Here is a 56,794-nt window from a genome sequence, read left to right as displayed (position 1 = left end):
GCTGGCCCGCACGCGCAGCCCGGAGCCGCGCTGCATGCCCCAGCGCATGACGGCGTGAGCGGCCTGCTCGAAACGCTGCCGCCCCGTGCCGATTTGGCGCTCGGCATGTTGATGGTCGTACCCCGCGGGCAGCTCGCCGGACGCCGTCGCCCCCACTTCCCGATAGGTCAGGGGAAGTTCCTCGAGCGCTGCTAGGTCCATGGGCTCAGCTTGCCACGCCACGATGCGCGGCGGCGTTCGGCGAGTACGGTCGGAGAAGTGACCACACAAGACTCGAAAACCGTTGCCGGGGCGTCGGGAACGTTCACCCTCGGTGGAGATCTGACCGTCAACCGCCTCGGCTTCGGAGCGATGCGCCTGACCGCGAAGGGCGTGTGGGGCCCGCCCGACGACCGCGACGAATGCGTGCGGGTGCTGCGACGCGCCGTCGAACTCGGGGTGAACTTCATCGACACCGCGGACTCCTACGGCCCGTACTTCTCCGAGGAGATCATTCACCAGGCGCTGCATCCCTATGACGGCCTGGTGATCGCGACCAAAGCGGGGCTGCTGCGCACCGGGCCGGACATCTGGATTCCATTGGGCAATCCCAGTTATCTGCGCCAGGAATGCGAGCTGAGCCTGCGCCGGCTGGGGGTGGACACCATCGACCTGTTCCAGCTGCACCGCATCGACCACCACTTCCCGCTGCAGGATCAGGTCGGCGAGCTGGTCGCCCTGAAAAACGAAGGCAAGATCCGCCACATCGGCCTGTCCGAGATCAACGTCGACCAGCTGGCCGAGGCTCAAAAGATCACCGAGATCGTGTCGGTGCAGAACATGTACAACCTGTCGGCCCGCGACGCCGAGCCGCTGCTGGACGCGGTAACCGAACAGGGCATCGGCTTCATCCCGTGGTTCCCGCTGGCCGCCGGACCGCTGGCCGCCCCCGACGGCCCGCTGGCGCGCATCGCCGCCGAGCACGACGCGACGCCGTCGCAGCTGGCGCTGGCCTGGTTGCTGAAGCGTTCACCGGTGATGCTGCCGATTCCGGGGACGTCGAAGGTGGCCCACCTGGAGGAGAACGTCGCCGCCGCCGAGATCACCCTGTCCGACGACGAGTTCGAAACCTTGTCCGCCGCGGGGGCTCAGCAGACCGGCTAGCCACCACGCGAAAGCGCGCGCCCGCCGGGCAATACGGTGTGGTGGTGGCCGAACATCAGCGACACCCCGGCGGGGGATTCAACCCGCCCGAACCCACCGTCAAGGGTGGGCCCGACTACGGCAGGTTCATCGACGCCGTGCGCACGTTGCAGGATCACGCCCGCGCCGTCGACGCCCCCGACGAGGTGATCACCGAGGCCGCCGACCTGCTGGAGAAGGTGTCGGGTTTGCTGACACCGTTCGACGCCGACGAATGGGCGTCCCCGTCGGGGCGCCGGATGGACCTGCCGATGCGCGGCAACATCCTGACGATCCCGATGTCGGCCCACAAAGGCGACGACGGCCGCATCCACGGCGAGGCCCGCTTCGCCCGGTTCCATCTCGGCCGCAACGGCGCCGTGCACGGCGGTGCCCTGGGGATGCTGTTCGACTCCGTGCTCGGGTTGTCGGCCGCGGTGCTCACCGGTAGCCCGCGCCAGCGCACCGCCTACCTCAAGATCGACTACCGCAACATCGTCCCGGTGGAAAAGGAACTGCGGTTCGACGCGGGCGTCGACCGGGTGGACGGGCGCAAGATCTTCGTGTCGGGCCGGTTGACCGACGGCGAGCGCTTGCTGACCGAAGCCGACGCGCTGTTCGTACGGCTCAAACCCGGCCAGCCTTAAGGCGCGCGGCCCCGAATGGGTACCCGGTCGGTGTGGTGATCGCCGAACTGACGATGACGGACTTGTTCCGTGCGGTGGACCTGACCGGTGTGTTCGGCAACGCGCTGCTGGGCGGTGTGGTCGCGCGCAAAGACAAATTGGATCCCGTCGGCTTCGCCGCGCTCGCGGTGCTGTCGGGGCTGGGCGGCGGCATCATCCGCGACACCCTGCTGCAGCGCGGTACGCCCGTCGCCCTCACCGACTACGCCTACCTGCTGACCGCGCTGGCCGGAGCGGGGATCGCGTTCGTGTTCCGCGTCGAGGGCCGGGTGTGGAATTGGCTGTGGCCGGTCGTCGATGCGCTCGCGCTGGGATGCTGGGCCGCGACCGGTGCGCACAAGACGCTGGCCGTGGGGCTCGGCTGGTTGGCGGCGCTGCTGCTGGGCACGATCTCGGCGGTGGGCGGCGGCGCGACGCGCGACATCGTGATGCGGCGGGTGCCGGGCATTTTCGGCGGCAACACCTTGTACGCCACGTGCGCACTGGTCGCCAGCGGCGTGCTGGTGCTCTTCAACTACCACAACCATCCGACGCCGGGGCTATTGGTGGGAGCGCTGACCGGGACGGTGTTGTGCTGGCTCTCGCAGCGGCGCGGTTGGATGTTGCCCGCCGCCGACACCTGTTCTCCCACAAGACTTTTCACTAAGCGTCACCGCAACAGGGAGGACTGAAACGATGAACAGTGACTCGACTGTGCTCGCGGGCCTGGCCGACGCCCGCGGCTGGCAGGAGGACTTTTACCGCAACCTGCATCAGCATCCGGAACTGTCGCACCAAGAACACAACACCGCGGCTGCGGTGGCCCACCGGCTGCGCGGCTCCGGCTACGACGTACACGAGGGCATCGGCGGCACCGGCGTCGTCGGGATCCTGCGCAACGGCGACGGTCCAGCGGTACTGATGCGCGCCGACATGGACGCGCTGCCGGTGGCCGAAGACACCGGCCTCTCGTACGCCAGCTCCGTCACCGCCACCGATGCGGACGGCAACGAACGGCCGGTGATGCACGCCTGCGGGCACGACGTTCATGTGACCTGTCTGCTCGGCGCCGCCTCGCTGCTCGCCGGGGCGCGTGCGCGTTGGCACGGCACCGTGATCGCGCTGTTCCAGCCCGCCGAGGAAGTCGGAGACGGCGCGAGACGCATGGTCGACGACGGCCTGGCGAAGATCGTCGGCCACGTCGACGTCGCCCTGGCCCAGCATGTCCTTCCGTTCCCGGCGGGTCGGGTGGCCACCCGACCAGGACCCGTCCTGACGACCGCCGACAGCATGCGGATCACCGTGCATGGCCGCGGTGGACACGGTTCGATGCCGCAGGCGACCGTCGATCCCGTGGTGCTGGCCGCCATGATCGTCATCCGGTTACAGACCGTCGTCTCGCGCGAGGTCGCACCCACCGATGCCGCGGTGCTGACGATCGGCAGGATCGAGGCGGGCAGCAAGAGCAATGTGATCGGCGACCGCGCGGTGCTGGAACTGAACCTGCGCACCTACAACGACCAGACCCGCAACAGAATGCTCGACGCGATCCGGCGCATCGTCACCGCCGAATGCCAGGCATCCGGATCCCCGAAGGAACCCGAATTCGAGCTGGTGGACCACTTTCCGCCGACCGACAACGATCCCACGGTCACCGCGCGGGTGCGGGCCGCGTTCGCCGACTATTTCGGCGACCGGGCATGCGACCTTCCCCCGCAGACCGCGAGTGAGGACTTCAGCGACATCCCCGACGCGCTCAACGCCCCCTACAGCTATTGGGGCATAGGCGGAATCGACCCCGATACCTATCGGAAGGCCGACTCGGCGGGCCGGACCAGCGAGGACATTCCCGTCAACCATTCCCCGCGGTTCGCCCCCGTCATCCAGCCCACCCTCGACACCGGCACCCAGGCGCTGACGGTCGCCGCGCTGGCCTGGCTGGCGCCGTAACCGAATGCCTGCTGTCGCTGCGGGTATGCCGGCCACCGATACCCGGCGCGAACCGCGGCGTGCACGTGGCTCACCACTTACCCCGTTTCGATCCGGTTTCAGCGGCCACGCCGGGGCCGCTGCGTGCGCCTGGGCAGCGTTCCCTCCTCATGGTCGAGTTCGCGTTCGAGCACGCGAAGGCTCTGGTCGGGCAGCATGCCGGCATCACGCCAGCGGACAAGTTCGTCGCGTTGCGCATCGATCGTCGCTCGCCGTATTCCGACGGCGGACTCGTACTCAGGGGAGCTGGGCAGCTCATCGGACTCCGATAGGAGATCGAGTCGACGTTGATATCGCTCGAGCCGGGCGGTCAACTGCTTTCGTACTCCATCGATTGTCCGATGATCAACGTCATCACGACCCTGTTGATCCAACTCGTCGAGTCGGTCGAGTGCAGCTTGAACGGCGGCCGTGCGAGCCCGATTACGTAGTCGTACTTCGTCCACGGCGTTGGCGTGGACGCCCAGAGCGCGCACCATCGGACCGAAGGTACTTCCCTGCCCGATCAGCGTCACCAGCACGACCACAAGGGTGCAGAACAGCAACAGATCCCGGAAGGGAAAAGGTGTGCCGTTGTCGGCCGTAAATGGCACGGTGAAAATTGCGGCGAGGCTCACCACGCCGCGAGTGCCTGCCCAGCTCAGCACGAAAACCTCACGGCCACTGAGTCGCTCCGAATTGCGGTCCCGCCGGCGACGGTCGACCGCCGTATCGGTGTCACCGCCGGACGCGGCGCCGGAGACATTCCCGAGTCGGCTGTGCAATGGCCGGGGGAGAGACTGGGTGAGCATCAACCACACGGGTCGCACCAGCAGCACCACCGCCGTGGTAACGGTGACCGCCACGACGATCGTCGAAAGCCGGTAGCCGCCAAGGCCGTCGAGGATGGCCGGCAACTGCTGACCGATCAGAAGGAACACGAGACCTTCGAGTAGGAAGTTGACCAGTTGCCAGACGGCTCGGGTCTGTAACCGGCTCGCGCCGGATTCCGACCGTGGCGAGTCGTGCCCAACGATCAGGCCACACACCACGACCGCCAATACCCCGGAGGCGGAGAGCTTCTCGGCCGCCAGATAGGTCAAGAACGGCGTGGCGAGGGAGATCGCATTGCTCGTCAGCACGTCGTGTGTCCAGCGTCGCAGTGCACGTCGGCACATCGCGAACGCCAGCCCCACGACCAGACCACCCACGGCCGCTACGACGAACGCGCGGATCGCCGACGGCACCGAGAATGCGGCGCCCCTCGCCACCGTGATGGCCACCGATAGCGTGGTGAGCGCGGTTGCGTCGTTCAGCAGTCCTTCACCCTCGATCAGCGTGACGATGTTGAGCGGTAGACCGACTTTGCGTGCGACGGCGAGCGCGGCCACCGGGTCCGTGGGCGCTACCGCCGCGCCGAGCACTGTGCCTACCGCGAGCGTCGCACCGCCGACGAGCAGTGCGAAGGCGATGCCGACCGACGCCGCGGTCACCAGAACGAGAACCACCGACAGGCTGATGACCGTGCGCAGATTGCGGCGTATGCCGACCAGCGACGATTCGAGTGCCGCGGCGTAGAGCAGCGGCGGCAATATGCAGGCCATCACCACATCGGGGCGAAGGCCGACGTTCGGCCCCGGTAGTAGCGCATAACCGATGCCGACGAGAGTGAGCAGCGCCGCGCTGGGCAGTCCCACGCGCTCGCTGATCCAATTCACCACCACGATCACGCCGACGGCGGCGAGCAGCAAGGCCAAAGCCGTCTGCGCCCCCATCGGCCCCATTCTGCCCGACACGGAACCGCGGCCGACGTTTCGAAGAGTAGTAAAGAGGAATGCCAGGGGATTCGGAGTCGACCGCCGTCGGGCAAGTTCAGCCGATGCCGGCGGCGTTCATCGGACACGGCAGCCCGATGAACGCGATCGAAGTCAACCGATACACATCGGCTTGGAAAGCCTTCGGGAAAGCCGTAAAACGCCCTCGCGCCATTGTGGTGATAAGCGCGCATTGGTACATCAATGCGACGGCTGTCACCGCGATGCCGCGGCCCCGCACGATCCACGACTTTTACGGGTTCCCGCAGAAGTTGTTCGAGGTGCGGTACCCGGCACCGGGTTTGCCCGACCTCGCCGAGGAAATCCGGGAGCTGGTGCAGCCGACCTGGGTGGGTGCGGATCTGGACAGCTGGGGCATCGATCACGGCGCGTGGTCGGTGCTGATGCACGCATTTCCGGACGCGTCTGTTCCGGTTGTCCAGCTGTCGATCAACGCCGACAAGCCGCTCGGCTACCACCTCGACTTGGGCACCAAGCTGGCCCCCTTGCGCGAGCGCGGCGTGCTCGTCATCGCCAGCGGCAACGTCGTGCACAATCTGCGCGCGATGGACTGGGACCTCCGTGACTACGGTTATGACTGGGCCAAACGGTTCGACGAGGACGCCAAGGCGCTGATGTTGTCCAATCCCGCCGATGCCGCGCGGCTTGAGGGGCACAGCTTTTATGGGGTCGCCGTCCCGACACCGGACCATTTCATACCGTTGCTGTACTTCGCTGGACTGGCCGGAGTCGGCTCAGACCAGCCCGACATCCTGGTTGACGGCTACACGTACGGATCGATGTCGATGACCGCCTACGCCCTGGGATTGGCTGGCGCCGGCGCGGCCTCTGTCCGGTCCGGGGCGCCGGAGCCCGCGCCGGACTTTCCCGCCGACGCCTCCAACATTTGAATAGTCATGGTGATCGACGAATATCGCCGCGAGGGCGATTGGCGCCGACGAGCTGTCAACGGCTGACCGGCCCCCTTCGCCTCCGGCGACTGGTTCGACGGCACCACCGAGGACTACGTGAAGGAGGCGACGTCCTACATCGCCTATTCGGGGCCCCTCCACGTCGATGAGGACAAACGAACCCGCACCCACTCGAGGTTCGTATCGCTGTTTCCCAACTGGACCGGTCAAACACAACCGCGGGCCGCCCTCGCCTCGGATGCCGCGAAATCCATTTCGGGACAAACGATTCCCATCGACGGGGACTCCAAGGCCGCGGAGTAGCCCGTGTTCGGGGTCACCTGCACGCAGGGTTAGCCGCCGTCGGGATGGTCAGGAAAGTGATGGTGGCGGGGGTCAGGGTCAACTCGCCGGCCCGGGTTGGCGCGCCGGCCAGCGTCGGCAATGCGTTGTCGGGACCGAGGGCAAGCGGTTGGCCATTGAGACGTACAGATTTGTTGTCCAACGGCGCGGCGTCGAGGGTGTAGCGCTCTGCGGCGGTGGGCAGTGTCAGGGTGCGGGCAGCGCTGCGATCGTTGTTGATGGCGAGCAGCGATACGCCACCGCGTGATCCGGGTAGGCAGTGCGCATAGAGGTGCAATCCCGCTTGGATCGGCACGCCGGTGTCCAGCACGGTCGGACCCATCAACCGGTGCCACAGCAGCGCCGCCCAATAGTTCGGCTTGGGGGTGAAGTCGTTCTCGTCGAGCAGCCCGTAGTCGCTGGCCGCGAGGGTGTTGTGGGTCACCACCCGCACACCTTCTTTGGCCAATCTGCCGAGTTGATCCAGATAGCGGAAGCTATCCAAAAATGTTGCTGCCCAATGGTTTCCGCCACAGGCGGCGTCGGCGACTTCGGTTACCCACAGCGGCTTGCCGGGTTGGTAGGTGTCGCGCAGGCCGCCGTAGAAAGCCCGGGTCTGGCTGGTGCGTCCCAGCCAGTCCTCGGACAGGGCGTCTTGGGCCGTGGTCTGCGGCATGCCCAGCCCGGCGCAGCGTTGGGACGCCGCGCCGTAGTGATGGTAGGAGAAGGCGCCGGTACCTGGCCCGGCCGCGGCGAGCATGTCCGAGGTCGCGATGGTGCCCGCGGTTCCATAGGTCATGCTCCAGGGTCCAGGCGTCTCACCGACCGACCCGGGGCCCAGGATCGTCATGTGCGGCGCGGCCTGATCGGCGAATGCCTTGAACGCCTTGAAGTCGCGGCCGTAGGCAGCGGCGTCATAACCTTGGGGCGCGCCGCCCATCGCAGCCATCGTCGGCTCGTTCATGAATTCGGCTGCCGAGATGTTCCCACCGATCGAGCGCGTGTAGTCCAACCAGCGGCGCGCCACCTCAGGGGTCCATACCCCATTCGGGTCCCGCGTGCCCGGGCTGATGGCGAACGTGGACACGATGTTCGCGTCCACGGCTTTCGAGAAATCAACCACGCCCTGCCATGCGCCGCGGCTCAGCACACCGTTGAAGCCCGCAGGCGGTGTCACGGGCGGCGGGTCGGTGTCGGCGAAGTAGGTGGTATTGGCCCAAGTGCCGCTGACGCGGACATAGGCCGGCCCGAGCGCGGCGGCCAGCGCCCGCAGCCGGGGATTGGTCAACTCAAGCGGCGGCCGGTACCGATAGATGTTCGGATCCATCCCCGCCGGAACCGAATTCGAGGGCGGCGGGGACACCGGCGCGGTGGCAGCGCCGTAAGGCTTCCAGAAGTAGCCGCCTGTCACCTCGAGCATTTCCACGTTGTAGGACTGGTAACGCTCATCAACGGTGCCGGAACGGGCCAGAGTTGCGGGGTCCACGGACGCGCTCCCTTTGTCGCGCACCGCCGGGCCGCACGCCGCACCACCAAGAGCGATCACCGCAGCAGCGACGCGGATCACGCGGCACGTCATCGAAACCCCCAATTGCAGAACAACTCGCGACAATCCGTGGCGCGGCCAACCCGCTCAGCGTGGTTGGGGAAACTTGACTTCCAGCAGCTGGACCTGTTCTCGCCCCCTGGGCGTCGAATAGCTCACCGTGTCACCGGGCTGGTGGCCCGCCAGGGCCACGCCCAACGGGCTGTCCGCGGTCAGGCTGGCATCTTCGTCGCCGGACGGAGTCTCCTCGACGATGCCGACCACCCGCATGTGAACAACTCCGGCCGTGGGGAACCGTAGGGTCAATTCGGTACCGTCGGGCAGCCTCCCGGATGGCACGGCTACCGGTACTCCGCCCCGTAACACCCAGTTGAGCTGGCTGATGCGATCGTCGATGGCGGCCACTTCGTCGGCGCGCTGGATGGCGTCGGCCGCGTCCCCGTGATCGCCGACCGTATCCTGGTCGCCTTCGAACTCGGCCGCCAGGCGATCGCGACGCTGCCTGAGCTGGGTCAGCTCGTCGGCGATCCGATCACGCTCCTCGTCCGAAAACTCGGCCGATGTTTGTTCCCCGCTCATGCTCATCAACTTCTCTCGGTTTGCGGATGCAGGATCGTTCGACGCGTGAGCGACGAACGTCGTCGTCAGGAACCGTCTACCCGGATGCGGCCCTCGCGACTCAACTCCTCCAATCGTTGTCAGATTCGTCCACCGTGGCCATGGTCCGTGCTCGGCAACGGGTGTTAAGTGGGTCTATGACCTCAAATAGAGCGTGGATCGGCTGGGCCGCATTAGCCGTCGGCGTCTGCGCCGTCGTGGCGGCGTTCGCGGCCAGCTCGACGCGGGTCGGGGAAGGTTTCGCCTTCGGCTTCGGCGCCTTCATCGTCTTCTTCGGGGTGTTGTCCGTCCTCGCCCGCAACCGCAGTCCCGATCACTGGGGCCTGGTCGTCGTGGGCCTGACCATGTTCATCGTCCCGTTCCTCGGCAACGGCTACAACGCCGATCTCGGGGCCTCCTGGACGTGCTGGGTGGCCGGCGGCCTCGCCATGATCCTCGGCGGCATCGGCTGGGTGGGCGGCAAGACGCCAACCGAGTACGGCGTCAACGAGATCGGCAGCGGCCAAGTGCAGCGAAGCGCACTGAGCTTCTGGATCGGGCGCGCGGCGCTCGCCGTCGGCCTCGCCAGCGTGCTCCTGGGCATCGCGGCGCACACGACCGCAGCGGGGGTCGCCGTCATGATCGGCCTGGGAGGGCTGACGGCGGTGTTCGCCGTTTGGTCGCTGCTCGCCGTCGACCCCACACACGACTTTCTGACGCTGGCCTGCACGGGATTCGCGCTGTTCCTCGCGCCGTGGGTCGCCGGATTCAACGGGGACACCGCCGCGTGGACGGCGTGGGTGTCGGGTGCCCTCATCGCGGCCCTTGGGGTGGCCGGTTACCTGCGGGGTGAGCGCCGGGGCTTCGCGACGACCGTGCGCGACGATGCCGTTGAGCGGTACCGCGAACGATACCGCTGACGCCGCGCAGGCTTGGGCGCAAGGCGAACAGGTGGACTGGAGGGCTGATCGGATGAGCGATGAAACCGCGTACTACCGCGCTGATGTGTCAGGCCTTAAACGCGGAGACCCCGCCACCCGCACGTTTGATCCGCTCGATGACAAGGAATACACGTACGCGACAACCCGTCTCGACGTGGCGCGGGCGATCGCCGCAAGGCATACCGATTACTTGGTGTACCGCGTTCTGCTCAACGAGCCGATCGAAGCGGACCCCGGCGCTGCCCGTGATGGTGTCGGGGAATGGTTCGTCAGGTCTCCGTCGGGCGCGGTGGTGGGTGTCGTCGATGAGAAGGCAACCTGACGGCCTGAGCCAACCGCTTACTCGTCAACTCGAACGATCACCGCGTAATTCGGCGCCATCGCGCGGTGCAGCCACGACCTGTGGGGAGCGGCCCCAACGAATGCAACCGCGGCGCCGCTGCCGCCAAAATCGGGAATTCACAGATTAGACAACGAAATTGGTTAACGAATACGCCGAACACCTCGCGGAAGTCGTGCCACCCGGTCACCAAGGATCGGCATGGCGGTATCGGGCCGCTCGCCCGCGCTGTCTCCCCGAGCGTTGGGGCAAGATGGCATCAGTCCGGTGAGCGATGGGTCGGTGCTTTCCCGTCGGGTGGCCAACTTTCGGCGCCCTCGTCGAGAGGCACTTGCAGGCTGTGCAGAATGGTGGCGATCATCCGCCATGTGCCGATGGCGCTGACCAATTCGATCAGGACAGCAGGGTCAGGCCCGAGTTCGCGTTCGCAGGCGGCCCAGATCGCGGCACTGATTGCGCCGTCGCGCACAACGTCGTCGGCGGCGGCAAGCGCGACGCGGGTCATCGGAAGCTGCCCGCAACAGGGTCGCGTTGTTCTAGATCCACGCGTCAAACCGAAAGTGATGGCCACACCGGCGAACTCGGGGCCCACCGCACTAGCCATCGGTATCAACACGGACAGCACATTGACCACCGCCACATCCTGACCGGGCTGATCCGTAGCGTGCGTTCAAGCTCCCCGGGATCGGCCATTCAACTTCCATCGACAAGCCAGCGTGCTGGACTGGCCCGAGCCCAGCGGTCACGTCACAAAGTATCCCTGGATCTGCTGGATTGCCATGGCTCCTTCTCCGACAGCCGAGGCAACCCGCTTGACTGAGCCGCTGCGTACGTCTCCGGCGGCGAACACGCCGGGCAGACTTGTCTCGAGCGGCATGGGCAGTCGTCGAGACGTTGGCAGCGGACGGCCGGTATCTGAATGGAGCGCGGCGGGACCGGTCGGGATGAAGCCGTGGTCATCGAGGGCGATCGTGCCTTGCAGCCACGAGGTTTTGGGATCGGCTCCGATGAAGATGAACAAGGCGCTGGTGGTGATATGGCGCTGCGCGCCGGTGCGGTTGTCTTGGATCACAACGGTTTTGAGGGCACTATTTCCGTGCACCTGATGGACTTCTGTGTTCAGATGGATTGAAATCCGGGGGGTCTGTTCGACTTGGTCGACCAGGTACCTGGACATGCTCTTGGTCAGGTCGTCACCTCGGATCAGCAGGTGTACCCCGGATACCCGAGAGGCCAGGAAGACGGCCGCTTGGCCCGCGGAGTTTCCGCCCCCGACAACGACCACCGGCCCGCCGCCGCACATCAGCGCCTCTTGATAGGTGGCGGCATAGTAGACGCCATTGCCTTCGTACGCGTCGAGTCCAGGAATGGTGAGCTTGCGATATCGGGCTCCGGTAGCCAGCACCACCGCACGGCTGAGCAATATCGCGTCATCGGCTAGGCGGATCTGGTATGCACCGTCGGCCCGGTCGAGCCGAACGGCCTGCGCGGATACCGCAATCCGCGCGCCGAACTTCTGAGCTTGCACGATCGCCCGTTCGGCCAGTTCGGCTCCGGAAATGCCGGCAGGGAATCCGAGGTAGTTTTCGATGCGCGACGAGGTTCCGGCCTGTCCACCGGCAGCGACCGACTCGGCGGCTGCTGTCCGTAGGCCGTCAGAGGCTCCGTAGACCGCCGCGCTCAGGCCGGCGGGTCCGGTGCCGATGATGACCAGATCGAATTCCTCGCGAGCTGTGTCGGGTACCGGCAACCCCACGAGACGAGCCAGGTCGGCGTCGGTGGGATTGCGCAGCACCTTGTCGGCCCAGATCACGATAGGCGTGTCCTTGGGTCCTATCCGGAAGCGTCGGAGCAACCGCTCGGCGTTCGGATCGCGTTCCACGTCCAGCCACCTGTACGGCAGCCGGTGGCGGGCGGCAAATCGCCGCAGCCGCAACGTATCCGGGGAGTAGCAGGAGCCAATGATACGGAGTCCGGACCCCTGTTCGACGAGCAGGCCGCGCCGCACCAGGTAGGCGCGCAGAATCAGGTCGCTGAGCTCAGGGTCGTTGGTGACGACCCGCCAGACCTCTTGCGTCGGTATGACGAGGGCCTCACCGGGTTCGATCACGGTGGCGGTGTAGAACGCGGGTTGGCCCTCCAGGTCGGCCAACTCGCCGAGGAACCGCCGCGCGCCGTGTACCCGGATGACGTAGCGGCCGCCGAGTTCGTCGGTGGCGGTGATCGAGACCTTGCCGGAGAGGATGACGAAGAAGTCGCGAGAGTGCTTTCCTTCGGAGACCAGCGTCTCACCAACGCTCAAGGGCCGTCTGGGGCCGTTCGCTTTCAGGGCCGTGATTTGATGGTCGGAGAGCCGGGGGTATGCGCCGTAGAGGTCGGGCGTCTCGGCCGGCGATTCGCCGTCGCCGGGTTCATCGCCGACAGCGCTAGACGTAGTTCTCGTGGACATAGCACCACCGCCAGTCTTCGCCCGGCTCCATCGATTCCACGATCGGGTGGCCGGGGGTGTGGGCGTGCTCCCGGGCGTGCCGCATGGGCGAGGAGTCGCAGCAGCCGACATGACCGCATGTCAGGCATAGCCGCAAATGCACCCACCGCGTCCCGAGTCGCAGACATTCCTCGCAGCCGTTTGGTGTTCGTGGGCTCACCGGTCGGATCGCGGCCACATCGGGGTCCATGCCTAACGAGGTCATGTTTGTCTCCTAGGTGGTTTTGGCCGGCAGTGCTTGGTCAAGCCAAGTTCTCAATGCCGCAATCGGGGCTGCCCCGGACTGCCGCGCCAGTACCCGGCCGTTCTCGGTGACCAGTAGCGTCGGAATACTTTGCACCCCAAAGCGTTGCGCGATCACCGGCGCGGCGTCCACGTTGATCTTGACCAGTTTCAATTGACCGGCGCGTTCGCTGGCCAGCTGTTCCAGCGCGGGGCTGACCATCCGGCACGGTCCGCACCAGGGCGCCCACAGGTCGACAAGCACTGGCAGCGAGGACTTCTCGACAACATCAGCGTAATCGGTGTCGCCGGCTTCGGTGATCCAGGGCAACCAGTGCTGACATTGGGCGCAGCGCGGCCTGCCCGACGCCGTTGCCGCTACTCGGTTGCGCCGCCCGCAGTTGGGACATTGCACGATATCGGTTTGCATGCCGGTACGCTCCTCACGCGGCCTGCGCCGCTTCCGAATAGCCCACCGCCAGTTCGCCGTTGTCCACACTGACTTCGATCTTTCCCCCGGCGGTGATCTCACCGCTCCGCAGCGCGCGCCCGACTCGGATCTCTACTTCAAGGGCGATGTGGCGGCGCAGCGGGCGGGCACCGTAGACCGGGTCGTAGCCGGGCTCGGCGATCAATCGTTCAGCCTCGGTGGTGATCTCGAGTTGGATTTGCCGTTCCGCCAACCGGTTTCGCAGTCCTTGCAGCTGGAGATCGACGATGCGCTCGATCTGCGGCAGAACCAGCGGCGTGAACAGCACAATGTCGCCGACGCGGTTGAGGAATTCGGGCCGGAAGTGGCCGCGCAACTCGGCCATCACCTTCCCGCGCGCATCCGGCGTGATTTCGCCGTCGGCGGTCACCCCGTCGAGCAGGTAGTGCGATCCGATGTTGGAGGTCATGATGACCACCGTGTTGCGACAGTCGACCTGGCGTTCCTGCGCATCGGTGAGCCGTCCGTCGTCGAGCACCTGCAACAGCAGGTTTGAGCATGTTGCTGGCATCTAGGGCGCCTTCGACCGCACCCGCGCCCGACTGCTGTTGCCATCACTGAATCCTTCCGCTTCTGTTGTCAGCATGCCGACCCAGCACGAGAGCGTCGCGCATATCCGCGGATGCCCGGCACGATCGCCGGTAAACCCAGCACGGGCATTGCGTCGGGAAGTGGGCCACATACGCAAGACGCGGGTTAGTTCGGCGGATTTGCCTTCTTGATAGCGATCCGCGCGGCCGATACGGATGGCGGGCATTCAGGCCCGTCAGCGGGAGCGGTTCAGCTGTCATGAGATCCCCCATCAGTTTGAGGCCGATATGAATCTCGCATGCAATGCTAGTGGCCGGCCACGAATGCCGTGAACGATCCCGTCAAGGCACAAATCCGGGAGCCGGCCATGCCGGCCCGTCCGGTCGACATCTATCGGGTGGCCGCCAGCCTGGAGATACCGGCCGCTGCGTATACCTCGTCTTCGTCCAGCGTTTCTTGTTCGAGTAGTTCTGCGACGATGCTGTCGAGTCGATGCCCGTTCTCGCGCAGCAGTTTTCGCGCCTCGGCGTAGCAGGAATCGATCAGGCGGCGGACTTCTTCGTCTACGGTACTCAGCATCGCGTCGGAGATTCCCGCCATGCGCGGGTCGCCCTCTTTCGGCAGCACCGACACCGGGCCCACGAGCTCGGACATGCCCCACCGGCCGACCATGCCCCGCGCGATGGTGGTGCAGGTCTCCAGGTCGCTCTCCGAGCCGGTGGTGATCACACCGAAGACCTCTTCCTCCGCGGCCATCCCGCCGAGTGCCCCGGTGATGCGTCCGCGCAGGTATTCGGCCGAATAGCCGTAGCGGTCTTCCTCCGGAGTCGACAGCGTGACACCGAGTGCGCGACCGCGCGGGATGATGGAGACCTTCCGCACCGGGTCGGCGCCGGGTTGCAGCATGCCGATCAGGGCGTGGCCGGCTTCGTGATAGGCGGTCCGGCGGCGGTCCTCGGCGGGCAGCACCACGGTGCGCGCGGTGCCCAACTGGATCTTCTCCAGGGCCTCACTCAGGTTCCGGGCGGTCACCTCGGATTGGCCTGCCCCCGCGGCGGCCAACGCGGCCTCGTTGACGAGGTTCGCTAAGTCGGCACCCGTCATGCCCGGCGTGGCGGCGGAGACGCGGTCGAGATCCACGTCGTTGGCCAACGGCACCTTGCGGGTATGCACCCGCAGGATGTCGGTACGCCCCTTGCGGTCGGGCGGATTGACAACGATGGTCCGATCGAACCGTCCGGGCCGCAGCAGTGCCGGATCGAGGATGTCGGGGCGGTTGGTCGCGGCGAGCACCACCACACCTTCGGATCCGGTGAAACCGTCCATCTCGGCGAGAACCTGGTTCAGGGTTTGTTCGCGCTCGTCGTGGCCGCCAATGCCGACGACGTTGCTACGGGACCGCCCGATGGTGTCGATCTCGTCGATGAAGATGATCGCCGGCGCGACCTTACGGGCCTCTTCGAACAGTTCGCGGACACGGTAGGCACCCACGCCGACGATCATCTCGATGAACTCCGAGCCGCTGGCGGAGAAGAATGGCACGTCCGCCTCTCCGGCGGTGGCCCGGGCCAGCAGTGTCTTACCAGTTCCCGGTGGTCCGGTCAGCAGCACACCTTTGGGCGCGCGGGCACCGAGCTTGCGGTACTTGTCCGGGTCGCGCAGGAAGTCCACCACTTCACTGATCTCGACTTTGACCTCGTCGATGCCCGCGACGTCGGCGAAGGTGGTGCGAACCGATTCCGGGTCCACTGGCTTGCGCTTCTCACGACCGCCGAGGCCGCCGAGCATCCCTCCCATTCCGCCCATGGCCTTCTGGCTGCGTCTGAACATCCAGAACCAGAAGCCGAACAGCAGCAGCATGGGTGCAAACGAGATCAGCAAATTCAGCAGAACACCCCGCTCCTCGGTCAATGGTTTCGCGGAAACCGTTGCGCCGCTGGCTTCCAGCGCCGCGAGCAGATCGTCGTGGGCGAAAGTGGGCCGATGGGTGCTGAACCGCTCATAGGTGCGGGTTTTCTTCGACGTGGAGTCCTGGCCGGGAACCGGCTTGGGTTCGCGCAGGGTGCCCTCGATGGTGTCGCCGCGCGAGGACACCTCGGCTACGTTGTGTTGCTCGACCTGCACGGTGAAATCGGTGTAGGGGATCTGCGTCGGTCCGCCGCGACTGTCTTGAAACGACAGCAGACCGAACACCAGCAGGTAACCCAGTCCGAGGTAGATCAACACTCGCCACCATCTCGGGCGCTTGGGCCGGTCATCCGTCTCGCTATCCGGGGATGGCAGGCCCTCGGTGCGCCAGGGCTTCGGCCTACGCTCCTGCGACGGCGTCGGGGATTCGCCGTTGCCGGCCGACGGTGAGACACCCTTGCGATTGCCCATACGGCATGATCGTCCCCGCGCGAGCGATGTGGCAAACCATACTCCCGCGGTCCGGCTGAACCCCTTTCGCACAACCGGCGTGCGACGAACGCTCATGGCGGCTGTATTCGGTCGACCCGCCGGCCCGACGGTCGAGGGAGATCGAAGAAAAATCTTGCGAGCCACGACGTGGCGGAGGACGGTTGAATCTGCGTCGATCCGCGGGAGCTAAACCGATGCAGGAAGTGGGTAATGCAGTGAGCAGCTATACCGTTGGCTACATCGTCGGTAGCTTGTCGGCCGAGTCCATCAACCGCACCCTGGCCAAGGCGTTGATCCGCTTGGCTCCCGAGAACCTGAACTTTGTTGAGATCCCGATAAAGGATCTACCGGTGTACAACCGCGACCTCGACACCGATTACCCCCCGGCCGGGCGCGCCCTCAAGGAGGCGATCACCGCCGTGGACGCGGTGCTGTTCGTGACGCCGGAGTACAACCGCAGCATCCCGGGCAGCTTGAAGAACGCCATCGACTGGGCCAGTCGCCCCTGGGGGACGAACTCGTTTTCCCGTAAACCGTCGGCAGTGATCGGCACCTCGCCCGGCAAAATCGGCACCGCGGTGGGCCAGCAACATCTGCGCAGTGTGCTCGGCTATTGCGATTCACCTCAGATGACTGCCCCGGAAGCCTATATCGAGTTCACCACCAACCTGATCACCGATAACGGTGAGGTCACCGATGCGAGCACTGAGCAGTTCCTGAGCAAATTCATGTATGCGTTCGCGGACTTCATCAACCACGTCCTCTCGGTGCCGTCGGGCAGCGGCTGACGATATTGGGCGTCCAATCGATCACACGCTTCGCCCACCCGGACGGCGTTGTCGCCGAGGAAGTCTCGTTCGGCTTGGTCGGACAGTCAGGACAGGCCCGATTCGATCCAGATCGTCGTTGGGTTCGGGAATCCGCGTTTGCCGTAGGCGATTCACGCCAACCCGGCGGTGAACGGCCGTCAGAACCCGTCAGGAGATAGCAATGACTTACCCGTCCGGTCCGTCCGGTCCCAGCCAGCAGCGGCCTCCCGCCGAACCACCCATCCGGCGGGAGGTCGTCGCCATCGTGGGCGACGGCGTACGCACGGTCGAACACGTCACCGGCCGCCTGACCAACGGCAGGGCAGCCCTGGCGGGCGCCGGCGCCGGTGCCTGGTGGGGTCTGCTCATCGGCTTGCTTTTCGCGATCTTCACCGTCGGGCCGTACTGGATATGGGCGCTGCTCATCGCGACGGCGATCGGCGCGTTCCGGGGTGCGGTGTTCGGGTTCGTCGCGCACGCGTCGACGCGCGGCCGCCGTGACTTCTCCAGCGTGCAGACGCTGGAAGCCCAGCGCTACGACATCTGCGTCACCGCCGACTACGCGGCCGAAGCGGCCCGCTACGTCCACCCTGTGTGAGCCGCGGTGCTTCGATGCGGTGCCGAGCACCCGTGACCTGGCGCGGCCGCATGGCCGGGGGGTCCGGATGAGGGCGGTTACCTCCTAACAGGAGCGCGCCCGGCTTGCGCTGCTCGATGGCCCTGCTCGGCTTCGGACCGCCCCGATAGCATGGTCGTCGACCCCTCGAGCCTTGGAGACCGCCACAATGACCGTCCCCGCACACCCCGACTCGGGAGCCGATGGCGGCGACCCGCAGCGCCCGGCTGCGCCGGGCTTGCGATCGCCGCAAGCCCCGATCCGGGTGCCTGCCGGGACCACCGCGTCCGCCGCGGTGCGGGATGCGGGGCTCCCGGGCCGCGGGGCGCCCGACGCCGTCGTGGTGGTGCGCGACGCCGACGGGAAGCTGCGCGACCTGAGTTGGGCGCCCGACACCGACGCCGAGGTCGTCGCGGTGGCGGCCGACACCGACGAGGGCCGCAGCGTGATCCGGCATTCGGCGGCCCACGTGTTGGCCCAGGCCGTCCAGGAGCTGTTCCCGCAAGCCAAGCTGGGCATCGGGCCGCCCATCACCGACGGCTTCTACTACGACTTTGACGTGCCGGAGCCGTTCACCCCCGAGGACCTGGCGGCGCTGGAGAAGCGGATGCGTCAGATCGTCAAAGAGGGCCAGCTGTTCGAGCGTCGCGTCTACGAGTCCAAGGATCAGGCGCGCGCCGAGCTGGCCCGCGAGCCCTACAAGCTCGAACTCGTCGACGACAAGTCCGGTGATCCGGCGGTAATGGAAGTCGGCGGCGACGAGCTCACGGCCTACGATAACCTCAATCCGCGTACGCGGGAACGGGTTTGGGGTGACCTGTGCCGGGGCCCGCACATCCCGACCACCAAGCACATCCCCGCGTTCAAGCTCACCCGCAGCTCGGCCGCCTACTGGCGCGGCGACCAGAACAACGCCAGCCTGCAACGGATCTACGGCACGGCCTGGGAGTCGCAGGAAGCCTTGGAGCGTCACCTGACGCTGATCGAGGAGGCCCAGCGCCGCGATCACCGCAAGCTGGGCACCGAGCTGGACCTGTTCAGCTTCCCCGACGAAATCGGTTCCGGCTTGGCGGTTTTCCACCCCAAGGGCGGCGTTGTGCGTCGGGAACTGGAGGAGTACTCCCGGCGCAAGCACATCGCGGCCGGCTACGAGTTCGTCAATACCCCGCACATCACCAAGGCGGACCTGTTCCACACGTCCGGCCATCTGGATTGGTACGCCGAAGGCATGTACCCGCCGATGCACCTCGACGCCGAATACGACGAGGACGGGACCGTGCGCAAGCCGGGTCAGGACTATTACCTGAAGCCGATGAACTGCCCGATGCACACCCTGATCTTCCGATCGCGCGGGCGGTCCTATCGCGAACTTCCGTTGCGGCTCTTCGAATTCGGTACCGTCTACCGGTACGAGAAGTCCGGTGTGGTGCACGGGTTGACCCGGGCGCGTGGTTTCACCATGGACGATGCGCACATCTTCTGCACCCGCGAGCAGCTGCACGCCGAGCTGGCGTCGCTGCTGCGGTTCGTCCTCGAGCTGCTCGGCGACTACGGGCTGGAGGACTTTTATCTGGAGCTGTCCACCAAGGACCCGGACAAGTTCGTCGGCTCCGATGCCATGTGGGAAGAATCGACCGCTGCCCTGGCCGAGGTGGCGGCCGAATCCGGCCTGCAGTTGGTGCCCGACCCGGGCGGCGCGGCGTTCTACGGCCCCAAGATCTCCGTGCAGGCCCGCGACGCCCTGGGGCGCAGTTGGCAGATGTCGACCATCCAGGTGGATTTCAACTTCCCGGAGCGGTTCGGGCTGGAGTACACCGCCGCCGACGGAAGCCGGCAGCGGCCGGTGATGATCCATCGCGCGCTGTTCGGGTCGATCGAGCGGTTCTTCGGTATCCTCACCGAGCACTACGCCGGCGCGTTCCCGGCGTGGCTGGCGCCGGTGCAGGTGGTCGGTATCCCGGTTGCCGACGACCACGTCGACTACCTGAACGATGTTGCGGCGCAACTGCGCTCGCACGGGGTGCGGGTCGAGGTCGACGGCAGCGACGACCGGATGGCCAAGAAGATCGTCAACCACACCAACCTGCGGGTGCCATTCATGTTGCTCGCCGGCGACCGTGACGTTGCGGCGGGCGCGGTGAGCTTCCGCTTCGGCGACCGCACGCAGATCAACGGTGTGCCCCGTGACGGCGCGGTCGATGCCATCGTGAAGTGGATCGCTGATCGCGAGAACGACGCTCCCACAGCCGGACTCGTGAAAGTGGTGTCCGGTGAGTGATCGCGAACGGGCCGAGTCGCGCACCGACGACACCATCCTGGACAGGGGCGCCGGCGAGGAAGACCATCTGCAGCGGTTGTGGACGCCTTACCGGATGACCTACCTGGCCGAAGCGCCGATGAAGCGCGACAACGGCAAAACCGAGCAGCCCTTCACCGACATCCCACACCTGGCCGATGAAGACGGGCTGGTGGTCGCGCGCGGCGAACTCGTCTACGCCGTGCTCAACCTCTACCCGTACAACCCGGGGCACTTGATGGTGGTGCCCTACCGTCGGGTCTCCGAGCTGGAGGATCTGACGGCTCCGGAGAGCGCGGAGCTGATGTCCTTCATCCAGAAGGCAATTCGCGTCATCAAGAACGTGTCACGGCCGCACGGCTTCAACGTCGGCCTCAACTTGGGGACCTCGGCCGGCGGGTCGCTGGCCGAACACCTGCACGTGCACGTCGTGCCGCGCTGGGGTGGTGACGCCAACTTCATCACCATCATCGGCGGATCCAAGGTGATCCCGCAGTTGCTGCGTGAAACCCGCCAGCTGCTGGCGACGGAGTGGGCGAGACAAGAATGAGCAAAATGCCGTTCCTGTCGCGGGCGGCGTTCGCGCGGCTGACCACTCCGACGGCGAAAGCGTGCCTGCGGTTGGGTTTGACCCCCGACGTCGTCACGATCCTGGGCACCATCGTCGCCGTGGCGGGGGCGCTGACATTCTTCCCGATGGGCAAGCTGTTCATCGGCACGCTGGTGGTCTGGTTCTTCGTCCTCTTCGACATGCTCGACGGGGCGATGGCGCGGGAACGCGGCGGCGGCACCCGGTTCGGCGCGGTGCTGGACGCGACCTGTGACCGCGTCAGCGACGGCGCTGTGTTCTGTGGCCTGCTGTGGTGGATCGCCTTCGGCCTGCACGACAAGCTGCTGGCGGTGGCCACGCTGATCTGCCTGGTCACCTCGCAGGTGATCTCCTACATCAAGGCCCGGGCCGAAGCCAGCGGGTTGCGCGGCGACGGCGGCATCATCGAACGGCCCGAGCGGCTGATCATCGTGCTGGTCGGCGCCGGCATATCGGACTTTCCGTTCGTCGCCTGGCCGCCGGCGCTGCCCGTGGCGATGTGGCTGTTGGCGGCGGCCAGCCTCATCACCTGCGCGCAGCGGTTGCACACGGTGCGCACCTCGCCGGGTGCGACCGACCGTGGATCGGCCGCGCCGTGATTCCCACTCCGCCGGGCATGAGCGCGATCACGGCACCGAGCCGGCTCGCGAGGCGCTTGATGGGCGGCATCGGGGCCGATTGGGCGTACGCGACCGGCTGGATGGCCGTGCGGGCGATGCCGGAGTTCGCCGCGCGCAACGCATTTGGCGCCGCGGCGCGCTACGCGGCCCGCGGCGGCGGCCCGGATCAGCTGCGCAAGAACCTGGCCCGAGTCTTGCGCGTGCCGCCCGAGGACGTTCCGGACTCCCTGATGCGGGCCTCGCTGGCCTCCTATGCCCGCTATTGGCGCGAGGCGTTCCGCCTGCCGAGCATGGACCTGCCCGAGCTGGGCCGCGAACTGCAGAGCTCGATCCTGGGGAAAGACCATCTCGCTGCGGCATTGTCCGGCGGCCGCGGCGCGGTGATCGCGTTGCCGCACAGCGGCAACTGGGACATGGCCGGGGTGTGGCTGGCGCAGACACATGGCACCTTCACCACGGTCGCCGAGCGACTCAAACCCGAGTCGCTCTATCACCGGTTCATCGCCTACCGCGAACGCCTCGGCTTCGAGGTGTTGCCCCTGTCCGGGGGAGAGCGGCCGCCCTTCGACATGTTGTGCGACCGGCTGCGGGACAACCGGGTGGTGTGCCTGATGGCTGAGCGCGACCTGACGCGCACCGGTGTCCAGGTCGACTTCTTCGGCGAACCGACCCGGATGCCCGCCGGACCGGCGAAACTCGCGACGGCGACGGGGGCGGCCCTGCTGCCGGCCCACTGCTGGTTCGAGGGCCAGGGCTGGGGCGTTGATATCTCCCCGCCCCTGGATTGCACTGGTGGTGACGTCGCGGCGATCACCCAACTGCTGGCCGATCACTTCGAGAAGAACATCGCCGCCCACCCCGAGGATTGGCACATGATGCAGCCGCAGTGGCTGGCCGACCTCCCCGCTGAAAGGCGGGTCAAGCTGGCCCCGCTCGAGGACACCTGATGCGTATCGGGATGATCTGTCCCTACTCGTTCGACGTTCCGGGCGGGGTGCAGTCGCACGTCCTGCAGCTGGCCGAGGTGATGCGGGCCCTCGGGCATGAGGTCAGCGTGCTCGCGCCGGCCTCGCCGCATGCCGCGCTGCCCGACTACGTCGTCTCGGCCGGCAAGGCCGTCCCGATTCCCTACAACGGGTCGGTGGCCCGGCTGCGGTTCGGCCCGGCCACCCACCGCAAGGTGAAAAAGTGGCTCGCCAAAGGCGATTTCGACGTGCTGCACCTGCACGAGCCCAACGCGCCGAGCCTGTCCATGCTGGCCCTCAACATCGCCGAGGGGCCGATCGTGGCGACATTTCACACGTCGACCACCAAATCGCTGACACTCACGGTCTTCCAGGGCATCCTGCGCCCGATGCACGAAAAGATCGTCGGCCGGATCGCGGTCTCCGACCTGGCCCGGCGCTGGCAGATGGAGGCGCTGGGAACCGACGCGGTGGAGATCCCCAACGGCGTTGACGTCGCCTCGTTCGCCTCCGCGCCGCTCCTGGACGGTTACCCGCGGACCGGCAAGACGGTCCTGTTCCTAGGGCGCTACGACGAGCCGCGCAAGGGCATGTCGGTGCTGCTCGAGGCGCTACCGCGGCTGATCGAGCGGTTCGCCGACGTGCAGCTGCTCGTTGTCGGACGCGGTAACGAGGACGAATTACGCACCCGAGCAGGCGAATTCGTGAAGCACGTTCGTTTCCTCGGCCAGATCGACGACCCCGGGAAGGCGTCGGCCATGCGCAGCGCCGACGTCTACTGCGCACCCAACCTCGGCGGGGAGAGCTTCGGCATCGTCTTGGTCGAGGCGATGGCCGCCGGCACCGCGGTGGTGGCCAGCGATCTGGACGCCTTCCGGCGTGTGCTGCGCGACGGGGACGTGGGCCGTCTGGTGCCCGTCGGGGACGGCGCCGCGCTCGCCGATGCGCTGATCACGGTGCTGGAGGATGATGTGCTGCGGGAACGCTATGTGGCGGCCGGTTCGGCCGCCGTCCAACGCTACGACTGGTCGGTGGTGGCCAGCCAGATCCTGCGGGTTTACGAGACGGTCGCCGCGTCGGGCGCCAAGGTTGAGGTGGCCAGTTGATGACATGGCTGATTGTCGCCATCGCGGTGTTGGTCGCGGTGCTGGCGAACTTCGGCGCCTGGGCTTACCGGACGGCCAACCGGCTCGACCGGCTGCACGTGCGCTACGACCTGTCCTGGCAGTCGCTCGACGGCGCGCTGGCACGGCGCGCGGTGGTGGCGCGCGCCGTGGCCATCGACGCCTATGGCGGTGCATCCGAGGGGCGGCGGCTGGCGGCGCTGGCCGACACCGCGGAGGCGGCGGCCCGGCCCGCGCGGGAGATGTGCGAAAACGAGCTGTCCGCCGCGCTGGCGGTCGTCGACCCGGCGTCCTTGCCGGCCGGGCTGATCGCCGAGCTGGCCGACGCCGAAGCCCGGGTGGTGTTGGCCCGCCGCTTCCACAACGATGCGGTTCGCGACACCCTGGCGCTGGCCGAGCGGCCTTTGGTGCGGCTGTTTCACCTGGGCGGGACCGCCGCGCTGCCCAGCTATTTCGAGATCGTCGAGCGGCCGCACGCGCTGGCGCACGGCGATCACGGCGTGCTCAACCATCGCACCTCGGCCCGCGTCGTGCTGCTCGACGAAAGCGGCGCGGTGCTGCTGCTGCGCGGGTCGGACCCCGCGCTCGCGGGACAGCGCGCACCCAGGTGGTGGTTCACGGTGGGCGGTGAAGTGCAGCAGGGGGAGCGGCTGGCCGAGGCCGCCGCGCGGGAGCTCGCCGAAGAAACCGGTCTGCGGGTCGCGCCGGCCGACATGGTCGGCCCCGTATGGCGGCGCGACCAGGTCTTCGAGTTCAACGGCTCGTTGATCGACAGCGAGGAGTTCTACTTCGTCTACCGCACCCGCCGGTTCGAACCGTCGCGGACGGGCCGTACCGAACTGGAACGCAGCTACATCCACGGCCACCGCTGGTGTGACGCTGCCGACATCGCCCGACTCGTCGCCGCGGGGGAGACGGTGTACCCCATGCAACTATCCGGACTGCTCACCGACGCGGCCGCGCTCGCCGGCGGCCGCACCCCCGGCCCGCTGCTGTCGATCCGCTGACTCCATCGGTCAACGCGGGTCAAAGCGCCTCATTAGACTGGATCGACAACGGTTGAAGGAGATCAAGCAGTGAATACCGCCCACCCACCCCACGGCAGCGGGCGAACCGGAACCGCGCGCGTCAAGCGCGGCATGGCCGAGATGCTCAAGGGCGGCGTCATCATGGACGTCGTCACCCCCGAGCAGGCCAAAATCGCCGAGGGTGCCGGCGCCGTCGCCGTGATGGCGCTGGAGCGGGTTCCCGCCGATATCCGCGCCCAGGGCGGCGTGTCGCGGATGAGTGACCCGGACATGATCGAGGGGATCGTCGCGGCGGTGACGATCCCGGTGATGGCCAAGGTCCGCATCGGGCACTTCGTCGAGGCGCAGATCTTGCAGAGTCTCGGCGTGGACTACGTCGACGAGTCCGAGGTGCTCACACCCGCCGACTACACCCACCACATCGACAAGTGGAAGTTCACCGTGCCGTTCGTGTGCGGGGCGACCAACCTCGGTGAGGCGCTGCGCCGCATCAGCGAGGGCGCCGCCATGATCCGCTCCAAGGGTGAAGCCGGCACCGGAGACGTCTCCAACGCGACCACGCACATGCGGGCGATCGGCGGCGAGATCCGCCGCCTGACGTCGCTGTCCGAAGACGAGTTGTATGTTGCGGCAAAGGAATTGCAGGCGCCGTACGAACTCGTCGTCGAGGTGGCCCGGGCGGGCAAGCTGCCGGTCACGTTGTTCACCGCGGGCGGCATCGCGACGCCCGCCGACGCGGCGATGATGATGCAGCTCGGCGCGGAGGGTGTATTCGTGGGCTCGGGCATCTTCAAGTCCGGCGACCCCGCCCAGCGCGCCGCCGCGATCGTCAAGGCCACCACCTTCTACGACGATCCCGACGTGCTGGCCAAGGTCTCGCGCGGGCTGGGTCAGGCGATGGTCGGCATCAACGTCGAGCAGATCGCGCAGCCCCATCGACTGGCCGAACGCGGCTGGTGACAACGGCGATGAGCGCTTGCGCGAACAGCAGACAGTTATAGCGTGGCGATCGTAGAGATCCTCGATCTCGAGCAACTCGAGGTCAACATCTACCGCGGCAGCATCTTCAGCCCTGAATCGGGATTCCTGCAGCGCACCTTCGGGGGCCATGTGGCCGGCCAGTCGCTGGTGTCCGCGGTGCGCACCGTCGACCCCCGTTACCAGGTGCACTCGCTGCACGGATACTTCCTGCGGCCCGGGGACGCCAAGGCGCGCACGGTTTTCCTCGTGGAGCGCACCCGCGACGGCGGCTCGTTTGCCACCAGGCGGGTCAACGCCATCCAGCACGGCGAAATCATCTTCAACATGTCGGCGTCCTTCCAGCTCGATCAGGAAGGCGTCCACCACCAGGACCCCATGCCGGCCGCGCCGCCGCCGGACGGTCTGCCCGGGCTGGACTCGATGAAGGTCTTCGACGAGGCCGGGTTCAAGCAGTTCGCGGAGTGGGACGTCTGCATCGTGCCGCGCGAGCGCCTGCAGCTCACGCCGGGCAAGGCCGCACAGCAGCAGGTGTGGTTCCGTCACCGTGACCCGCTGCCCGACGACCAGGTGCTGCACATCTGCGCGCTGGCCTACATGAGCGACCTGACGCTGCTGGGATCGGCACAGGTCACCCACCTCGACGTGCGGGAGCACCTGCAGGTGGCGTCGCTGGACCACGCGATGTGGTTCATGCGGGCGTTCCGGGCCGACGAGTGGCTGTTGTACGACCAGTCCTCGCCGTCGGCCAACGGCGGTCGCGCGCTGTGTCAGGGCAAGATCTTCACCCAATCCGGTGAGATGGTCGCCGCGGTCATGCAGGAGGGGCTGACCCGCTTCAGGCGCGGCTACCAGCCGCCCCACCAGTGAGCGCCCCCCGGATCGGGGTTCTCGCGCTGCAGGGTGATACCCGCGAGCACCTGGCGGCCCTGCGCGAAGCCGGGGCCGAGTCGATGCCGGTGCGCCGGCGCGGTGAGCTCGAGGCGGTCGACGGGCTGGTCATCCCCGGTGGGGAATCGACGACCATGAGCCACCTGCTGGCGGACCTCGGCCTGCTGGAACCGTTACGGGGCCTGCTGGCCGACGGGCTGCCCGCCTACGGCGCGTGCGCCGGCATGATCCTGCTGGCCAGTGAGATTCTCGATGCCGGAGCGGGCGGGCGCGCGGCGCTGCCCCTGCGTGCTATCGATATGACGGTGCGGCGCAATGCTTTTGGACGCCAGGTTGATTCGTTCGAAGGTGACATCCCGTTCGCGGGGCTGGCGGACCCGGTGCGCGCGGTGTTCATCCGCGCGCCCTGGGTCGAGCGTGCCGGTGCGGGCGTGGAGGTGCTGGCCAGCGCCGCCGGGCACGTCGTCGCGGTGCGGCAGGGCCGCAAGCTGGCGACGGCGTTTCACCCCGAGGTGACCGGCGACCGGCGCATTCATCAGCTGTTCGTCGACCTCGTCACCGGCTGACGATCGCCGCGAAACGGCGACTGGCGACAGATTTCACGAGTGGAGCCGTCCGCAGTCGCAGTCTCGCGGGGCACGTAGACTCATCTGGCGAACTTTCCAGACATAGAAGAGGTAAGAGACACCGATGAGCGGCCATTCCAAGTGGGCCACCACCAAGCACCAGAAGGCCGTCAAAGACGCTCGCCGCGGCAAGGAATTTGCCCGGCTGATCAAGAACATCGAAGTCGCCGCCCGCACCGGCGGTGGTGACCCGACGGGCAATCCGACGCTCTACGACGCGATCCAGAAGGCGAAGAAGACCTCGGTGCCCAACGACAACATCGAGCGTGCCCGAAAGCGGGGGGCCGGTGAGGAAGCCGGCGGCGCCGACTACCAGACCATCATGTACGAGGGCTACGGGCCCAACGGCGTCGCTGTCCTGATCGAATGTCTGACCGACAACCGCAACCGGGCGGCCGGCGAGGTCCGGGTGGCGGTGACCCGCAACGGCGGCAACATGGCCGACCCCGGCTCGGTGTCCTACCTGTTCACCCGCAAGGGCGTCGTCACGCTGGAGAAGAACGGCCTGACCGAGGACGACGTGCTGACGGCGGTGCTCGACGCCGGCGCCGAGGACGTCACCGACCTCGGTGAGAGTTTTGAGGTCATCTCCGAGCCGACCGATCTGGTCGCGGTGCGCACCGCGCTGCAGGATGCCGGCATCGACTACGAATCCGCCGAGGCGAGCTTTCAGCCCTCGGTCAGCGTGCCGGTCGACATCGACGGCGCCCGCAAGGTGTTCAAGTTGGTCGACGCGCTGGAGGACAGCGACGACGTGCAGAACGTGTGGACCAACGTCGACCTGTCCGACGAGGTGCTGGCAGCGCTCGACGACGAGGACTAGTTCGCTTTCGCCCAGCGTGCACTCAGGGCGAGATTTCGGCCGATTTTTCGCCATCAGTGCACGCTCGGCGCAAGCAACGAGGGTCAGGAACTAGTCGTAGCCGTGCCGCATGTCCTCGACGATGCGCGGATTGTCCAGTGTCGACGGCTGCACCCGCCGCGGCGCGATGTCGCCGGAGAACACGCCGGCGGCCTCGAGCACCTGCTGGTTGAGAAAACGTAGCGGGGGCGCGTCGGGCGGCACCATCGGTATGGGCGCGGTCTCGGCGCGCTGCGCCAGCGCGAATCCCCAGTCGCCGAACGTCGGCACGTGCACGTGATACGGCGTGACCGCGTAGCCGGCCGCCCGGATCGTCGATACCGTGCGCCAGTACGCCGTCGAGGTGGAAAAGGGGCTGCCCGCCTGCACCGCCATCAGCCCACCGGGGGCCAGCGCGCGGGCGACCAGCGCGTAGAACTCGGTCGAATACAGCCGGCCCAGCGCGGGTGTGTCGGGGTCGGGAAGGTCGACGATGATCGAGTCGAAGCGGTCGATGTTGGGGCCGCGCAACCAGTTCATCGCGTCTTCGGTCACCACGGTCACCCGTGGGTTGTCCAACGAACCGCCGTTGGCGCCCCGCAGCGTGGTGCGCGCGATGTCGATCACCGCGGGGTCGAGCTCGACCTGCACGATCTTGGAAATGCCCGGCTGGCGCAGCAATTCGCGAGCCACTAGGCCGTCGCCGCCGCCGAGTACCAGCACCGCGTGCGCGCCGTTCCCGAGCGCGGGGTAGACGAGGCTTTCGGTGTAGCGGTATTCGTCCCGGGTGGAGAACTGCAGCCCCCCGTCGAGGTACAGACGGGTGTCGTTGCCGCGGCGGGTCACCACGATCTCCTGGTAGGGCGTGTGCCGGTAGGCGATAATCGGATCGGCGTAAAGCCTTTGCCTGCTTGTGGTTTCGATGTCCCCCGAACGCAGTAGCAGCGTGGCGAGCAGCCCCAGCGCGGCGGCCAGCGCGCACAGTGCCAGTAGCAGTTGCCGCGTCGAAACCACCTGGCGCAGCAGGAAAATCGCGACGACGGCCGCCGCCGCCAGGTTGATCATGCCGGTGGCCGCCGCACCGCGGATCATCCCCAGCTGCGGCAGCAGCAGGAACGGCCAGACCAGCCCGCCCAAAAGCGCGCCCAGGTAATCGGCGGCGTTGAGGTTGGCCAGCGTGCGCCCGGCGTCGGCGGCCGGGTTTTCGGCGGCCACCCGCCCGCTCTGCAGCAGCGTCATCAACAGCGGCACCTCGGCGCCGACCAGGGCTCCGATCAGGGCGGTGCTCACCGCCAGCACCCACGTCGAGCCGACCGAGCCATCCAGGAACGCGAACACCACGTACAGCGCCGCCGCGGACAGGCCGCCGATGACGCCGAGGGCCGCCTCGACGGCGATGAACGTGATCGCCGCGTGCGCCAGCAGCGGCTTGACCAGCAGGGCGCCCACGCCCAGCGCGGCGATGTAGCCCGCGACGATCAGCGAGGTGGCGACGATGCCGCCGCCATCGAGGCTGGCCGACAGCGTCAGCAGCGCGAGTTCATAGATGATGCCGCAGGCCGCGCACGCGGCCACGGCGGCCAACAGCAGCGCCCGCCACCGCCCCGACGCCGCGGGCGGCGCCGCCGGGGGCGTGGCCACATCGACGGAGCTCATGACACCGCCGCGGCGGTCACCCCTCCCACGGCGAGCAGTATCAAAGCCACCGCGAACGATCCCGGATGCAGCACCTGCTCGTCGATGTGCTCGTGGAAACTCCCCGGTATCAACAAATGCATGGCGAGCAGCGCTATCCCGAGCAGGATCACGCCCATCAACCCGTACACCGCCACGCCGACGAGTCCCTGGCCCAGCTGGCTGTAGCTGTTGGCGATGGCGGTGATGATGACGACGGTCAGCGCGATGTACATCGCGCCCGCGACGACGACGGCGTTGGGGCGGCGGTCGATGAACACCAGTTGACGCAGCTTTCCTGGGGTCAGCACGTCGACCACGTAGAACCCGACCAGCAGGACGGCCATGCCGACCACGAAGTACAGGATCGTCGCGACCGCGCCCTTCAGGACGGGATTGAGATCGACGGTTCCGATCTCGACGGCGAGGTACATGGTTCGCTCCTTTGCGGTGGTGCCATCACTTGGTTCCGCCGGGGCCGCCGGGGCTGCCTCCGGCGCCGCCCGACGGGGAGCCGGGGGTGAATCCGGGGCCGAGGAAGATGAACGCGCCGTGGCTGTATCCGGCGCTCAGCGGCTCGACGCGGATGCTGCACGGGTAGCCCCCGTCTGGACCGACGATCACGATGTCGTTGCTGTAACGCAGGTACTCGCTGTTGCCGTTGTCGGCGCGTGCCGCGGGTTCCGCATAGTCGGCGAGGGTGTCGGCAACGTGCTCGGGCGCCCCGGTGCACTGGTAGCGGGTGCCGTTCACGTCGTGGGCGTACTCGCGATAGTGGCCGGCGACATACGACGCGATGTTCTTCTGCAGCAAGATGATTCCGATCATCAGGCACACCACGGCGCCGGCCGCCAGCAGCCCGGCGATCACGAACAGGCGGTTTCGGCTCATGGCTGCCACCGGCTCGCCGTGTGCACCACCATCCCGCCGGAGCCGGCGGGATGCCCCGGATACAGATGCCATGTCTGCCAGCGCCATCCGGCGCCGTCGGGTTCGGCGGCCAGCACGGTCAGTGCGGCGTCATCGCCGGGGAACGTGCCACCGAGCCAGCCCGCCTGTCGGGCGCAACGGCCGCGCAGGTCGTGCGCGAGGCGGCGGAAGGCCGCCTCGTCGCGGGTGTCGGTGCGCGACTGCAGGCGGTAGCCGGGCGCGTCGGTGCGCTCGGGCAGGTCGGCCCCCAGGCTGCGGGCGGTGCAGGAGACCTGCTCGGAGAACCGGCCCGCGGCGTGCTCGACCGCGACGACGTGCGATGCGCCGAGCACCCCGAGCAGCAGCGCACCCGCGCCCTCGGGGTGGTCCAGGCGGTGGGTGGCCAGCGGCGGGGGGACGGGCGCGTTGAGCGCGAGTCCCAGCCTCTCCCCGGATATGTCCGCCGGGGTCACCGCGAGTTGATGAAGGGGCACCGGCCTGGCCTCGTGCGCGCTAGGACGGGCTGGGCGGGGGTGCGGCGTACACGGTCAGTTCGCCGGGCGACACAGGCTTGCCCGTCGACACCTCCCAGGGCATGTCCGCGGCCCAGCGTTCGAAGGAGAGCAGGACCGTCTCGTCGTCGTTGGTGCAGTCGACGAATTCCATCTCGCCACCGGCGGGCAGGCCGGTGGCGCCCTCGGTCGTGTAGGACGCGCGGCCCCGTTCGGATTCGTGAAACATCGCGCCGTCGACGACGTACGGGTCGCCGGGCCGCAGCGGCAGGTCCTTGCGGGTGACCCACATCGCCAGCTCGAGGCGTCCGTCGTCTTCCTCGACGCTGAACCAGATCGGCTGGTCGCCGCCTTCGAGCAGGTGTTCCCACCAGACGAACGGCCCCTCGCGGAAGGTGACCGACCCGCGCACGATGTAGTCGGTGCCGCCGTGGCTGACGATGGCGCCGGGGCCGAGTTGGCGCGGCCCGAACTGCGGCATCGCGTCGGACGCGAGCGGATCGGGGCGCCCGCCGTGCTGGGCCGGCTGCTTGGGCCGCCGCAAAGCGATGACGAGTACCACGATGGACGCGATGAACAGCACTATGGCGAGCATGACCAGCAGCGATCCCACGCGAACCCTCCCGTTGCCACATTGCTTGAGCGAACGTGGGCTAAAGCTAACAGCTTTTTCGCGGGTTCGGCGCGGTAACTTCGCGAGCCGGAATCGGCCCGGAATCGCGATAGCCGCCGCGTGTCGCACCCGGGGCACGTCAGTGCCGGCCGCTAGGGTATCGAACAGCTGTTCTACTAGGTGGGAGCGGGTAATGCGGGTGATGGGCGTCGACCCCGGTCTGACCCGATGCGGGTTGTCGGTCGTCGAAGGCGGGCGCGGGCGCACTGTCGTCGCGTTGGACGTCGACGTGGTGCGCACCCCGTCGGACGCGCCGCTCGCCGGGAGGCTGCTGAAGATCAGCGACGCCGTCGAGCATTGGCTGGCCACCCACCAGCCGGACGTCGTGGCCATCGAGCGGGTGTTCTCGCAGCTGAATGTGACGACGGTGATGGGCACCGCCCAGGCCGGTGGCGTGGTCGCGCTGGCGGCGGCCAAACGCGGCATCGACGTGCACTTCCACACCCCCAGCGAGGTCAAGGCCGCGGTCACCGGCAACGGCGCGGCCAACAAGGCGCAGGTTACCGCGATGGTCACCAAAATCCTTGCGCTGCAAGCCAAACCGACGCCGGCCGACGCCGCCGACGCGCTCGCGTTGGCGATTTGCCACTGCTGGCGGGCGCCGATGATCGCCCGCATGGCGGCGGCCGAAGCGCTCGCGGCCGAGCAGCGGCAGAAGTACAAGGCCAAGCTCAAGGCCGCCCGATGATCGCCGCGGTGCGCGGGGAGGTGCTCGAGGTGGCGCTCGATCATGTGGTGATCGAGGCCGCCGGCGTCGGCTACCGGGTGAACGCGACGCCGTCGACGCTGTCCACGCTGCGGACCGGGACCGAGGCGCGGCTGATCACCGCGATGATCGTCCGCGAGGATTCGATGACGTTGTACGGCTTCACCGACACCGAAACCCGCGACCTGTTCCTGACCCTGCTGTCGGTGTCGGGGGTCGGGCCCCGGCTGGCGATGGCGACGCTGGCCGTGCACGACGCCGGCGCGCTACGGCAGGCGCTGCATGACAGTGACGTCGCCGCGCTGACCCGGGTGCCCGGGATCGGCAAGCGCAGCGCCGAACGAATGGTCTTGGAACTGCGCGACAAGGTGGGCACAGCCGGTGCCGGCGTGGGCGCGGCTACCGCCCGCAACGGCCACGCGATCCACGGGCCGGTGGTGGAGGCCCTGGTCGGCCTCGGTTTCGCCGCCAAGCAGGCCGAAGAGGCCACCGACAAGGTGCTGGCCGCCGATCAGGACGCGACCACCTCCGGCGCGCTGCGCGCGGCCCTGTCGTTACTGGGTAAGTCCCGATGACCCGCGCCGGCGACGATGCAGAGCGGAGCGATGAGGTGGGGGCACCACCCGCTTGCGGGGGAGAGCGGCGCACATGACCGACGACTGGTCCGAGCGCGAAGTCTCCGGCGCCCTCGCGCCCGGGGAAGGCGACGTCGACGTCAGCCTGAGGCCGCGCTCGCTGCGGGAGTTCATCGGCCAGCCGCGGGTGCGCGAACAGCTGCAGCTCGTCATCGAGGGCGCCAAAAACCGCGGTGGCACACCGGATCACATTCTGCTGTCGGGCCCGCCGGGGCTGGGCAAGACGTCGCTGGCCATGATCATCGCGGCCGAGCTCGGATCCGCGTTGCGGCTGACGTCCGGGCCCGCGCTGGAACGCGCCGGGGATCTGGCGGCGATGCTGTCCAATCTGGTCGAGCACGATGTGTTGTTCATCGACGAGATCCACCGCATCGCGCGGCCCGCCGAGGAAATGCTCTACCTGGCGATGGAGGACTTCCGGGTCGACGTGGTCGTCGGCAAGGGCCCCGGGGCGACGTCGATTCCCCTGGAGGTGGCGCCGTTCACCCTGGTCGGCGCGACCACCCGCTCGGGCGCGCTGACCGGCCCGCTGCGGGACCGATTCGGCTTCACCGCACACATGGACTTCTACGAACCCCCCGAGCTGGAGCGCGTGCTGGCCCGCTCCGCCGGGATTCTGGGAATCGAACTCGGCGCCGATGCGGCCGAGGAGATCGCCCGGCGCTCGCGCGGCACGCCGCGGATCGCCAACCGGCTGTTGCGCCGGGTTCGGGACTTCGCCGAGGTGCGCGCCGACGGCGTGATCACCCGCGACGTCGCCAAATCCGCGCTGGCGGTCTATGACGTCGACGAACTGGGTCTGGACCGGCTGGACCGGGCGGTGCTCTCCGCGCTGACCCGGAGCTTCGGCGGCGGCCCGGTCGGGGTGTCGACGCTGGCGGTGGCGGTGGGAGAGGAGGCCACCACCGTCGAGGAAGTGTGCGAACCGTTCCTCGTCCGCGCCGGCATGGTGGCGCGGACGCCGCGAGGCCGGGTGGCCACGGCCCAGGCGTGGACGCACCTCGGCATGGTGCCGCCGGCCGGGGCCACCGGGCTCGGGCAGCCCGGTCTGTTCGAGTAGCCGGTCACGACCGCCGGCCCGGCGGCCACAGCAAACACTTGCGCGGCCCGTCCCCGGTTACATGGCCGCGCGGTGGGTAACCAGGCTTACAGCAGTAATACCTGGTGAAGGAGATTCTGATGAGGAACAGGCGGCACGACTATGAACGCCCTCGCGCGCTGTACATGCCACGTACCCGCGGCGCGCTGACCGGGCTACTCCTGATTCTTTTGGGTGCTTGGGGTGCATTGGTTCCGTTCTTCGGGCCCAACATCGATTGGGCCTACCTGGCGGACCCGGCATGGACGTGGACTGCGGCCAAAGGCTGGCTGGAGGTGCTTCCCGGGGCCGCGGCAGCGGTGGGCGGCCTGCTGGTGCTCCTCTCCGGTAATCGCGCCACCGCCGTATTCGGAGGCTGGCTGGCGGTCCTCGGCGGCGCCTGGTTCGTGGTCGGCCGCGCGTTCGCTCCGACCCTGGGCATCGGAGACATCGGTCAACCGGTGGCGACCTCGGCCTCAACGGACCTCAAACGGGCCCTGCTCGAGATCACCTACTTCAGCGGTCTGGGTGCGCTGATCGTGTTCCTGGGTGGGGCGGCCGTGGCGCGCCTGGCGGTTCGGCATGCGCGCGACGTCGTGATGACAGAACCGGCGCCTGTGGCAGGGGACGCCGTGCCGGCGGGTGGACCGGGCATGTATGACGAGACAAGCGGCCTGGCGCGGGCACGGACGGACGAGGTGGCGGCCGGGCCGGAGCCCAGGGGGCGCAGCGGACGTGGCCTATTCCATCGGCGCCCCGGCGGCGGCCCATTCCGCCGGCATCACCACGCCGGCGTCTAGGACGGCAACCGGCAACGCGAAACGGCACCGGCAGCCTCGGCCGCCGGTGCCGTTTCCCGCCCGCCTCGACTGGCGAGGAGGACGCGATGATCACGACCGCTCTGGTGTTCGCCGCGCTGGCGGCGTTACTGCATGTCTGCATCTTCGTGATGGAATCGTTGACCTGGACCTCGCCGCGCACCCGCGCCACGTTCGCAACCACCGCCGAGGAAGCCGAGACCACCAAGCTGCTGGCCTTCAACCAAGGCTTTTACAATTTGTTCCTCGCCGTGGTCACCGGCATCGGCATTACCGCGATTTCTTTGGGGCACAGGGGCGTTGGCGCGGCACTCGTTTTCGCCGGCATCGGATCGATGGCCGCCGCGGCGGTGGTGTTGCTGGTGTCTGCACCCGATAAGGCGCGGGCCGCGCTGACGCAGGGCACCTTGCCGGCGATGGCGATTGTGTTGCTGGTGCTCGGCCTTCAGCAGTAACACCAGCCTCACCAGACCCAATGGCCACGACTAGCGGTGGCTTTGAGCTGCCGCATGGGTTACTAGTTGAAGCTGCCGGGTACCCATCTCGAGCCGGAAACAGGCCCGGTATTCAACGAGGGGATGTCATGAAATACGCAGAAGACGGCCAAACCCGCGGGCTGAGCATGCCGCGGTCGCGAGGCGCGGTCAGCGGATTGCTCCTGGTCATTCTGGGAGCTTGGGGGGCGTTAATACCGTTTGTCGGTCCACACTTCAACTTCGCCTACACACCGGACCGGAACTGGGCATGGAGCTCGGCCCGGGGCTGGCTGGAAGTCGCGCCGGGAGCGGCCGCCGCGATAGGCGGCTTACTGCTGATCGTTGCGGGCAACCGTGTCGCCGCGATGCTGGGCGGCTGGCTGGCCGTGCTGGCCGGCGCCTGGTTCGTCGTGGGCGGTCAGATCGCCCCGCTACTGGGAATCGGCTCCGCCGGCGACCCGATCGCCGCAACCGACCGCAAGCGCGCGGTGCTCGAGGTCACCTATTTCTCGGGCCTGGGCGCGCTGATCATCTTCGTGGGTGGCGTCGTGTTAGCACGTACCGCCGTGCGCCTGGCACGCGACGTGCACCCGTCGGAGCTGGCGGCCGCAGGTGCATCGACCGCTGAGCCGTATCGGGATTCGGTCTACGAGCAGCCGGCCGAGGTCTCCTCGGGTGCGCTGACCAAGCCGCGCACGTCGTCCGACCCCGAACCAAAGCGGGGATGGCGCCGCCAGCGCGCCGGCGCGGGGGCAGGGGGCAACGCCGCGTACCTGCGTTGGCCGCACCCGCAGCAGTAGTCAGCCCACCGAAACCAAGTCGCCCAGCCCCAAAAGGGCTGGGCGACTTGCTGTTTAGCTAACTTCAGAGCAGTCCGAGCGATTCCAGGTCGGTGATGTACTTGACGATGACCGGCGCCGACACATGCGGGATGTCTTTGTCGGGACCGATTTTCGCTTCCTGCACCGCCGCACGGAACACGTCGGTGGGTGCCATCGACCCGTTGATCGGCTTCTCCGGCGTCTGGTAGTTGTGCAGCAGGGGCAGCAGCGAGTACTGACGCTGCCGATCCGGCAGGGCCCGCAGCGACGTCTCGAACCGCTGCAGCCACTCGGAGTAATCGGCGATGCGCTCGATCGAATACCCGGCCTCGACCAGCCAATCGATGTACTCGTCCAGGCCGATGCCGTCGTCGTACGGGTTCATCACGTGGTACGTCTGAAAGCCGGTGTCGCTGTCCAGGATCTCCGTCCCCAGCGTCGAGATCGCCGCTGCGATGAACTCGACCGGCAGGCCGTCATAGTGCGACCGCTGCCGGTTGCCGTCGGTGTCCAGCTCGTAGAACGAACCGGGCGCGATGCCGGTGGCGACCAGGCTCAGCATCAACCGGGTGAACATGTCCGGCAGGTTGAGCTGTCCCGCATAGCTGGTGTCGGCCAGGATCATGTCGCAGCGGAACACCGTGACGGGCAGCCCGCACAGGTCGTGCGCCTCGCGCAGCAACACCTCGCCGGCCCACTTGCTGTTGCCGTAGCCGTTGGCGTAGTTGTCGTTGACCTCGCGGGTGGCGCTGATCGTCCGGATGTCGGCGTCCTCGACGAACTCGCCCGGCTGGATCTGGTCACCGACGCCGATCGTCGACACGTACGTGTACGGCTTCTGCTTCGACGTCAGCGCGATCCGGATCAGCTCCGCGGTGCCCAGGGCGTTGGGCCCGAACAGCTCGCTGTACGGCAGCACGTGGTTGACCAGTGCGGCGGGGTCGACGATGACGTCGACCGTGTCGGCCAGCCGCTGCCAGGTCTGCTGGTCCAGGCCGAGGCCGGCCTCACCCTTGTCGCCCGCGATGACCTCCAGGTGGTCGGCGGCCAGCCGCTGGTAGTGGGCGAGCAGTTTGGGGTCGCCGCTGTCGAAGGTCTTGTCGAGCCGGGTGCGCGCCTCTTCATCCGTGCGGGCCCGCACCAGCGCGATGACCTTGCCGTCCACCATGTCCATCCGCTCGAGCCAATCCAGCGCCAGGTAGCGGCCCAAAAATCCGGTCGCGCCGGTCAACAGCACCGTGCGCACCTCGGTGGCCGGCTTGGGCAGGCTCGGCGCGGCGGCCAGGGTCGCCTCGTCGAGGAACTTGTCCAGCGTGAGGTCACCGGCCCGCACCGTGACGGCATCCCGGCCGTGCACCGACGCGAAACTGGGCCGCTTGCTGCCCTGCCGCTCCGCCTCGATGTAGCTGGCGATGGCCGCCAGGTCGTTGGCCGGGCTGACGATGACGCCGACCGGCACGTCGATGTCGAAGATCTCGCGCAACAGGCTGCCGAATGTCAACGCCGACAACGAATCTCCACCCAGGTCGGTGAAGTGGGCATCGGGGGACAGGTCGGCGGTCGCGGTGCCCAGCGTGGCGGCCGCGGCCCGGCCCACGGTCTGCAGCACCGGCGCTTCGGCGCCGCTGCGGCGCAGTTCGGCCAGCTCGTTGGCCTGTCCGGCGGCCAGGTCGGTGTAGATCTGCTCGAGCCGTTCTCCATAGTGCTGCTTCAGCTTCGGCCACGCCAGCTTGCGAATCCCGGTCAGCAGACCGTTTTCCAGAGTGAACGGGGTGGTCTCGATGATGAAGTCACGCGGCACCTCGTAGGACTGCAGTCCGGTCTCCTTCGCGACCTTCTGCAAGGAGTCGGCGATCCCGGGCTTGAGCGAATCAATGTCATTGGCCGCCAAGGCTTCTTCGGTCGGCACCACGACCGCCAGCAGGTAGGGCTGCGAGCTGTTGCCGTAGACGTAGATCTGGCGTATCAGCGGGCTGTTGTCGAACACCGCCTCCAGCTTCGCCAGGGTGACGAACTCGCCCTGCGCGAGCTTGAGCACGTTGTTGCGGCGGTCGACGTACACCAGCCGCTCCGCGGCGATCTCGGCGAACACGTCGCCGGTCCGGTAGTAGCCGTCGTCGTCGAAGACGTTCGCGGTGGTCTCGGCACGCTTGTAGTAGCCGGGGAACATGTTCTCGGTCCGCAGCAGAAGTTCGCCGCGCGGATGCGGCCGGTCGGTGCTGAAGTAGCCCAGGTCCGGAACGTCGACCAGTTTGTAATCGATGACCGGCGGACGCTGAATTTCCCCGTCGAACAACACCATTCCGGCCTCGGTGGAGCCGTAGCCGTCCATCAAGTGCATCTCGAGCAGCGACTCGGCCCAGGCCTTCAATTCCGGTGAGGTGGGCGCCGAGCCCGTCATGGCGAAGATGAACCGACCGCCCAGCAGGTACTGGCGCTGTTCGGCCAGCACGTCCTCCTCGATGGCCGCGCGGCCTGCGTGGTCAACACCCTCGGACAGCCGATGCGCGACCTGGCGCTGGAATTCGCCGTACAGCGTCTCCCAGATACGCGGGACGAAGTTCAGCTCGGTGGGACGCACCAACTCGAGGTCCTCGAGCAGGGTCGACAGGTCGCTGCGCGCCGCGAAGTAGGCGGTGCCGCCGTTGCCCAGCGTGCCGTAGAGGATCCCGCGTCCCATGACGTGGCTCATCGGCATGAAGTTGAGGGTGATCGACGCGGCGCTTTCCCCGAACCAGTTCTTGCTGCCGCGGCGCCACATCTTGCCGACGTTGCTCTGCGGGTACATCGCACCCTTGGGTGCGCCGGTGCTGCCGGACGTGTAGATCAGCAGGGCCAGCGAGTCCTCGTCGCTTTCCTGCTCCGCGACGGCCGGCAGGCCCTTGCCGCGCTGCAGCACGTCGGCCAGTGTTTCGACCACGACGCCGAGGTCGGCCAGCCGCGCGACGGCGCTTTGTACGGCCTCGCGCTGGTCGTCGACTTGGGGGTGGTAGTCGAACACGACGAGCTTGGCGGGCACGTGGTCGCCGCTGCGGATCAGCTCCACGGCGTCGGGCAACTGGTGCACGCTGGACGCGACCAGGCTGGGCTCGGTTTCGGTCACGATCGGCTGCAGCGATGCGATCGCGGCGCTGGTCTGCAGCGGTACCGAGACCGCGCCGATCGTGCCCAGCGCCACGTCGATGGTGGCGTAGTCGACGCTGTTGAAGCCCAGGACGCAGACCCGGCCGCCGCGGCTCACCGAGTCGCTGGCCCAGGCACGGCCGAGGGCCGAAACCCGTTCGCCGAGTTCACCGTAGGTGATGGTCTCGAAGCGGGGGAGCAGCTCGGCCGAGGTGCGCCCGGTCTTTGCGTCCGTGACGAACTCCACCACGCGCTGGGCCAATGCGGGTCGGCCCGCGTAGCCGTCGAGCACGGTCCGGACGATCTGCGGCAGTCGCAGCCCGGGCTGTTCGAGGGCGGCGGTGATCGCCGGGTCCGGTTGGGCGGCGGCGAACTGGGGGTCGCCGGCGACGAGTTCCTCGACGCGACGGTCGAGGCGTTCGTCATGAATGGCAGTCGACATAAACAGATCCCTTGCGAATGAAAGTTAGCGAGTCACTATGCGCTGTCCGCGCTGACAGATAGAACGTTAGCTAAAGTAACGGTATTCCACCACGATACCGCATTTGGCGTGCGTGTGAGATTGCCCACGGGGCCCTGGTTTTACAGGTCGCGCAACAGCCCGCTCACGATGTCGAGGCCTTCGGTCAACAGCTCGTCGCTGATGGTCAGCGGCGGCAGCAACCGGACGATGTTGCCGAACATGCCGCAGGTCAAGACGATGACGCCGGCCGCCTGGGCCGCGACGGACAGCTTCTGGGTCAGTTCTTTATCCGGCTCGGCGGTCCCCGACTTCACCAACTCGATGGCGATCATGGCGCCCCGGCCGCGCACGTCGCCGATCCGGTCGTCGCCGGCCTGCAGCCGCAGCAGCGGTTCGGTGATCAGACGTTCCAGCTGCCGGGCGCGTTCGACCAGCCCGTCGCTCTCGATTGTCTCGATGGTGGCCAACGCCGCCGCGCACGCCAGTGGGTTTCCGCCGAAGGTGCCGCCCAGACCGCCGACCTGCGGTGCATCCATGATTTGGGCCCGGCCGGTGACCGCCGACAGGGGCAGCCCGTCGGCGATGGCCTTGGCGGTGCAGATGAGGTCGGGTTCGATGCCCTCGTGTTCACAGGCGAACATGGCGCCCGAACGCGCGAAACCGGTTTGCACCTCGTCGGCGATGAACACCACGTCGTTGTTGCGGCACCAGTCCAGCAGGGCGGGCAGGAACCCCTCGGCCGGGACGATGAATCCGCCTTCGCCCTGGATCGGCTCGATGACGAGCGCGGCCAGGTTGTCGGCGCCGACCTGGCTGTCGATGACCTTGATGGCCCGGGCGGCGGCCTTTTCCCCGTCGGTGGCCAGTTCCTTGTCGATCAGTCCGTCCCGATAGGGATAGGACAGCGGCGCCCGGTAGACCTCCGGCGCGAACGGGCCGAAGCCGGCCTTGTAGGGCATGGACTTCGCGGTCAGCGCCATCGTCAGGTTGGTGCGGCCGTGGTAGGCGTGGTTGAACGCCACCACGGCGGGCTTGCGCGTGTATGAGCGCGCGACCTTGACCGCGTTCTCGACGGCCTCGGCGCCGGAATTGAACAGCACCGAGCGTTTCTCACCGGAACCCGGGGTGATCCGGTTGAGCGTTTCGGCGACGGCGACATACGACTCATACGGCGTCACCATGAAGCAGGTGTGGGTGAACGCGGCTACCTGCGCGCGCACCGCGTCGACCACCCGGGGCGCGGAGTTGCCGATGGTCGTCACCGCGATGCCGGAACCGAGGTCGATGAGCCGGTTGCCGTCGACGTCCTCGATGATGCCGCCGCCGGCGCGGGCCACGAAGACCGGGACCGAGACGTTCACCGCGTGCGACACCGCCGCCGCCCGGCGTTTGCTCAGTTCCAGCGACGCCGGACCGGGGATCTCGGTGACCAGTTGGCGAGTCTGCTTGAGGCTGGCCACCACTTGCTCCTCCCCGCGGCGCGTGCGTCGCGTCGCCTTGAAAGCCTATCGAGCTTGCCGCCGGCGGGCACCGGTTGCACCGCGGCCGTCGGTGACGGGCCGCGGCCTGCGAGACTGAACGGGCACACTGGACCATGACGAGGTGCGCGACGCTTGAGTCGGACCGGCACCCACCCCCCGAAAATCACGAAGAAAGACAGCGCGCCCATGGAGAGTTTGATCCTGTTCCTGCCGTTCCTGCTCATCATGGGCGGGTTCATGTATTTCGCATCGCGGCGCCAGCGGCGCGCGATGCAGGCCACCATCGACCTGCACGAGTCGTTGAGTCCGGGCGACCGGGTGAACACCACGTCGGGCCTGCAGGCCACCATCGTCGAGATCACCGACGACACCGTCGACCTGGAGATCGCGCCCGGCGTGGTGACCACCTGGATGAAGTTGGCAATCCGGGACCGGATCCTGCCCGACGACGACGAAGACCTGGTCGACGGGAACGACTCCGCCGACGAGGGCTCGGTCACCAAGGATTCCTGACCCGAAATACTCCGGGGAGGGCCGCTTGCGTGATGGGCTCCTCAGGGCCACGTAGGCTTTTCTAGGCTCTGTCCGGGGTAAGTAACCGATTCTCGAGGAGATAGAAGGAACGTGGCATCGTCTTCGGCGCCGGTGCACCCTGCCCGCTACCTGTCGGTCTTCTTGTTATTGCTCGTCGGCGTCTACCTGCTGGTGTTTCTCACCGGGGACAAGAAGGCCGAACCCAAGCTGGGGATCGATCTTCAGGGCGGCACCCGCGTCACGTTGACCGCGCGCACCCCGGACGGTTCGCGTCCCAGTCGTGAGGCGTTGGCGCAGGCGCAGCAGATCATCGGCGCCCGGGTCAACGGACTTGGCGTCTCCGGGTCGGAGGTCGTGGTCGACGGCGACAACCTGATCATCACCGTCCCGGGAACCGACGGTAACGAGGCCCGCAACCTGGGCCAGACCGCCCGGCTCTACATCCGTCCGGTGCTCAACTCGATGCCGGCGCAAAGCGCCGAGCCCAAGGCCGCGCCGCGCCAGCCCGCCCCCGGCCAACCGGCACCCGCGCCCGGCCAACCGGCACCCGCGCAACCCGCGCCGGGTCAACCGGCACCCGCGCAACCCGCGCCGGGTCAACCGGCACCGCCACCGGCCGGCCAGCCCGCGCCGGGCGCCAAGCCCGGCGCCCAGCCGCGGCCCTACCCGCAGGACCCGCCACCGGCGCCCAGTCCCGCGCCGCCCGCCCCCGCGCCGGCCCCCGCGCCCGGCGCTCCGGCCGGGGAGGCGCCGCCCGCCGAGCAGCCCGCCTCGCCGGACCCGCGCAAGGACCTCGCCGAGCGCATCGCCGATGAGAAGAAGTGGCGGCAAAGCGCCCGGCAGGGCATTCAATTCCTCGCGTTGCAGTTCCAGGCGACGCGCTGCGACAAAGAAGACATCCTGGCCGGCAACGACGACCCCACCCAGCCGTTGATCACCTGCTCGACCGACCACAAGGTGGCCTATCTGCTGGGGCCGTCGATCATCAGCGGTGACCAGATCGAGAACGCCACCTCGAGCATGAACCAGCGTGGCATCGGCTACGTCGTCGACCTTCAGTTCAAGCAGGCGGCGGCGAACACGTGGGCGGATTTCACGGCCGCCCACATCGGCACCCAGACCGCCTTCGCGCTGGACTCGCAGGTCGTCAGCGCCCCGATGATCCAAGAAGCCATCCCCGGCGGCCGCACCCAGATCAGCGGCGGCGACCCGCCGTTCACCGCTTCCAGCGCGCGTCAACTGGCCAACGTCCTCAAATACGGGTCGTTGCCGCTGTCCTTCCAATCGTCGGAAGCCCAAACCGTCTCGGCCACACTGGGATTGACCTCGTTGCGCGCCGGGCTGATCGCCGGTGCGATCGGCCTGATCCTGGTGCTGGTGTATTCCTTGCTGTACTACCGCGTGCTGGGGTTGCTCACCGCACTGTCGTTAGCGGCTTCCGGCGTGGTGGTTTTCGCGCTCCTGGTGCTTCTGGGCAGGTATATCAACTACACCCTCGACCTGGCCGGCATCGCGGGTCTGATCATCGGTATCGGCACCACCGCCGACTCGTTCGTGGTCTTCTTCGAGCGCATTAAAGACGAGATCCGGGAAGGGCGTTCGTTCCGGTCGGCGGTGCCGCGAGGCTGGGTGCGGGCGCGTAAGACGATCGTCTCGGGTAACGCGGTCACCTTCCTGGCCGCCGCGGTGCTGTACTTCCTGGCCATCGGCCAGGTGAAGGGCTTCGCATTCACGTTGGGCCTCACCACGATCCTTGACCTGGTGGTGGTGTTCCTGGTGACGTGGCCGCTGGTCTATCTGGCCTCCAAGTCACTGACGCTGGCGAAACCCGCGTACAACGGCCTGGGCGCGATACAGCAGGTCGCCCGCGAACGCCGGGCTTCGTCGCAGGTTAGAACGGGACGGGGATAGCGTGATGGCCTCCAAAGACGCGACCGAAATCACCGAAACATCCAAGGGCACAACAGAATTAACTGACGGCGCCGGTGCAACCGGGGCGCCGCACCATAGCTTCCTGTCGCGCCTCTACACCGGCACCGGCGCGTTCGAGGTGGTCGGACGGCGCCGATTGTGGTTCGGCATCAGCGGCGCGATCGTCGCGGTCGTGATGCTGTCCATCGTGCTGCGCGGCTTCAGCTTCGGCATCGACTTCAACGGGGGCACCACGCTGTCGATGCCTGCCACCGGGGCGAACGGCACGGTGCACACCTCCGAAGTCCAAGACGTGTTCCGCAAGACCATCGGCAACGATCCGGAATCGGTGGTCGTCGTCGGCAGTGGCGCCGCGGCGACCGTGCAGATTCGCTCCGAGACGCTGTCCAACGACCAGACGGACAAGCTGCGCAACGCGTTGTTCGACGCGTTCGGACCCCAAGGCCCCGACGGCAAACCCAACAAGCAGGCCATCAGCGATTCGGCGGTCTCCGAGACGTGGGGTGACCAGATCACCACGAAGGCGCTGATCGCCCTGGTGGTGTTCCTGGTGCTGGTCGGCGTGTACATCACGGTCCGCTACGAGCGGTACATGACGCTGGCCGCGATCGCGGCGATGTTCTTCGACCTGGCGGTCACGGCCGGCGTGTATTCGCTGGTGGGTTTCGAGGTCACCCCGGCCACCGTCATCGGCTTGCTGACGATCCTCGGCTTCTCCCTCTACGACACCGTCATCGTGTTCGACAAGGTCGAGGAGAACACCCACGGCTTCCAGCACACCACCCGGCGCACCTTCGCCGAACAGGCCAATCTGGCGGTCAACCAGACGTTCATGCGGTCCATCAACACCAGCCTGATCGGTGTGCTGCCGGTGCTGGCCCTGATGGTGGTGGCGGTGTGGCTGCTGGGTGTCGGCACCCTGAAGGACCTTGCGTTGGTGCAGCTGATCGGCATCATCGTCGGCACCTACTCCTCGATCTTCTTCGCCACGCCGCTGCTGGTCAGCATGCGGGAACGCACCGAGTTGGTGCGCACCCACACCCGCCGCGTCATGAGGCGGCGCGCCGGCGGTTCGCGCGCGGGCACCGAGAACGCCTCGGACGTGAACGACGAGGACGACGCCGCTGAGGAAGCCGCCTCGCCCGCCGGCGGATTGGCGGCCGAGCGCGCGACGTCGAGGCCGTCGGAGTCGTCCAAGCCCGTGCCGAGCAAGCCGGCGCCGGGAGCCCGTCCCGTGCGGCCGACGGGGACCCGGCGTCCCACCGGCAAGCGGAACGTCGGCCGGGGGTAGACAGGATGGCCACCAGGTACCGGGGAACTGGCACCGATCGTGGCGTGCTAACCAACCGGTGGGGCGTAACGCTGTGGATCGGCGCCGGGCTGGCGGTGGTGCTGGTGGCGGGCCTCACCCTGACCGCGTGCGCCGGTAGCGCCGCCTCCGAGATCGACTACGTGGTCGACGGGCCGCTGACCACCTACAACACCAACACCGTCGTCGGCGCCGCCTCGGCCGGAGCGCAGGCCTTCGCCCGCGCACTCACCGGTTTCAGCTATCACGGCCCGGGCGGGCAAATGGTCACCGACCGCGACTTCGGCACCGTTTCGGTGGTCGGCGGCACGCCGCTGGTGCTGGACTACCAGATCGCCGACAACGCCGTCTACTCCGACGGCAAGCCGTTGACCTGTGACGACATCGTGCTCGCCTGGGCGGCCCAGTCCGGCCGCTTCCCCGAATTCAACGCGGCCACCCAGGGCGGCTATATCGACATCGCCAATGTCGAGTGCATGCCCGGGCAAAAGAAGGCCCGGGTGTCGTTCGTCCCGGACCGCGGCGTCGTCGACTACAACCAGCTGTTCACCGCGACCTCGCTGATGCCGTCGCACGTCATCGCCGACCAACTCAACGTCGACGTGACCGCGGCGCTGCTCAGCCACAACGCACCGCTGGTGCGACAGATCGCGAAGCTGTGGAACACGATGTGGGACCTCAAACCCGGGCTGCAAAAAGACGTGCTCGAAAAGCGCTTCCCGTCGTCGGGGCCCTACAAAATCGGATCCGTCCTGGAGGGCGGGGCGGTGGTGCTCGTCGCCAATGACCGGTGGTGGGGGCCCAAGGCCATCACCAAGCGGATCACGGTGTGGCCGCAGGGACCCGACATCCAGGACCGCGTCAACAACCGCACGGTCGAAGTGGTCGACGTCGCCGCGGGGTCGTCGGGAACGCTGGCCACACCAGACAACTACGAGCGCACCGATGCGCCGTCGGACGGCATCGAGCAGCTGATCTTCGCCCCGCAGGGCCCGCTTTCGGCGCCCAAGGCCCGCCGTGCCGTCGCGCTGTGCACGCCGCGCGACGCACTGGCCCACGACGCGGGGACGCCGATCGCCAATTCACGCCTGAACCCGGCCGGCGATGATGCCGTTACCGCGGCGGACGGGGCCGCCGAGGCCGGCCCGTTCAGCAAGGCGGATCCGGTCGCCGCGCGCAACGCGCTGGGCGGTGCGCCGCTGACGGTGCGGATCGGCTACCAGGGGCCCAACGCGCGGCTCGCGGTCAACGTCGGGGTCATCACCAAATCGTGCGCCGCGGCCGGGATCACCGTCTCCGGCGTCATCCTGAACACTTCGGGCCCGCAGGCGCTCAGGGACGGAAAGATCGACGCGTTGCTGGCCAGCACCGGCGGCGCCACCGGCAGCGGCTCGACGGGCTCCTCGGCGCTGGATGCCTATGCCCTGCACACCGGCAACGGAAACAACCTGTCCGGGTACACGAATCCCCAGGTCGACGGCGCGATCGGGGCGCTGGCGGTATCGGCCGATGCCGCCGAGCGAGTCAGGCTGCTGGCCGAAACCGCCCCGATACTGTGGGACGATATGCCCACCCTGCCCCTGTACCGGCAGCAGCGCACGTTGCTGATGTCCAAGAAGATGTACGCGGTGAGCACGAACCCGACGCGTTGGGGCGTGGGCTGGAACATGGACCGTTGGGCCCTGGTGCAATGAGGTTTCGGTGACGAATGTCGGCGGACGGACGCCGGTGGCGGAGCTCATCGCGTCGCTGACGCGCAAGGTGGCCGACTTCCCCAAGCCGGGGATCCAGTTCAAGGACCTCACCCCGTTGTTCGCCGACGCAACGGCGATGACGGCGGTCACCGGCGCGGTGGCCGAGATCGCGTCCGGCGCCGATCTGGTGGCCGGCATCGAGTCCCGGGGGTTCCTGGTGGCCGCGGCGGTCGCCGGCCGGCTGCGGACCGGCGTGCTGGCCATCCGCAAGGCCGGGAAATTGCCGCCGCCGGTGCGCGCCGAGCGGTACGACCTGGAATACGGCACTGCCACCCTGGAGATCCCTGCCGAGGGTATCGAGTTGCGCGGCCGCAACGTCGTGATCATCGACGACGTGCTGGCCACCGGCGGCACCCTGGCCGCGGCGGCCCGGCTGCTCGAGCGCGCGGGGGCCAACGTGATGGCGGCGGCGGTGGTGTTCGAACTCGGCGGGCTGGGCGGCCGGGAAACGGTCGCGCCGTTGCCGGTACACAGCCTGACGTGCGAGTAGCGCTTTCGGGCAGTTGGTTCGAGAAGACGTATCCTCGAATTCGGAGGTGACCGAACGTGGCGGATGACAACAGCGCGGCGCAAGCGCTCGACGCGCCCACTAAGGTCACAGAGTCGCCGGCCATCACGCAGCCGATGGAGGCTCCGGGGCCGCCGACCGAATCCCTGAAGACGTCCAGCAGCGCGTCGCGGCGGGTCCGGGCCAGGCTGGCCCGACGGATGACCGCTCAGCGCAGCACGCTCAACCCGGTGCTCGAACCGCTGGTGGCGGTGCACCGGGAGATCTACCCGAAGGCGAACGTGTCGCTGCTGCAGCGCGCCTTCGAGGTCGCCGACCAGCGGCACGCCACCCAGCTGCGCCACTCCGGCGACCCCTACATCACCCACCCGCTGGCCGTCGCCACCATTCTGGCCGAATTGGGCATGGACACCACCACTTTGGTGGCCGCGCTGCTGCACGACACCGTCGAGGACACCGGGTACACCCTGGACGCGTTGAGCGAGGAATTCGGGGAGGAGGTGGGCCATCTCGTCGACGGCGTGACGAAGCTGGACCGGGTGGTGCTGGGCAGCGCCGCCGAGGGCGAGACCATCCGCAAGATGATCACCGCGATGGCGCGCGATCCCCGCGTGCTGGTGATCAAGGTCGCCGACCGGCTGCACAACATGCGCACCATGCGGTTCCTGCCGCCGGAGAAGCAGGCCCGCAAGGCCCGCGAGACGCTGGAAGTCATTGCGCCCCTTGCGCATCGGCTGGGTATGGCAAGCGTCAAGTGGGAACTGGAAGACCTCTCGTTCGCGATCTTGCATCCCAAGAAGTACGAGGAGATCGTTCGGCTGGTCGCCGGGCGCGCACCGTCGCGGGATACCTACCTGGCCAAGGTCCGCGCCGAGATCGTCAGCACGCTGGGCGCGTCGAAGATCAAGGCGACGGTGGAGGGCCGGCCCAAGCATTACTGGTCGATCTACCAGAAGATGATCGTCAAGGGGCGAGACTTCGACGACATCCACGACCTGGTCGGTATTCGCATCCTGTGTGACGAGATCCGGGACTGCTATGCCGCTGTGGGCGTGGTGCATTCGCTGTGGCAGCCGATGGCCGGCCGGTTCAAGGACTACATCGCCCAGCCCAGATACGGGGTCTACCAGTCGTTGCACACCACCGTCGTCGGGCCCGAGGGCAAGCCGCTGGAGGTGCAGATCCGCACCCGGGACATGCACCGCACCGCCGAATACGGCATCGCCGCGCACTGGCGCTATAAGGAGGCCAAGGGGCGCAACGGCCTTCCGCATCCGCACGCCGCCGCCGAGATCGACGACATGGCCTGGATGCGTCAGCTGCTCGACTGGCAACGGGAGGCCGCCGACCCGGGTGAATTCCTCGAGTCGCTGCGTTATGACCTTGCGGTCCAAGAGATCTTCGTGTTCACCCCCAAGGGTGACGTCATCACCCTGCCGACCGGGTCCACACCGATCGACTTCGCCTACGCGGTGCACACCGAGGTCGGGCACCGCTGCATCGGCGCGCGGGTCAACGGGCGTCTGGTGGCGCTGGAACGCAAGCTGGAAAACGGGGAAGTCGTCGAGGTTTTCACGTCCAAGGCCGCCAACGCAGGGCCGTCGCGGGACTGGCAGCAGTTCGTGGTGTCACCGCGCGCCAAGGCCAAGATCCGGCAGTGGTTCGCCAAGGAGCGCCGTGAGGAGGCGCTGGAGGCCGGCAAGGACGCTATGGCGCGCGAGGTGCGTCGCGGCGGACTTCCGTTGCAGCGCTTGGTCAATGGTGAAACCCTGGCGGCGGTGGCCCGCGAGCTGCACTACATCGACGTCTCCGCCCTCTACACCGCGATCGGTGAGGGGCACGTGTCGGCCCGGCACGTCGTGCAGCGGCTGTTGGCCGAGCTCGGCGGCATCGACCAGGCCGAGGAAGACCTGGCCGAACGGTCCACCCCGACGACCATGCTGCGGCGACCCCGCAGCAGCGACGACGTCGGGGTCTCGGTCCCCGGCGCGCCGGGCGTGCTGACCAAGCTGGCGAAATGCTGCACGCCGGTGCCCGGCGACCAGATCATGGGGTTCGTCACCCGCGGCGGCGGGGTCAGCGTGCACCGTACCGACTGCACCAACGCCGCGTCACTGCAGCAGCAGGCCGAGCGGATCATCGAGGTGCATTGGGCGCCGTCGCCGTCATCGGTGTTCCTGGTGGCCATCCAGGTCGAGGCGCTCGACCGGCACCGGCTGCTCTCGGATGTCACGCGCGTGCTGGCCGACGAGAAGGTCAACATCTTGTCCGCGTCCGTCACGACGTCCGGTGACCGGGTTGCCATCAGCCGGTTCACCTTTGAGATGGGCGATCCCAAGCATCTCGGCCATCTCCTCAACGTGGTGCGCAACGTCGAAGGCGTTTATGACGTCTATCGCGTGACCTCCGCGGCGTGAACCGCGGCGGCCCTAGCTCAGCCGCACCGAGCTGATCGTCACCGGATTGGTGGGAGCGCCGCTCTGACGGTTGCCGGCGATACCGGCCCGGGCGATCTTGTCGAGCGTCTCCAGACCCGCCTGGTCGATCGTGCCCAACACCGTGCTCTGCGGGTCCATCTCGGAGTCCTTGAAGATCAACGCGAACTGGCTGCCGCTGGTGTTGGGGCCCTCGGTGGCCATGATGACGGTGCCGCGCGGATACACCACCGTCGCCCGTAACACGGGGTCGTCGGGCTGGTATTGGTTCGCCGGATACTCGTCGGCGAATTCGTAACCGGGGCCGCCGGATCCGTCCACGTCGGGGCCGCCACACAAGAGCGACCCGCCGTCCGCGGAGCTGATCAGCCGGGTGCACGCGGTGTTGTCGAAGAACTGCTGCTTGGTCAGGCTGACGAAACTGTTCACCGTGCACGGGGACTCGGAATTGGCGAGCTGCAGGGCGATATCACCGAAGTTGGTGGAGATGACCGCGCCGATCTGCGCGGGGGTGGTGGACACCCGCCCCGACGGCGGGGCGCTGACGGGACGGGAGACCGGATCCGGCACCGGGCGGTACTGGCAGTCGGCGCCCAGGTCGGCCGGCGGCGCGAACGCCGGCAGCGGTGGCACGGTCGCCGAGGCCGGGCCGCTCGCACCGGGGTTCGATCCGGCCCTGCCGGGCACCCGGGCCCGGGTGGCGCTCGACGCCTGGCTGTCACTCGAGCCGTGACTCTGGGCCACCAACGCGATGACCAACGCCACTACCGCGGCCAGGGCCAGGGCCGACGCGCCGACGATGCCCACCAGCAACCGCCGCGAATGCGTGGGCCGGTGATACGGCGGCCGCGGGTCGGGTCGGGGGGTCGGCGGCACAGCACCGGGCGGTGGCGGCGCGCTCGCGGGACCGGTCAGTGCGGCCCGGGCGGCCTCGGCGAGCTCGGCCACCGACTGGAAGCGGCGCTCGACGTCCTTCGCCATCCCGCGCGCGACCACCGCGTCCAGTGCCGGGGGCACGCCGGGCACGGTGGTCGACGGCTGCGGTGGCGGAATGCTCAGATGCGCGTTGAGCTGCTCTTCGAGGCTTTCGCCCGCGAACGGGCGCTTCCCGGTCAGGCACTCCTGCAGAACGCAGGCCAGCGAATAGACGTCGGCACGGTGATCCGTTGTGCCCCTGAACCGTTCGGGCGCCATATACGCCGCGGTGCCCATCGTGTGCCCGGTTTGCGTCAGCGAGGTGTCGGCCATGCCGCGGGCGATGCCAAAGTCGATCAGGTAGACGAAGTCCCGTGCCGTGGTGACCAAAATGTTCTTCGGCTTGATGTCGCGATGGACCAAACCCGCTTCATGCGCGCTATCCAGCGCCGCGGCAACCTGTTCGACGACCGCGACCGCACGCTCGGGGCTCAGCCGTCCACCGTTTTCGGTGATGTAGTCGACCAGATCGCGGCCCTCGATCAACCGCATGTCGACATATAGCTGGCCATCGATTTCGCCGTAACTATGGATCGGCACCACGTGTGGGTCGTTGAGGCTTGCGGCAATGCGCGCCTCGCGCCGGAACCGCTGCTGAAACTCGAGATCCTCGGCGAGGTTCGACGCCAACACCTTCAGCGCGACCACCCGGTCGGTGGTGGCGTCGTAGGCGCGGTAGACCTGTCCCATGCCCCCGCGTCCCAAGACTTCCAGCAATTGGTATTGCCCGAATGACTTCGCCGCCACGCGACGACAATAAGCCGTCGGTCCCGGCGGCCGCGTGATTCTCGCCAATCGGCGCCTGCGTTGCGCCGCTACGGATTCAGTCGAGCAGCACCGAGGTGATGGTGACCTCGGCGGCGGGCGCCCCGTCCTCACCGCCACCGGCGACACCGGCCTTGGCGATCTTGTCCAGGGTGGCCAGCCCGTCGGGCTGAATGGTGCCGAACACGGTGTATTGCGGCGGCAACTGGGAGTCCTTGTAGACCATGAAGAACTGGCTGCCGTTGGTGCCGGGTCCGGCGTTGGCCATGGCCAGGGTGCCGCGCGGGTAGAGGACGGGCTCCTGCGCCTTGGGGTCATTCGGCGGGTACTGGTCGGTCGGATATTCGTTGGCGAATTGATAGCCCGGCCCGCCCGTGCCCTCGCCCTTGGGGTCGCCGCACTGCAACACGCCCAACCCCGGCGACGTGGTCAGCCGGTGACATTTGGTGTTGTCGAAGTATTTCTGGCCGATCAGGCTCGCGAAACTGTTGACGGTGCAAGGGGATTCGTTGTTGGTCAGCATCAGACCGACGTGGCCCTGGTTGGTCACCATGCTGGCGCTGATCTGAGCCGGATCGGTCGGCACTTTGCCGGTCCGTGGCGGCTTGACCTGCTTGGCCGCCGGCTCGGGCGTTGCCGGGTACTGGCAGTTGGCGCCCACCTCGGCCGACGGCTTGAACGCGGGCAACGGCGGGGCGGACGGCGCCGGCCCGGCGGGCGTCGTGGACTCCGGGGACCCGCTGGCGGCGGTCGTCGTCGCCGCGGTGTTGCTCTTGTGTTCGTTCTTGGTGTTGATGATCGTGATGACCACCGCCGCGATCACGGCCACGGCCACGATCGAGCCGGCCGCGATCAGCACGATCCGGCGTGTCTTGGCTTGCTGCGCGCGCCGCTCCAGCTGCCGTTCGAGCTTGCGTTTGGCGTTGGCACGTCGTTGTTCGTTGGTCGGCACGGCCGCTATGCCTCCATGGTTGGTGAAGTCGGAGCCCCTAAACCCGTGAGGTGGCCAGCTCAGGCTAATGTGGGCGCCGCGACTCGTGTCAAGTGGGCCCCGTGGGAAACTGGGAATCGTGTTGATCACCGGATTTCCCGCCGGCATGTTGCAGTGCAACTGCTACGTGCTGGCTGAGCGGCCGGGATCGGACGCCGTCATCGTGGATCCGGGACAGCGGGTGATGGGCCCGCTGCAGCGCATCCTGGACAAGAACCGGCTGACGCCGGCCGCGGTGCTGCTGACCCACGGGCACATCGACCACATGTGGTCGGCGCAGAAGGTCTCCGACACCTACGGTTGCCCGACCTACATCCATCCCGAGGACAGGTTCATGCTGAAAGACCCGATCTACGGCCTGGGCCCGCGCCTGGCGCAGATGGTGGCGGGCGCTTTCTTCCGGGAGCCCAAGCAGGTCGTCGAGCTGGACCGCGACGGCGACAAGTTCGACCTGGGCAGCGTGACGGTCAACGTCGATCACACCCCCGGGCACACCCGCGGCTCGGTGGTGTTCCGCGTTACCGGGGATAAGGACGTCGTGTTCACCGGTGACACCCTGTTCGAGCGCTCGGTGGGCCGCACCGACCTGTTCGGCGGCAGCGGCCGCGACTTGCTGACCTCGATCGTCGACAAACTCCTGGTGCTCGACGACGACACCGTGGTGTTGCCGGGGCACGGCAACTCCACCACCATCGGCGCCGAGCGGCGCCTCAACCCGTTCCTCGAAGGCCTCTAGCCCGTGCCTGAGCCTTCAGCATTCTCGGCCTTCTCGGCGCCGAAAGGGGTGCCGGACTACGTCCCGCCCGACTCTGCGCAGTTCGTCGCGGTGCGCGACGGCCTGCTCGGCGCCGCCCGCCGCGCCGGCTACAGCGATATCGAGCTGCCGATCTTCGAAGACACCGCCCTGTTCGCCCGCGGCGTCGGCGAATCCACCGACGTGGTGTCCAAGGAGATGTACACGTTCGCCGACCGTGGCGAGCGTTCGGTAACGCTGCGGCCCGAGGGAACCGCGGGTGTGGTGCGTGCCGTGATCGAACACGGCCTGGACCGTGGCGCGTTGCCGGTAAAACTCTGTTATGCGGGACCGTTCTTCCGCTACGAACGTCCGCAGGCCGGCCGGTACCGCCAGCTGCAGCAGGTCGGCGTGGAGGCGATCGGCGTCGACGACCCGGCCCTTGATGCCGAGGTCATCGCCGTCGCCGACGCCGGATTCCGGTCCCTCGGGCTCGACGGATTCCGCCTCGAGATCACCTCGCTGGGAGACGACAGCTGCCGATCGCAATACCGGGAACTGTTGCAGGACTTCCTGTTTGGCCTGGATCTCGATGAGGAGACGCGACGGCGCGCGCAGCTGAATCCGTTGCGCGTGCTCGACGACAAGCGGCCACAGGTGAAAGCGATGACGGCCGACGCGCCGGTGCTGCTCGATCACCTGTCCGATGCGGCCAAACAGCACTTCGACACCGTGCTGGCGCATTTGGACGCGCTCGGGGTCCCGTACGTCATCAACCCGCGCATGGTGCGCGGGCTGGACTACTACACCAAGACCACCTTCGAGTTCGTGCACGACGGCCTGGGCGCGCAATCCGGCATCGGCGGCGGTGGCCGCTACGACGGCCTGATGCGCCAGCTCGGCGGACAAGACCTGTCCGGCATCGGATTTGGGCTCGGCGTGGACCGCACCCTGCTGGCGCTGCGCGCGGAGGGCAAGACCGTGGGGGAGACCACCCGCTGCGACGTCTTCGGCGTGCCGCTGAGCGAGCAGGCCAAGCTGCGGCTGGCGGTGCTGGCCGGCCGGCTGCGGGCCGCCGGTGTGCGCGCCGACCTGGCCTACGGTGACCGCGGCCTCAAGGGCGCGATGCGCGCGGCCGACCGGTCCGGCGCCCGGATCGCCCTGGTCCTCGGCGACCGCGATATCGAGGCCGGCACCGTCGGGGTGAAGGACCTCGGGACCGGTGACCAGGTTTCCGTCGCGGCGGATGCCGTTGTCGCCGAGGTGCTTTCACAACTCGGTCGGTAGCGACTTTCGGGGCACGACGGTTGCCCCCGCTCCGTGTCGGTACGTGTTGCCTCACGTAAACGTGCGCGCTTAGGGGGATTCGTTGCCACTCGGGCGACCGTCATTATGGCCCGCATCGGTACACTGCTGAGCGAGGCGGGGCTCCTTGCACCGGACGCCGACATGCCCACGAACAACCCGAGAGCCACCTCCTCGCGAACGTGCTCGGCCGCGACAGCGATCTTTCGACAGCGACCTGGATCACCGGAAACCGATAGGAGATGGCCACGTGCCCGCCAAGACCACGCTCGACACGCCACCTGATCAGCATGAGCTGCAGGCACTCGGGTTCTTCGCTGCCTGGGGCGAGTCGTTCGACGCGATGTGCGCGTCATTCGATTTGCTAGCACCAGAAGGCGTCTGGGATCAACGCCCCATCCCCAAGCTCACCGGCCCGCATCAGGCGGTGCGCTTTCTCCGCATCGCACACCGGGTCATGGGGCTTGCCACGATCGACGTCGAAATCCTCAACATCGCCAGCAAGAACGGCGTCGTGCACACCGCGCGCATCGACCGCCTCCGGCGAACCGACGGATCGGTCATCGTCGCAGCCCCGGTGGCCGGGGTGTTGACCTTCAGCGACGGCAAGATCACGTATTGGCGCGAATATTTCGATGCCACCGGATTCCTCGTGCAGGCCCTCGCCACGACCGTGATCCACCCCATGCGCCGGCTCGGCAGCTCACGACGCGCCTGACCGAGTGATTTGCGGGTGCCTTCGCGCCGGCGATGCGAACCGCTCTAGAAGCCCACTGGCCGTCGCCAGGAGGAGAGCAGCCACAATTTCGGCCCTCGACGCGCTCCGCAGTCACCGCTGCTATTGCTGGTCGCGTCTGCGCAGCGCTGTCATTTTTTACTGGGAATGACGATAACCACGATCAACGTGAGGATGGAGAAGAACAGCCCAAGGATTCCCCATCCCAGTGGATTGCGGCCCTTCATCATGGCGATGACTGCGCAGACTATCGCGGCGATGATGCTGCCGATCGCGACGAAAATCCCTTTGATGCCACGCAGAATGAGGCCGGCCGCAACGGGGTCCGAACTCGCCAGAATCACCGAATGCAACATGTCGGATCCTTTCTGCCGTCGGGCTTACAGCACTATTCCGCGTGGATAACCGCGGCGGACGGTGCGATCGAGAATTCCCAGGGTCGCCCGCAGCGCCCCCTCGGACAGGATCGGGAAGATTCCGGCGTCCCGCCACTTGGGGTCGATGTTGGACCAGTCGTAGAACGAGGTGACCACCGTGGCCGCGCCGTCTTCGGTGGGTGCGAGCGCGTAGCCGTACACGTGACCGATCGGCGGCTGGATCTGGCCGAGAACCGTCCACGCGATCAGGCGATCCTGTTCGAACTCCGTGATATCGACGGTGACGTCGTATTTGCCCAATTGCGGGAAGTCGTTCAAGGACTCGCGGTCCATGTGCACGACGAAGTGGTCGCCGACGCCGCGCACTGGGTCGCCCTCGGCGTCTTGGAGCATCCCGGACGAGTCGATCGCCACGTGGCCCTGCGGGTCGCACAACACGGCGAAGATGGCCGGTGCGGGCGCGGCGATGGTGCGGGAGGTCTCGATGCGATCGGTCATATGTCCTCGCGGCCGGCATAGGGGCGATACGACCCGAAGCTTAGCCCCGGTGGCGATCTTCGTTCCTACCCCTAGACAGTGAAGTGCCCCAGGTTTTGTTCCTAGTGTCGGTTGCGAGGGCTGGGGTCGGCTGACTCGCTTTAGCTGGCAGGGTTTGGGCTAGTGCGGTGCGTTGGCCAGAAAACACTGCACCCGGCGAACGGCGTCGTCTGGTTTGACCCCCATGTTCACCAATCTCTGAGCGACTTCGGTAGGGGACACACCCGAACTGATGTCCGTGTCGATCACATGGACGCTGGGAAACCAGTTTTCTGCACTGACCCCGGGCGGTGGGGGCTTCGCATCGCCTCCGATGCATTGCGCGTAACCATCGACGCCGGTGTCCGCGCGAGCCGGCGACGCTCCCATCAGCACGACGACGGGGATGCCTACCGCCGCAGCGACATGGATCAAACGCATGCGTGCCATACCCCACCTTCGCGTTGGTTAACCGAAAATAGACCCGGTTTGCGACCGCGCACAACCCCGACTTGCGCAGGTGCACAAGGGGCGCGGATGAGGCTGTCGGGAGGGCGGGCCATTTCCCTGCTCGCGCCGCTTGACTCCATCTCGAACGAATGTTCGAATAATGGGGTGCGGTGGGCGAACCAGGCCGTGTGATGTCTCAGGACATGGGTGACAGTTCTGTATCAGGACATCGGTGACGGTTTGTGTGTCAGGACTTCGGTGACGGTTTCCCGGGGTTGGGGCGTTGGCCGCGGGGTCTTCCGTTGC

At 67.5% G+C, this 56,794-nt stretch carries 54 protein-coding genes and 3 pseudogenes (1 of these 57 cut by a window edge); 35 read left to right on the top strand and 22 right to left on the bottom strand.

Annotated elements, in window-relative coordinates; genetic code table 11:
- Positions 1 to 201, bottom strand: partial view of a DUF1990 family protein gene (locus tag EPN51_RS16430; protein ID WP_293044455.1) — the start only. It extends 300 nt beyond the left edge of the window; only the first 201 of its 501 coding nucleotides appear in the window; the start codon lies at positions 199 to 201; its stop codon lies beyond the left edge, outside the window.
- A 57-nt stretch (positions 202 to 258) separates the two neighbouring features.
- Here EPN51_RS16430 and EPN51_RS16425 point away from each other — a divergent pair, with 57 nt between their 5' ends.
- Genes EPN51_RS16425 through EPN51_RS16410 form a run of 4 tightly spaced genes read left to right on the top strand, consistent with a single transcriptional unit; the run spans position 259 to position 3,776 of the window.
- Entirely contained in the window at positions 259 to 1,143 is an 885-nt protein-coding gene (locus tag EPN51_RS16425) for an aldo/keto reductase (protein WP_293044453.1), read from the top strand.
- A 38-nt stretch (positions 1,144 to 1,181) separates the two neighbouring features.
- Positions 1,182 to 1,808 carry a PaaI family thioesterase gene (locus EPN51_RS16420; protein WP_293044451.1) on the top strand — a complete coding sequence of 209 codons (627 nt, stop codon included), beginning with the start codon at positions 1,182 to 1,184 and terminating at the stop codon, positions 1,806 to 1,808.
- A gap of 32 nt (positions 1,809 to 1,840) precedes the next feature.
- Positions 1,841 to 2,518: a TRIC cation channel family protein gene (locus EPN51_RS16415; RefSeq protein WP_293044449.1), complete on the top strand. Its 678-nt coding sequence runs from the start codon at positions 1,841 to 1,843 to the stop codon at positions 2,516 to 2,518.
- A 4-nt stretch (positions 2,519 to 2,522) separates the two neighbouring features.
- A complete protein-coding gene (locus EPN51_RS16410; RefSeq protein ID WP_293044447.1) occupies positions 2,523 to 3,776 on the top strand; it encodes an amidohydrolase in 1,254 nt (417 codons plus the stop codon).
- A gap of 98 nt (positions 3,777 to 3,874) precedes the next feature.
- On the opposite strand, the gene EPN51_RS16405 is transcribed toward EPN51_RS16410, so the two are convergent.
- The gene (locus tag EPN51_RS16405) at positions 3,875 to 5,578 is read right to left on the bottom strand and encodes a Na+/H+ antiporter (protein WP_293044445.1); all 1,704 of its coding nucleotides are present in this window, start codon (positions 5,576 to 5,578) and stop codon (positions 3,875 to 3,877) included.
- 95 nt (positions 5,579 to 5,673) lie between these two features.
- Between EPN51_RS16405 and ygiD the strand changes: the two genes are divergently transcribed.
- Positions 5,674 to 6,519, top strand: a complete 846-nt coding sequence (ygiD, locus tag EPN51_RS16400) for a 4,5-DOPA dioxygenase extradiol (RefSeq protein WP_293044557.1) — start codon at positions 5,674 to 5,676, stop codon at positions 6,517 to 6,519.
- Between the two features lie 84 nt (positions 6,520 to 6,603).
- Positions 6,604 to 6,843: pseudogene (locus EPN51_RS16395) on the top strand (lipocalin-like domain-containing protein); the annotation flags it as partial.
- A 13-nt stretch (positions 6,844 to 6,856) separates the two neighbouring features.
- Here the strand turns inward: EPN51_RS16395 and EPN51_RS16390 are convergent.
- Both EPN51_RS16390 and EPN51_RS16385 read right to left on the bottom strand, forming a co-directional pair.
- Positions 6,857 to 8,347, bottom strand: coding sequence for a hypothetical protein (locus EPN51_RS16390; protein ID WP_293044443.1), 1,491 nt, complete (start codon positions 8,345 to 8,347; stop codon positions 6,857 to 6,859).
- A gap of 147 nt (positions 8,348 to 8,494) precedes the next feature.
- A complete protein-coding gene (locus EPN51_RS16385) occupies positions 8,495 to 8,986 on the bottom strand; it encodes a GreA/GreB family elongation factor (RefSeq protein WP_293044441.1) in 492 nt (163 codons plus the stop codon).
- Positions 8,987 to 9,162: 176 nt separating this feature from the next.
- Here EPN51_RS16385 and EPN51_RS16380 point away from each other — a divergent pair, with 176 nt between their 5' ends.
- Positions 9,163 to 9,924 carry an SPW repeat protein gene (locus EPN51_RS16380; protein ID WP_293044439.1) on the top strand — a complete coding sequence of 254 codons (762 nt, stop codon included), beginning with the start codon at positions 9,163 to 9,165 and terminating at the stop codon, positions 9,922 to 9,924.
- Positions 9,925 to 9,976: 52 nt separating this feature from the next.
- Positions 9,977 to 10,267 carry a hypothetical protein gene (locus EPN51_RS16375; protein WP_293044437.1) on the top strand — a complete coding sequence of 97 codons (291 nt, stop codon included), beginning with the start codon at positions 9,977 to 9,979 and terminating at the stop codon, positions 10,265 to 10,267.
- A gap of 277 nt (positions 10,268 to 10,544) precedes the next feature.
- Here the strand turns inward: EPN51_RS16375 and EPN51_RS16370 are convergent.
- From EPN51_RS16370 to ftsH, 6 genes and pseudogenes are all read right to left on the bottom strand, one after another.
- Positions 10,545 to 10,775 (bottom strand): annotated as a pseudogene (locus EPN51_RS16370) (carboxymuconolactone decarboxylase family protein); the annotation flags it as partial.
- A 252-nt stretch (positions 10,776 to 11,027) separates the two neighbouring features.
- Entirely contained in the window at positions 11,028 to 12,734 is a 1,707-nt protein-coding gene (locus EPN51_RS16365) for an FAD-dependent oxidoreductase (RefSeq protein WP_293044435.1), read from the bottom strand.
- Entirely contained in the window at positions 12,712 to 12,978 is a 267-nt protein-coding gene (locus tag EPN51_RS16360) for a UBP-type zinc finger domain-containing protein (protein ID WP_293044434.1), read from the bottom strand. Before EPN51_RS16360 ends, EPN51_RS16365 begins: the two co-directional genes overlap by 23 nt.
- A 9-nt stretch (positions 12,979 to 12,987) precedes the next feature.
- Positions 12,988 to 13,425: a thioredoxin gene (gene trxA, locus EPN51_RS16355; RefSeq protein ID WP_293044432.1), complete on the bottom strand. Its 438-nt coding sequence runs from the start codon at positions 13,423 to 13,425 to the stop codon at positions 12,988 to 12,990.
- A gap of 13 nt (positions 13,426 to 13,438) precedes the next feature.
- Positions 13,439 to 13,972 (bottom strand): annotated as a pseudogene (locus tag EPN51_RS16350) (AAA family ATPase); the annotation flags it as partial.
- Between the two features lie 434 nt (positions 13,973 to 14,406).
- Entirely contained in the window at positions 14,407 to 16,395 is a 1,989-nt protein-coding gene (ftsH, locus tag EPN51_RS16345; RefSeq protein ID WP_293044428.1) for an ATP-dependent zinc metalloprotease FtsH, read from the bottom strand.
- Between the two features lie 215 nt (positions 16,396 to 16,610).
- Here ftsH and EPN51_RS16340 point away from each other — a divergent pair, with 215 nt between their 5' ends.
- From EPN51_RS16340 to EPN51_RS16285, 12 genes are all read left to right on the top strand, one after another.
- Positions 16,611 to 17,204: an NADPH-dependent FMN reductase gene (locus EPN51_RS16340; RefSeq protein WP_293044426.1), complete on the top strand. Its 594-nt coding sequence runs from the start codon at positions 16,611 to 16,613 to the stop codon at positions 17,202 to 17,204.
- A 202-nt stretch (positions 17,205 to 17,406) separates the two neighbouring features.
- The gene (locus EPN51_RS16335; protein ID WP_293044424.1) at positions 17,407 to 17,823 is read left to right on the top strand and encodes a general stress protein; all 417 of its coding nucleotides are present in this window, start codon (positions 17,407 to 17,409) and stop codon (positions 17,821 to 17,823) included.
- A 187-nt stretch (positions 17,824 to 18,010) separates the two neighbouring features.
- Positions 18,011 to 20,119: a threonine--tRNA ligase gene (thrS, locus tag EPN51_RS16330; protein WP_293044423.1), complete on the top strand. Its 2,109-nt coding sequence runs from the start codon at positions 18,011 to 18,013 to the stop codon at positions 20,117 to 20,119.
- On the top strand, positions 20,112 to 20,687 hold the full coding sequence (locus EPN51_RS16325) for an HIT domain-containing protein (RefSeq protein WP_293044421.1): 576 nt from the start codon (positions 20,112 to 20,114) through the stop codon (positions 20,685 to 20,687). The genes thrS and EPN51_RS16325 overlap by 8 nt, the downstream gene beginning before the upstream one ends.
- Entirely contained in the window at positions 20,684 to 21,325 is a 642-nt protein-coding gene (gene pgsA, locus EPN51_RS16320; protein ID WP_293044419.1) for a phosphatidylinositol phosphate synthase, read from the top strand. The genes EPN51_RS16325 and pgsA overlap by 4 nt, the downstream gene beginning before the upstream one ends.
- Positions 21,326 to 21,342: 17 nt before the next feature.
- On the top strand, positions 21,343 to 22,293 hold the full coding sequence (locus tag EPN51_RS16315) for a phosphatidylinositol mannoside acyltransferase (protein ID WP_293044417.1): 951 nt from the start codon (positions 21,343 to 21,345) through the stop codon (positions 22,291 to 22,293).
- A complete protein-coding gene (locus tag EPN51_RS16310) occupies positions 22,293 to 23,417 on the top strand; it encodes a glycosyltransferase family 4 protein (RefSeq protein WP_293044415.1) in 1,125 nt (374 codons plus the stop codon). The genes EPN51_RS16315 and EPN51_RS16310 overlap by 1 nt, the downstream gene beginning before the upstream one ends.
- Positions 23,417 to 24,442 carry an NUDIX domain-containing protein gene (locus EPN51_RS16305; protein WP_293044413.1) on the top strand — a complete coding sequence of 342 codons (1,026 nt, stop codon included), beginning with the start codon at positions 23,417 to 23,419 and terminating at the stop codon, positions 24,440 to 24,442. The genes EPN51_RS16310 and EPN51_RS16305 overlap by 1 nt, the downstream gene beginning before the upstream one ends.
- Before the next feature lie 69 nt (positions 24,443 to 24,511).
- Complete coding sequence (pdxS, locus tag EPN51_RS16300; RefSeq protein WP_293044411.1) at positions 24,512 to 25,423, top strand: pyridoxal 5'-phosphate synthase lyase subunit PdxS; 912 nt, start codon at positions 24,512 to 24,514, stop codon at positions 25,421 to 25,423.
- A gap of 42 nt (positions 25,424 to 25,465) precedes the next feature.
- Positions 25,466 to 26,311: an acyl-CoA thioesterase II gene (tesB, locus tag EPN51_RS16295; RefSeq protein WP_293044409.1), complete on the top strand. Its 846-nt coding sequence runs from the start codon at positions 25,466 to 25,468 to the stop codon at positions 26,309 to 26,311.
- Positions 26,308 to 26,898, top strand: a complete 591-nt coding sequence (gene pdxT, locus EPN51_RS16290; RefSeq protein ID WP_293044407.1) for a pyridoxal 5'-phosphate synthase glutaminase subunit PdxT — start codon at positions 26,308 to 26,310, stop codon at positions 26,896 to 26,898. Before tesB ends, pdxT begins: the two co-directional genes overlap by 4 nt.
- A 124-nt stretch (positions 26,899 to 27,022) precedes the next feature.
- Positions 27,023 to 27,781, top strand: a complete 759-nt coding sequence (locus tag EPN51_RS16285) for a YebC/PmpR family DNA-binding transcriptional regulator (protein ID WP_293044405.1) — start codon at positions 27,023 to 27,025, stop codon at positions 27,779 to 27,781.
- A gap of 90 nt (positions 27,782 to 27,871) precedes the next feature.
- On the opposite strand, the gene EPN51_RS16280 is transcribed toward EPN51_RS16285, so the two are convergent.
- From EPN51_RS16280 to EPN51_RS16260, 5 genes are read right to left on the bottom strand one after another with little or no spacing between them, the layout of a single operon-like run.
- Entirely contained in the window at positions 27,872 to 29,455 is a 1,584-nt protein-coding gene (locus EPN51_RS16280; RefSeq protein WP_293044403.1) for a polyamine aminopropyltransferase, read from the bottom strand.
- A complete protein-coding gene (locus EPN51_RS16275; RefSeq protein ID WP_293044401.1) occupies positions 29,452 to 29,907 on the bottom strand; it encodes a DUF350 domain-containing protein in 456 nt (151 codons plus the stop codon). Before EPN51_RS16275 ends, EPN51_RS16280 begins: the two co-directional genes overlap by 4 nt.
- A gap of 25 nt (positions 29,908 to 29,932) precedes the next feature.
- Entirely contained in the window at positions 29,933 to 30,364 is a 432-nt protein-coding gene (locus tag EPN51_RS16270; protein ID WP_293044400.1) for a DUF4247 domain-containing protein, read from the bottom strand.
- Positions 30,361 to 30,876: a DUF2617 family protein gene (locus tag EPN51_RS16265; RefSeq protein WP_293044398.1), complete on the bottom strand. Its 516-nt coding sequence runs from the start codon at positions 30,874 to 30,876 to the stop codon at positions 30,361 to 30,363. The genes EPN51_RS16270 and EPN51_RS16265 overlap by 4 nt, the downstream gene beginning before the upstream one ends.
- A gap of 19 nt (positions 30,877 to 30,895) precedes the next feature.
- The gene (locus tag EPN51_RS16260) at positions 30,896 to 31,507 is read right to left on the bottom strand and encodes a DUF4178 domain-containing protein (RefSeq protein WP_293044397.1); all 612 of its coding nucleotides are present in this window, start codon (positions 31,505 to 31,507) and stop codon (positions 30,896 to 30,898) included.
- A gap of 193 nt (positions 31,508 to 31,700) precedes the next feature.
- On the opposite strand from EPN51_RS16260, the gene ruvC reads away from it, so the two are divergent.
- The 6 genes from ruvC to EPN51_RS16230 all read left to right on the top strand — a co-directional run bounded on the left by ruvC (position 31,701) and on the right by EPN51_RS16230 (position 36,080).
- Complete coding sequence (gene ruvC / locus EPN51_RS16255; RefSeq protein ID WP_293044395.1) at positions 31,701 to 32,255, top strand: crossover junction endodeoxyribonuclease RuvC; 555 nt, start codon at positions 31,701 to 31,703, stop codon at positions 32,253 to 32,255.
- Positions 32,252 to 32,848: a Holliday junction branch migration protein RuvA gene (ruvA, locus tag EPN51_RS16250; RefSeq protein ID WP_293044393.1), complete on the top strand. Its 597-nt coding sequence runs from the start codon at positions 32,252 to 32,254 to the stop codon at positions 32,846 to 32,848. Before ruvC ends, ruvA begins: the two co-directional genes overlap by 4 nt.
- A gap of 73 nt (positions 32,849 to 32,921) precedes the next feature.
- Positions 32,922 to 33,968, top strand: coding sequence for a Holliday junction branch migration DNA helicase RuvB (gene ruvB / locus EPN51_RS16245; protein ID WP_293044391.1), 1,047 nt, complete (start codon positions 32,922 to 32,924; stop codon positions 33,966 to 33,968).
- Between the two features lie 119 nt (positions 33,969 to 34,087).
- Positions 34,088 to 34,786 (top strand): hypothetical protein, encoded by a 699-nt coding sequence (locus tag EPN51_RS16240; protein ID WP_293044389.1) that lies wholly within the window; start codon positions 34,088 to 34,090, stop codon positions 34,784 to 34,786.
- Between the two features lie 86 nt (positions 34,787 to 34,872).
- Complete coding sequence (locus EPN51_RS16235; protein ID WP_293044387.1) at positions 34,873 to 35,259, top strand: DUF1304 domain-containing protein; 387 nt, start codon at positions 34,873 to 34,875, stop codon at positions 35,257 to 35,259.
- 128 nt (positions 35,260 to 35,387) lie between these two features.
- Positions 35,388 to 36,080: a hypothetical protein gene (locus tag EPN51_RS16230; RefSeq protein WP_293044385.1), complete on the top strand. Its 693-nt coding sequence runs from the start codon at positions 35,388 to 35,390 to the stop codon at positions 36,078 to 36,080.
- A gap of 64 nt (positions 36,081 to 36,144) precedes the next feature.
- Here EPN51_RS16230 and car read toward each other — a convergent pair whose 3' ends face one another.
- Both car and gabT read right to left on the bottom strand, forming a co-directional pair.
- Positions 36,145 to 39,666 carry a carboxylic acid reductase gene (gene car, locus EPN51_RS16225; RefSeq protein ID WP_293044383.1) on the bottom strand — a complete coding sequence of 1,174 codons (3,522 nt, stop codon included), beginning with the start codon at positions 39,664 to 39,666 and terminating at the stop codon, positions 36,145 to 36,147.
- 140 nt (positions 39,667 to 39,806) lie between these two features.
- Complete coding sequence (gene gabT / locus EPN51_RS16220) at positions 39,807 to 41,147, bottom strand: 4-aminobutyrate--2-oxoglutarate transaminase (RefSeq protein ID WP_293044381.1); 1,341 nt, start codon at positions 41,145 to 41,147, stop codon at positions 39,807 to 39,809.
- Positions 41,148 to 41,354: 207 nt separating this feature from the next.
- Between gabT and yajC the strand changes: the two genes are divergently transcribed.
- The 6 genes from yajC to EPN51_RS16190 all read left to right on the top strand — a co-directional run bounded on the left by yajC (position 41,355) and on the right by EPN51_RS16190 (position 49,622).
- Positions 41,355 to 41,681 carry a preprotein translocase subunit YajC gene (yajC, locus tag EPN51_RS16215; RefSeq protein ID WP_293044556.1) on the top strand — a complete coding sequence of 109 codons (327 nt, stop codon included), beginning with the start codon at positions 41,355 to 41,357 and terminating at the stop codon, positions 41,679 to 41,681.
- Between the two features lie 111 nt (positions 41,682 to 41,792).
- Entirely contained in the window at positions 41,793 to 43,613 is a 1,821-nt protein-coding gene (gene secD, locus EPN51_RS16210) for a protein translocase subunit SecD (protein ID WP_293044379.1), read from the top strand.
- Positions 43,614 to 43,617: 4 nt separating this feature from the next.
- A complete protein-coding gene (gene secF / locus EPN51_RS16205) occupies positions 43,618 to 44,925 on the top strand; it encodes a protein translocase subunit SecF (protein ID WP_293044377.1) in 1,308 nt (435 codons plus the stop codon).
- A 5-nt stretch (positions 44,926 to 44,930) separates the two neighbouring features.
- On the top strand, positions 44,931 to 46,637 hold the full coding sequence (locus EPN51_RS16200) for an ABC transporter substrate-binding protein (protein ID WP_293044375.1): 1,707 nt from the start codon (positions 44,931 to 44,933) through the stop codon (positions 46,635 to 46,637).
- 7 nt (positions 46,638 to 46,644) lie between these two features.
- On the top strand, positions 46,645 to 47,187 hold the full coding sequence (locus EPN51_RS16195; RefSeq protein ID WP_293044373.1) for an adenine phosphoribosyltransferase: 543 nt from the start codon (positions 46,645 to 46,647) through the stop codon (positions 47,185 to 47,187).
- A gap of 56 nt (positions 47,188 to 47,243) precedes the next feature.
- Entirely contained in the window at positions 47,244 to 49,622 is a 2,379-nt protein-coding gene (locus EPN51_RS16190; protein WP_293044371.1) for a bifunctional (p)ppGpp synthetase/guanosine-3',5'-bis(diphosphate) 3'-pyrophosphohydrolase, read from the top strand.
- Positions 49,623 to 49,634: 12 nt separating this feature from the next.
- On the opposite strand, the gene EPN51_RS16185 is transcribed toward EPN51_RS16190, so the two are convergent.
- The gene (locus tag EPN51_RS16185; protein WP_293044369.1) at positions 49,635 to 51,362 is read right to left on the bottom strand and encodes a protein kinase; all 1,728 of its coding nucleotides are present in this window, start codon (positions 51,360 to 51,362) and stop codon (positions 49,635 to 49,637) included.
- 76 nt (positions 51,363 to 51,438) lie between these two features.
- A complete protein-coding gene (locus tag EPN51_RS16180; RefSeq protein ID WP_293044367.1) occupies positions 51,439 to 52,332 on the bottom strand; it encodes a peptidylprolyl isomerase in 894 nt (297 codons plus the stop codon).
- A 118-nt stretch (positions 52,333 to 52,450) separates the two neighbouring features.
- Here EPN51_RS16180 and EPN51_RS16175 point away from each other — a divergent pair, with 118 nt between their 5' ends.
- The 3 genes from EPN51_RS16175 (at position 52,451) to EPN51_RS16165 (ending at position 55,127) form a co-directional block, all read left to right on the top strand.
- Positions 52,451 to 53,107 carry an MBL fold metallo-hydrolase gene (locus tag EPN51_RS16175; protein ID WP_293044365.1) on the top strand — a complete coding sequence of 219 codons (657 nt, stop codon included), beginning with the start codon at positions 52,451 to 52,453 and terminating at the stop codon, positions 53,105 to 53,107.
- 3 nt (positions 53,108 to 53,110) lie between these two features.
- On the top strand, positions 53,111 to 54,391 hold the full coding sequence (hisS, locus tag EPN51_RS16170) for a histidine--tRNA ligase (RefSeq protein ID WP_293044363.1): 1,281 nt from the start codon (positions 53,111 to 53,113) through the stop codon (positions 54,389 to 54,391).
- A gap of 268 nt (positions 54,392 to 54,659) precedes the next feature.
- A complete protein-coding gene (locus EPN51_RS16165) occupies positions 54,660 to 55,127 on the top strand; it encodes a limonene-1,2-epoxide hydrolase family protein (protein ID WP_293044361.1) in 468 nt (155 codons plus the stop codon).
- A gap of 149 nt (positions 55,128 to 55,276) precedes the next feature.
- On the opposite strand, the gene EPN51_RS16160 is transcribed toward EPN51_RS16165, so the two are convergent.
- The 3 genes from EPN51_RS16160 to EPN51_RS16150 form a co-directional block, all read right to left on the bottom strand.
- Positions 55,277 to 55,501: a deoxyribodipyrimidine photolyase gene (locus EPN51_RS16160; RefSeq protein WP_293044359.1), complete on the bottom strand. Its 225-nt coding sequence runs from the start codon at positions 55,499 to 55,501 to the stop codon at positions 55,277 to 55,279.
- 24 nt (positions 55,502 to 55,525) lie between these two features.
- A complete protein-coding gene (locus tag EPN51_RS16155) occupies positions 55,526 to 56,020 on the bottom strand; it encodes an SRPBCC family protein (RefSeq protein WP_293044357.1) in 495 nt (164 codons plus the stop codon).
- A 159-nt stretch (positions 56,021 to 56,179) separates the two neighbouring features.
- Entirely contained in the window at positions 56,180 to 56,479 is a 300-nt protein-coding gene (locus EPN51_RS16150) for a hypothetical protein (protein WP_366509452.1), read from the bottom strand.
- Between the last annotated feature and the right edge of the window lie 315 nt (positions 56,480 to 56,794).

This window comes from Mycobacterium sp. (genome assembly GCF_004298145.1).
Classification (GTDB): Bacteria; Actinomycetota; Actinomycetes; order Mycobacteriales; family Mycobacteriaceae; genus Mycobacterium.
Note: the sequence above shows the minus strand (reverse complement) of the source record. Positions and strands in the feature narration are given on the sequence as shown.

Bases quoted from the DNA above. Each gene is read 5' to 3' on its own strand.
- car (WP_293044383.1), bottom strand. From the start codon at position 39,666: ATGTCGACTGCCATTCATGACGAACGCCTCGACCGTCGCGTCGAGGAA.
- EPN51_RS16230 (WP_293044385.1), top strand. From the start codon at position 35,388: ATGAAATACGCAGAAGACGGCCAAACCCGCGGGCTGAGCATGCCGCGG.
- EPN51_RS16410 (WP_293044447.1), top strand. From the start codon at position 2,523: ATGAACAGTGACTCGACTGTGCTCGCGGGCCTGGCCGACGCCCGCGGC.
- EPN51_RS16380 (WP_293044439.1), top strand. From the start codon at position 9,163: ATGACCTCAAATAGAGCGTGGATCGGCTGGGCCGCATTAGCCGTCGGC.
- EPN51_RS16285 (WP_293044405.1), top strand. From the start codon at position 27,023: ATGAGCGGCCATTCCAAGTGGGCCACCACCAAGCACCAGAAGGCCGTC.
- EPN51_RS16375 (WP_293044437.1), top strand. From the start codon at position 9,977: ATGAGCGATGAAACCGCGTACTACCGCGCTGATGTGTCAGGCCTTAAA.
- thrS (WP_293044423.1), top strand. From the start codon at position 18,011: ATGACCGTCCCCGCACACCCCGACTCGGGAGCCGATGGCGGCGACCCG.
- EPN51_RS16155 (WP_293044357.1), bottom strand. From the start codon at position 56,020: ATGACCGATCGCATCGAGACCTCCCGCACCATCGCCGCGCCCGCACCG.
- ygiD (WP_293044557.1), top strand. From the start codon at position 5,674: ATGCCGGCGGCGTTCATCGGACACGGCAGCCCGATGAACGCGATCGAA.
- EPN51_RS16385 (WP_293044441.1), bottom strand. From the start codon at position 8,986: ATGAGCGGGGAACAAACATCGGCCGAGTTTTCGGACGAGGAGCGTGAT.
- ruvB (WP_293044391.1), top strand. From the start codon at position 32,922: ATGACCGACGACTGGTCCGAGCGCGAAGTCTCCGGCGCCCTCGCGCCC.
- trxA (WP_293044432.1), bottom strand. From the start codon at position 13,425: ATGCAAACCGATATCGTGCAATGTCCCAACTGCGGGCGGCGCAACCGA.
- EPN51_RS16240 (WP_293044389.1), top strand. From the start codon at position 34,088: ATGAGGAACAGGCGGCACGACTATGAACGCCCTCGCGCGCTGTACATG.
- secF (WP_293044377.1), top strand. From the start codon at position 43,618: ATGGCCTCCAAAGACGCGACCGAAATCACCGAAACATCCAAGGGCACA.
- EPN51_RS16150 (WP_366509452.1), bottom strand. From the start codon at position 56,479: ATGCGTTTGATCCATGTCGCTGCGGCGGTAGGCATCCCCGTCGTCGTG.
- EPN51_RS16280 (WP_293044403.1), bottom strand. From the start codon at position 29,455: ATGAGCTCCGTCGATGTGGCCACGCCCCCGGCGGCGCCGCCCGCGGCG.
- yajC (WP_293044556.1), top strand. From the start codon at position 41,355: ATGGAGAGTTTGATCCTGTTCCTGCCGTTCCTGCTCATCATGGGCGGG.
- ftsH (WP_293044428.1), bottom strand. From the start codon at position 16,395: ATGGGCAATCGCAAGGGTGTCTCACCGTCGGCCGGCAACGGCGAATCC.
- EPN51_RS16335 (WP_293044424.1), top strand. From the start codon at position 17,407: ATGACTTACCCGTCCGGTCCGTCCGGTCCCAGCCAGCAGCGGCCTCCC.
- EPN51_RS16365 (WP_293044435.1), bottom strand. From the start codon at position 12,734: ATGTCCACGAGAACTACGTCTAGCGCTGTCGGCGATGAACCCGGCGAC.
- EPN51_RS16305 (WP_293044413.1), top strand. From the start codon at position 23,417: ATGACATGGCTGATTGTCGCCATCGCGGTGTTGGTCGCGGTGCTGGCG.
- EPN51_RS16270 (WP_293044400.1), bottom strand. From the start codon at position 30,364: ATGAGCCGAAACCGCCTGTTCGTGATCGCCGGGCTGCTGGCGGCCGGC.
- ruvC (WP_293044395.1), top strand. From the start codon at position 31,701: ATGCGGGTGATGGGCGTCGACCCCGGTCTGACCCGATGCGGGTTGTCG.
- EPN51_RS16200 (WP_293044375.1), top strand. From the start codon at position 44,931: ATGGCCACCAGGTACCGGGGAACTGGCACCGATCGTGGCGTGCTAACC.
- EPN51_RS16340 (WP_293044426.1), top strand. From the start codon at position 16,611: ATGCAGGAAGTGGGTAATGCAGTGAGCAGCTATACCGTTGGCTACATC.
- EPN51_RS16315 (WP_293044417.1), top strand. From the start codon at position 21,343: ATGAGCGCGATCACGGCACCGAGCCGGCTCGCGAGGCGCTTGATGGGC.
- EPN51_RS16310 (WP_293044415.1), top strand. From the start codon at position 22,293: ATGCGTATCGGGATGATCTGTCCCTACTCGTTCGACGTTCCGGGCGGG.
- EPN51_RS16360 (WP_293044434.1), bottom strand. From the start codon at position 12,978: ATGACCTCGTTAGGCATGGACCCCGATGTGGCCGCGATCCGACCGGTG.
- ruvA (WP_293044393.1), top strand. From the start codon at position 32,252: ATGATCGCCGCGGTGCGCGGGGAGGTGCTCGAGGTGGCGCTCGATCAT.
- EPN51_RS16275 (WP_293044401.1), bottom strand. From the start codon at position 29,907: ATGTACCTCGCCGTCGAGATCGGAACCGTCGATCTCAATCCCGTCCTG.
- EPN51_RS16160 (WP_293044359.1), bottom strand. From the start codon at position 55,501: ATGTTGCATTCGGTGATTCTGGCGAGTTCGGACCCCGTTGCGGCCGGC.
- EPN51_RS16235 (WP_293044387.1), top strand. From the start codon at position 34,873: ATGATCACGACCGCTCTGGTGTTCGCCGCGCTGGCGGCGTTACTGCAT.
- EPN51_RS16405 (WP_293044445.1), bottom strand. From the start codon at position 5,578: ATGGGGCCGATGGGGGCGCAGACGGCTTTGGCCTTGCTGCTCGCCGCC.
- pgsA (WP_293044419.1), top strand. From the start codon at position 20,684: ATGAGCAAAATGCCGTTCCTGTCGCGGGCGGCGTTCGCGCGGCTGACC.